Annotated in this window: 57 protein-coding genes and 2 tRNA genes (1 of these 59 running past the window's edge); 31 read left to right on the top strand and 28 right to left on the bottom strand. The window is 60.5% G+C overall.

All coding sequences use genetic code 11. From position 1 onward, the window contains the following. Positions 1–169 precede the first annotated feature (169 nt). Together msrQ and msrP are read right to left on the bottom strand one after the other, a co-directional pair. Positions 170–775 carry a protein-methionine-sulfoxide reductase heme-binding subunit MsrQ gene (gene msrQ, locus IE095_RS05045; RefSeq protein WP_189410548.1) on the bottom strand — a complete coding sequence of 202 codons (606 nt, stop codon included), beginning with the start codon at positions 773–775 and terminating at the stop codon, positions 170–172. Next, the gene (gene msrP, locus IE095_RS05050) at positions 775–1,674 is read right to left on the bottom strand and encodes a protein-methionine-sulfoxide reductase catalytic subunit MsrP (protein ID WP_189410549.1); all 900 of its coding nucleotides are present in this window, start codon (positions 1,672–1,674) and stop codon (positions 775–777) included. The genes msrQ and msrP overlap by 1 nt, the downstream gene beginning before the upstream one ends. Positions 1,675–1,953: 279 nt before the next feature. On the opposite strand from msrP, the gene IE095_RS05055 reads away from it, so the two are divergent. The 3 genes from IE095_RS05055 (at position 1,954) to IE095_RS05065 (ending at position 3,935) form a co-directional block, all read left to right on the top strand. Continuing rightward, positions 1,954–2,430 (top strand): fasciclin domain-containing protein, encoded by a 477-nt coding sequence (locus tag IE095_RS05055; RefSeq protein ID WP_189410550.1) that lies wholly within the window; start codon positions 1,954–1,956, stop codon positions 2,428–2,430. A 99-nt stretch (positions 2,431–2,529) separates the two neighbouring features. Then, a complete protein-coding gene (locus tag IE095_RS05060; RefSeq protein ID WP_189410862.1) occupies positions 2,530–3,171 on the top strand; it encodes an RNA polymerase sigma factor in 642 nt (213 codons plus the stop codon). Further along, positions 3,171–3,935: an anti-sigma factor family protein gene (locus tag IE095_RS05065; protein ID WP_189410551.1), complete on the top strand. Its 765-nt coding sequence runs from the start codon at positions 3,171–3,173 to the stop codon at positions 3,933–3,935. The genes IE095_RS05060 and IE095_RS05065 overlap by 1 nt, the downstream gene beginning before the upstream one ends. Before the next feature lie 6 nt (positions 3,936–3,941). Here the strand turns inward: IE095_RS05065 and IE095_RS05070 are convergent, their stop codons facing one another. The 5 genes from IE095_RS05070 to IE095_RS05090 form a co-directional block, all read right to left on the bottom strand. Then, entirely contained in the window at positions 3,942–4,247 is a 306-nt protein-coding gene (locus tag IE095_RS05070; RefSeq protein ID WP_189410552.1) for a hypothetical protein, read from the bottom strand. 105 nt (positions 4,248–4,352) lie between these two features. Next, positions 4,353–4,721, bottom strand: a complete 369-nt coding sequence (locus tag IE095_RS05075; protein ID WP_189410553.1) for a COG4315 family predicted lipoprotein — start codon at positions 4,719–4,721, stop codon at positions 4,353–4,355. A 113-nt stretch (positions 4,722–4,834) separates the two neighbouring features. Continuing rightward, positions 4,835–7,450, bottom strand: a complete 2,616-nt coding sequence (clpB, locus tag IE095_RS05080) for an ATP-dependent chaperone ClpB (RefSeq protein ID WP_189410554.1) — start codon at positions 7,448–7,450, stop codon at positions 4,835–4,837. A gap of 197 nt (positions 7,451–7,647) precedes the next feature. Beyond that, positions 7,648–8,472, bottom strand: coding sequence for a TolB family protein (locus IE095_RS05085; RefSeq protein WP_189410555.1), 825 nt, complete (start codon positions 8,470–8,472; stop codon positions 7,648–7,650). Beyond that, positions 8,472–9,242: a hypothetical protein gene (locus IE095_RS05090; RefSeq protein WP_189410863.1), complete on the bottom strand. Its 771-nt coding sequence runs from the start codon at positions 9,240–9,242 to the stop codon at positions 8,472–8,474. The genes IE095_RS05085 and IE095_RS05090 overlap by 1 nt, the downstream gene beginning before the upstream one ends. 118 nt (positions 9,243–9,360) lie before the next feature. Here IE095_RS05090 and pyrF point away from each other — a divergent pair, with 118 nt between their 5' ends. From pyrF to IE095_RS05115, 5 genes are all read left to right on the top strand, one after another. Continuing rightward, positions 9,361–10,053 carry an orotidine-5'-phosphate decarboxylase gene (pyrF, locus tag IE095_RS05095; protein ID WP_189410556.1) on the top strand — a complete coding sequence of 231 codons (693 nt, stop codon included), beginning with the start codon at positions 9,361–9,363 and terminating at the stop codon, positions 10,051–10,053. A gap of 74 nt (positions 10,054–10,127) precedes the next feature. Then, positions 10,128–11,033, top strand: coding sequence for an SPFH domain-containing protein (locus IE095_RS05100; protein ID WP_189410557.1), 906 nt, complete (start codon positions 10,128–10,130; stop codon positions 11,031–11,033). Positions 11,034–11,036: 3 nt separating this feature from the next. Continuing rightward, positions 11,037–11,312 (top strand): NfeD family protein, encoded by a 276-nt coding sequence (locus IE095_RS05105; RefSeq protein ID WP_189410558.1) that lies wholly within the window; start codon positions 11,037–11,039, stop codon positions 11,310–11,312. Then, positions 11,309–11,749, top strand: coding sequence for an NUDIX hydrolase (locus IE095_RS05110; protein WP_189410559.1), 441 nt, complete (start codon positions 11,309–11,311; stop codon positions 11,747–11,749). The genes IE095_RS05105 and IE095_RS05110 overlap by 4 nt, the downstream gene beginning before the upstream one ends. Before the next feature lie 12 nt (positions 11,750–11,761). Continuing rightward, on the top strand, positions 11,762–11,959 hold the full coding sequence (locus IE095_RS05115) for a hypothetical protein (RefSeq protein ID WP_189410560.1): 198 nt from the start codon (positions 11,762–11,764) through the stop codon (positions 11,957–11,959). Here IE095_RS05115 and parA read toward each other — a convergent pair. From parA to IE095_RS05130, 3 genes are read right to left on the bottom strand one after another with little or no spacing between them, the layout of a single operon-like run. Next, positions 11,944–12,609, bottom strand: coding sequence for a ParA family partition ATPase (gene parA / locus IE095_RS05120; protein ID WP_229804535.1), 666 nt, complete (start codon positions 12,607–12,609; stop codon positions 11,944–11,946). The two genes, IE095_RS05115 and parA, sit on opposite strands and share 16 nt — an antisense overlap. An 18-nt stretch (positions 12,610–12,627) precedes the next feature. After that, on the bottom strand, positions 12,628–12,918 hold the full coding sequence (locus IE095_RS05125) for a hypothetical protein (protein WP_189410561.1): 291 nt from the start codon (positions 12,916–12,918) through the stop codon (positions 12,628–12,630). A 33-nt stretch (positions 12,919–12,951) separates the two neighbouring features. Continuing rightward, entirely contained in the window at positions 12,952–13,260 is a 309-nt protein-coding gene (locus IE095_RS05130; RefSeq protein ID WP_189410562.1) for a hypothetical protein, read from the bottom strand. 182 nt (positions 13,261–13,442) lie between these two features. Here IE095_RS05130 and IE095_RS05135 point away from each other — a divergent pair, with 182 nt between their 5' ends. Together IE095_RS05135 and IE095_RS05140 are read left to right on the top strand one after the other, a co-directional pair. After that, positions 13,443–14,354 (top strand): calcium-binding protein, encoded by a 912-nt coding sequence (locus IE095_RS05135; protein WP_189410563.1) that lies wholly within the window; start codon positions 13,443–13,445, stop codon positions 14,352–14,354. A gap of 39 nt (positions 14,355–14,393) precedes the next feature. Next, positions 14,394–15,647 carry a DNA polymerase IV gene (locus IE095_RS05140; protein WP_189410564.1) on the top strand — a complete coding sequence of 418 codons (1,254 nt, stop codon included), beginning with the start codon at positions 14,394–14,396 and terminating at the stop codon, positions 15,645–15,647. Here the strand turns inward: IE095_RS05140 and IE095_RS05145 are convergent, their stop codons facing one another. Next, positions 15,648–16,514: an N-formylglutamate amidohydrolase gene (locus IE095_RS05145; protein ID WP_189410565.1), complete on the bottom strand. Its 867-nt coding sequence runs from the start codon at positions 16,512–16,514 to the stop codon at positions 15,648–15,650. A gap of 133 nt (positions 16,515–16,647) precedes the next feature. On the opposite strand from IE095_RS05145, the gene IE095_RS05150 reads away from it, so the two are divergent. The 8 genes from IE095_RS05150 (at position 16,648) to IE095_RS05185 (ending at position 21,894) form a co-directional block, all read left to right on the top strand. Then, positions 16,648–16,722 (top strand) — tRNA-Val (locus IE095_RS05150). Between the two features lie 58 nt (positions 16,723–16,780). Further along, positions 16,781–16,906, top strand: a complete 126-nt coding sequence (gene ykgO, locus IE095_RS05155; protein WP_100196728.1) for a type B 50S ribosomal protein L36 — start codon at positions 16,781–16,783, stop codon at positions 16,904–16,906. Positions 16,907–16,984: 78 nt separating this feature from the next. Further along, complete coding sequence (locus IE095_RS05160) at positions 16,985–17,584, top strand: FMN-binding negative transcriptional regulator (protein ID WP_189410566.1); 600 nt, start codon at positions 16,985–16,987, stop codon at positions 17,582–17,584. A gap of 84 nt (positions 17,585–17,668) precedes the next feature. Further along, complete coding sequence (locus IE095_RS05165) at positions 17,669–18,262, top strand: CAP domain-containing protein (RefSeq protein ID WP_189410567.1); 594 nt, start codon at positions 17,669–17,671, stop codon at positions 18,260–18,262. Positions 18,263–18,318: 56 nt separating this feature from the next. Next, positions 18,319–18,927 (top strand): glutathione S-transferase, encoded by a 609-nt coding sequence (locus IE095_RS05170; RefSeq protein ID WP_189410568.1) that lies wholly within the window; start codon positions 18,319–18,321, stop codon positions 18,925–18,927. 194 nt (positions 18,928–19,121) lie between these two features. Further along, on the top strand, positions 19,122–19,685 hold the full coding sequence (gene petA, locus IE095_RS05175) for a ubiquinol-cytochrome c reductase iron-sulfur subunit (protein WP_189410569.1): 564 nt from the start codon (positions 19,122–19,124) through the stop codon (positions 19,683–19,685). An 11-nt stretch (positions 19,686–19,696) separates the two neighbouring features. Continuing rightward, complete coding sequence (gene petB, locus IE095_RS05180; protein WP_189410570.1) at positions 19,697–21,016, top strand: cytochrome b; 1,320 nt, start codon at positions 19,697–19,699, stop codon at positions 21,014–21,016. Positions 21,017–21,039: 23 nt separating this feature from the next. Next, a complete protein-coding gene (locus tag IE095_RS05185) occupies positions 21,040–21,894 on the top strand; it encodes a cytochrome c1 (protein ID WP_189410571.1) in 855 nt (284 codons plus the stop codon). Between the two features lie 143 nt (positions 21,895–22,037). Here the strand turns inward: IE095_RS05185 and gltB are convergent, their stop codons facing one another. From gltB to IE095_RS05215, 6 genes are all read right to left on the bottom strand, one after another. Continuing rightward, complete coding sequence (gene gltB, locus IE095_RS05190; RefSeq protein ID WP_189410572.1) at positions 22,038–26,576, bottom strand: glutamate synthase large subunit; 4,539 nt, start codon at positions 26,574–26,576, stop codon at positions 22,038–22,040. Next, positions 26,573–27,292 carry a hypothetical protein gene (locus IE095_RS05195; RefSeq protein WP_189410573.1) on the bottom strand — a complete coding sequence of 240 codons (720 nt, stop codon included), beginning with the start codon at positions 27,290–27,292 and terminating at the stop codon, positions 26,573–26,575. The genes gltB and IE095_RS05195 overlap by 4 nt, the downstream gene beginning before the upstream one ends. Beyond that, positions 27,289–28,098, bottom strand: a complete 810-nt coding sequence (locus IE095_RS05200; RefSeq protein WP_189410574.1) for a hypothetical protein — start codon at positions 28,096–28,098, stop codon at positions 27,289–27,291. Before IE095_RS05200 ends, IE095_RS05195 begins: the two co-directional genes overlap by 4 nt. A gap of 3 nt (positions 28,099–28,101) precedes the next feature. Then, positions 28,102–29,538: an NAD(P)-dependent oxidoreductase gene (locus tag IE095_RS05205; RefSeq protein WP_189410575.1), complete on the bottom strand. Its 1,437-nt coding sequence runs from the start codon at positions 29,536–29,538 to the stop codon at positions 28,102–28,104. 160 nt (positions 29,539–29,698) lie between these two features. Then, entirely contained in the window at positions 29,699–30,499 is an 801-nt protein-coding gene (locus IE095_RS05210) for an undecaprenyl-diphosphate phosphatase (RefSeq protein WP_229804536.1), read from the bottom strand. Between the two features lies 1 nt (position 30,500). Further along, positions 30,501–31,481 carry a complex I NDUFA9 subunit family protein gene (locus tag IE095_RS05215; protein ID WP_189410576.1) on the bottom strand — a complete coding sequence of 327 codons (981 nt, stop codon included), beginning with the start codon at positions 31,479–31,481 and terminating at the stop codon, positions 30,501–30,503. Between the two features lie 163 nt (positions 31,482–31,644). On the opposite strand from IE095_RS05215, the gene IE095_RS05220 reads away from it, so the two are divergent. Next, positions 31,645–31,729, top strand: a tRNA-Leu gene (locus tag IE095_RS05220). 93 nt (positions 31,730–31,822) lie between these two features. On the opposite strand, the gene IE095_RS05225 is transcribed toward IE095_RS05220, so the two are convergent. Next, positions 31,823–34,129: a glycosyltransferase gene (locus tag IE095_RS05225; RefSeq protein ID WP_189410577.1), complete on the bottom strand. Its 2,307-nt coding sequence runs from the start codon at positions 34,127–34,129 to the stop codon at positions 31,823–31,825. Positions 34,130–34,278: 149 nt separating this feature from the next. Between IE095_RS05225 and IE095_RS05230 the strand changes: the two genes are divergently transcribed. The 7 genes from IE095_RS05230 to IE095_RS05260 all read left to right on the top strand — a co-directional run bounded on the left by IE095_RS05230 (position 34,279) and on the right by IE095_RS05260 (position 39,011). After that, entirely contained in the window at positions 34,279–34,893 is a 615-nt protein-coding gene (locus IE095_RS05230) for a ribonuclease D (protein ID WP_189410578.1), read from the top strand. Further along, the gene (locus IE095_RS05235; RefSeq protein ID WP_189410579.1) at positions 34,874–35,839 is read left to right on the top strand and encodes a KpsF/GutQ family sugar-phosphate isomerase; all 966 of its coding nucleotides are present in this window, start codon (positions 34,874–34,876) and stop codon (positions 35,837–35,839) included. The genes IE095_RS05230 and IE095_RS05235 overlap by 20 nt, the downstream gene beginning before the upstream one ends. Then, positions 35,839–36,447 carry an LPS export ABC transporter periplasmic protein LptC gene (lptC, locus tag IE095_RS05240; RefSeq protein WP_189410580.1) on the top strand — a complete coding sequence of 203 codons (609 nt, stop codon included), beginning with the start codon at positions 35,839–35,841 and terminating at the stop codon, positions 36,445–36,447. The genes IE095_RS05235 and lptC overlap by 1 nt, the downstream gene beginning before the upstream one ends. A gap of 13 nt (positions 36,448–36,460) precedes the next feature. After that, positions 36,461–36,943 (top strand): LptA/OstA family protein, encoded by a 483-nt coding sequence (locus IE095_RS05245; protein ID WP_229804537.1) that lies wholly within the window; start codon positions 36,461–36,463, stop codon positions 36,941–36,943. Next, positions 36,943–37,695, top strand: coding sequence for an LPS export ABC transporter ATP-binding protein (lptB, locus tag IE095_RS05250; protein WP_189410582.1), 753 nt, complete (start codon positions 36,943–36,945; stop codon positions 37,693–37,695). Before IE095_RS05245 ends, lptB begins: the two co-directional genes overlap by 1 nt. Before the next feature lie 234 nt (positions 37,696–37,929). Then, entirely contained in the window at positions 37,930–38,505 is a 576-nt protein-coding gene (hpf, locus tag IE095_RS05255; protein ID WP_189410583.1) for a ribosome hibernation-promoting factor, HPF/YfiA family, read from the top strand. A 41-nt stretch (positions 38,506–38,546) separates the two neighbouring features. Continuing rightward, positions 38,547–39,011: a PTS sugar transporter subunit IIA gene (locus IE095_RS05260; RefSeq protein ID WP_189410584.1), complete on the top strand. Its 465-nt coding sequence runs from the start codon at positions 38,547–38,549 to the stop codon at positions 39,009–39,011. On the opposite strand, the gene IE095_RS05265 is transcribed toward IE095_RS05260, so the two are convergent. The 7 genes from IE095_RS05265 to cysQ form a co-directional block, all read right to left on the bottom strand. Beyond that, complete coding sequence (locus IE095_RS05265; RefSeq protein ID WP_189410585.1) at positions 38,999–40,399, bottom strand: nodulation protein NodH; 1,401 nt, start codon at positions 40,397–40,399, stop codon at positions 38,999–39,001. The genes IE095_RS05260 and IE095_RS05265 overlap by 13 nt on opposite strands. A 14-nt stretch (positions 40,400–40,413) precedes the next feature. Beyond that, positions 40,414–42,123 carry a DUF5927 domain-containing protein gene (locus IE095_RS05270; protein WP_189410586.1) on the bottom strand — a complete coding sequence of 570 codons (1,710 nt, stop codon included), beginning with the start codon at positions 42,121–42,123 and terminating at the stop codon, positions 40,414–40,416. 8 nt (positions 42,124–42,131) lie between these two features. Beyond that, a complete protein-coding gene (locus tag IE095_RS05275) occupies positions 42,132–43,136 on the bottom strand; it encodes a glycosyltransferase family 2 protein (protein WP_189410587.1) in 1,005 nt (334 codons plus the stop codon). A 60-nt stretch (positions 43,137–43,196) separates the two neighbouring features. Continuing rightward, complete coding sequence (locus IE095_RS05280; protein ID WP_189410866.1) at positions 43,197–44,180, bottom strand: glycosyltransferase family 2 protein; 984 nt, start codon at positions 44,178–44,180, stop codon at positions 43,197–43,199. After that, positions 44,177–45,070, bottom strand: a complete 894-nt coding sequence (gene galU / locus IE095_RS05285) for a UTP--glucose-1-phosphate uridylyltransferase GalU (protein WP_189410588.1) — start codon at positions 45,068–45,070, stop codon at positions 44,177–44,179. The genes IE095_RS05280 and galU overlap by 4 nt, the downstream gene beginning before the upstream one ends. A 113-nt stretch (positions 45,071–45,183) precedes the next feature. Beyond that, positions 45,184–45,975: a 3-deoxy-manno-octulosonate cytidylyltransferase gene (locus IE095_RS05290; protein ID WP_189410589.1), complete on the bottom strand. Its 792-nt coding sequence runs from the start codon at positions 45,973–45,975 to the stop codon at positions 45,184–45,186. Next, positions 45,972–46,763 carry a 3'(2'),5'-bisphosphate nucleotidase CysQ gene (gene cysQ / locus IE095_RS05295; protein ID WP_189410590.1) on the bottom strand — a complete coding sequence of 264 codons (792 nt, stop codon included), beginning with the start codon at positions 46,761–46,763 and terminating at the stop codon, positions 45,972–45,974. The genes IE095_RS05290 and cysQ overlap by 4 nt, the downstream gene beginning before the upstream one ends. A 154-nt stretch (positions 46,764–46,917) precedes the next feature. Here cysQ and IE095_RS05300 point away from each other — a divergent pair, with 154 nt between their 5' ends. The 5 genes from IE095_RS05300 to radC all read left to right on the top strand — a co-directional run bounded on the left by IE095_RS05300 (position 46,918) and on the right by radC (position 52,478). After that, on the top strand, positions 46,918–47,691 hold the full coding sequence (locus IE095_RS05300) for an ABC transporter permease (protein WP_229804539.1): 774 nt from the start codon (positions 46,918–46,920) through the stop codon (positions 47,689–47,691). Continuing rightward, positions 47,688–48,314: an SH3 domain-containing protein gene (locus IE095_RS05305; RefSeq protein ID WP_189410592.1), complete on the top strand. Its 627-nt coding sequence runs from the start codon at positions 47,688–47,690 to the stop codon at positions 48,312–48,314. The genes IE095_RS05300 and IE095_RS05305 overlap by 4 nt, the downstream gene beginning before the upstream one ends. A 213-nt stretch (positions 48,315–48,527) precedes the next feature. Further along, on the top strand, positions 48,528–50,441 hold the full coding sequence (dnaK, locus tag IE095_RS05310) for a molecular chaperone DnaK (protein ID WP_189410593.1): 1,914 nt from the start codon (positions 48,528–48,530) through the stop codon (positions 50,439–50,441). 81 nt (positions 50,442–50,522) lie between these two features. Next, positions 50,523–51,674: a molecular chaperone DnaJ gene (gene dnaJ / locus IE095_RS05315; protein ID WP_189410594.1), complete on the top strand. Its 1,152-nt coding sequence runs from the start codon at positions 50,523–50,525 to the stop codon at positions 51,672–51,674. A gap of 42 nt (positions 51,675–51,716) precedes the next feature. Further along, entirely contained in the window at positions 51,717–52,478 is a 762-nt protein-coding gene (gene radC, locus IE095_RS05320) for a RadC family protein (RefSeq protein WP_189410595.1), read from the top strand. On the opposite strand, the gene IE095_RS05325 is transcribed toward radC, so the two are convergent. The 3 genes from IE095_RS05325 to secA form a co-directional block, all read right to left on the bottom strand. Next, the gene (locus tag IE095_RS05325; protein WP_229804541.1) at positions 52,456–53,997 is read right to left on the bottom strand and encodes a phosphate ABC transporter substrate-binding/OmpA family protein; all 1,542 of its coding nucleotides are present in this window, start codon (positions 53,995–53,997) and stop codon (positions 52,456–52,458) included. The genes radC and IE095_RS05325 overlap by 23 nt on opposite strands. Positions 53,998–54,145: 148 nt before the next feature. Beyond that, a complete protein-coding gene (locus IE095_RS18575; RefSeq protein ID WP_268247711.1) occupies positions 54,146–54,277 on the bottom strand; it encodes a hypothetical protein in 132 nt (43 codons plus the stop codon). 187 nt (positions 54,278–54,464) lie between these two features. After that, positions 54,465–55,862, bottom strand: the 3' portion of a protein-coding gene (gene secA, locus IE095_RS05330) for a preprotein translocase subunit SecA (protein WP_189410868.1). 1,323 nt of this gene lie beyond the right edge of the window; the window shows 1,398 of its 2,721 coding nt (coding positions 1,324–2,721); the start codon falls outside the window, past its right edge — the gene reads right to left on this strand; the stop codon is at positions 54,465–54,467.

The raw sequence follows: 55,862 nt of genomic DNA on the forward strand, positions 1-55,862 counted from the left end.
TCTTCCGCTTCGGTGAGGCGGTATTTACGGAGGGCGCACCGAAGTCGCAAGAGGGAAAATCGAGAAAGATGACATTTTTTCAAAAGCCTCGGAATGTTGCGCCAGATGTTGGGGTTGGCGCAATTTTCAGCACAAATTCGCCGCGATGCGGCACGGATTGCTGCGCGACCTAGGCAAGGCTTGCTTTCCGCTGGGGAAAGGGCAGCCGCAGCACCAGCAAAAGCAGCAGAATCGCGGCGTGAAGCAGCGCATCGCCCCACCAAACTTTGGAAATCATCACGAAATGCAGCGCGCCCAAGACCGCCACCGCATAGGTGGCCTTGTGCAAACGCCGCCAGTTCAGCCCGCCCAGCCGTCGAATCGCGGCATTGGAGGATGTGATGGCCAGAGGAATCATCAAAACGAATCCCGCCATGCCGACGATGATATAGGGACGCTTAACCAGATCGGCGCCAATCTCGGCCCAGCGGAAGGCCAGATCGAGGCTGACCCAGACCGCCAGATGCAAGGCGACATAGGTAAAGGTGATCAGACCCAACGCGCGGCGGAACTTGATCAGGTTCAGCCCGGCAAACCGACGCAGGGGCGTGACGGCCAGACAGAGGATCAGGAACTTGATTCCCCAATCACCCAGATCCCTTTCCAGCGTCTTGACGGGATCGGGACCAAGGTTGTTCGTCACCGCCTGCAGGATCAACAGGCCCAGCGGCACCAATGCCAGCATCCAGACAGCCCAGACCGGAACACGGCGCGCGAAAGCATTCACCCGGTCCATCAATAGTTCACCGCCAGATCCATGCCTTTATACAGGCTGGCCACCTCGGCCTCATAACCATTGAACATCCGTGTATCCTCGCGGCCCGCAAACAGGCCCGCGCCCACACGGCGTTCGCTGGCTTGGCTCCAGCGCGGATGGTCCACGGTCGGGTTCACATTGGCATAGAAGCCATATTCATTCGGCTGCATCATGTTCCAGGTGGTTGACGGCATCTCGGCCACCAAGGACATCTTCACGATGCTCTTGATCGACTTGAAACCATATTTCCACGGCACGACCAGCCGGATTGGCGCGCCGTTCTGGTTCGGCATCGGCTCGCCATACAATCCTGTCGCCAGAATCGTCAGCGGATGCATCGCCTCGTCCAGCCGAAGCCCTTCGCGATAGGGCCAGTCCAGCGCCGGCGTTTGCTGGCCCGGCATTTCCTCGGGCCGCATCAGGGTTTCAAAGGCGACATACTTGGCCCCCGACTGCACCCCCACCCGGTTCAGCAGATGCGAAAGCTCAAACCCGACCCAGGGCACCACCATCGACCAGGCCTCGACACAGCGGAAACGGTAAATCCGTTCCTCCAGCGGCGCGCCCTTCAGGATATCGGCCAGACCATAGCTGCCTGGCTTGTCCACCAGACCGCCGATTTCCACCGACCAGGGATCCGTCGTCAGCGCCGAAGCATAGCGGGCGGGATCGGCCTTATCAAAACCGAACTCATAATAGTTGTTATAGCTGGTGATCTCGTTCAGCGGGTTCGGCGCTTCGTCGGTCGAGTATTTACTTTTCGCATATTCCGCCAGCGCCGGGCTGGCGAGCAGCGCAGCCCCTGCCCCCGCAATCAACTGGCGACGGTTCAGGAACAGGGATTTCGGGGTCACATCAGACCAATTCAGCGGACGCATGGGGTTTTCCTTTCGGTGCTGCGAAAGAACATGCCTCAGAGTGTTGAAAAGGCAAAATCATCTTGCGTCAACTTCACGGCACGCGGCTGAAACAATTCTCATCACGCCGCCTCACACGGGTTCACATGAATTTGGCTGGAAACTCATCCGGGGCCGGGCTTAGCGCGTCACCGCAAACCGTCAACGGCCACTCACAGGGATTTTCACCTGATCCGGTTGAAACTTTCCCACGTCTTCCCTGCGCCAAGCCGATTTGGCAGATCATGAAGGGAGCCAAAAATGATCCGCAGAACCTTTATCGCTCTGACCACTGCCACGTTCCTGTCGTCGCCCGCTTGGGCGCAGGACAAGGACATCGTTGATACCGCAGTGGGCGCGGGGAACTTTACCACCCTGGCCGCAGCGCTGGAGGCCGCCGGACTGGTCGAAACGCTGAAGGGCGAAGGCCCGTTCACCGTATTCGCCCCGACCGACGCCGCCTTTGCTGCTTTGCCTGCCGGCACGGTGGAAGACCTGCTGAAGCCGGAAAACAAGGACAAGCTGACGGCCATCCTGACCTATCACGTCGTGCCGGGCAAAGTGATGTCCACCGACCTGAGCGAAAGGTTGAAGGCCGCGACGGTGCAGGGCGGTGAGGTGACCATCACGCTGGAAGGCGGGCCAAAGGTGGATGGTGCGGTGATTTCCGCGCCGGACATCGCGGCCTCGAACGGGGTGATTCATGTGATCGACTCGGTCATCATGCCGAAAATGTAAGACAAAGGGCCGGGGAAACCCGGCCCTTTTGCTTTTGGAATAATCCATTGCCCTTGCGCGTCATGCTATCTCTGACCTGTGCTGCGTGTTGGTATCGAAATGATTGCGCTTTCCGCCACGATTCTCCTACAAAGGTCGCAGACCGGTGTTTCGGCGCGGGTCTGGGAAAGATTGATTGCCAAGCAAACGGCCAGGCGATCCGGCGGAGGTCGTTTCACGGTGACGATAAGGCAAGGCAGGGCAGGCGATTTACCCATGCAAAGCGAGCTGGTCAGTCTTTTGCCCCGGCTGCGGCGCTTTGCTGTCTCGCTCACACGAAACGGGCCTGATGCCGATGATCTGGTGCAAGAGGCCTGCATCAAGGCAATGGCCAATGCGCAGGATTGGGACCGCAGCCAGACCCTAGACCGCTGGGTATTCCGCATCCTGCGCAACCACTGGATCAGCGAATTGCGCAAAAGACAGGTGCGGCTGGGCCAAGGCCATGTCGATGTGCATGAAACCGAAGAGTTGATCACGACCACGACCGCCGAGCATGATCTGGCGGCGCGGCAGGTGATGGGGCGGCTGGCGGGCCTTCCCCCGGCGTTTTCCAGCGCGCTTTTGCTGGTGGCGGTGGAAGGCTATAGTTACAAAGAGGCGGCTGAAATTCTGGGCATCCCGCAAGGCACGGTGATGAGCCGGATTTCACGGGCACGGGCCTTGCTGGCCGATCAGTTGTCTTTGGTTGGGGGGGTGTGATGAACGATCTGTCGATGCAGCTTTCCGCCCTTCTGGATGGTGAACTTTCCACAGCAGAAGCCGAGGCATTGCAGCAAAAGATGCAGGCCGATCCTGCTTTGCAGGCCGAATATGACCGCTTGGTTTCGGCCAATAATCTGGCGCTGGCCGAATTCGCCGCGATGCTGGAACAGTCCTTGCCGCTGGCCTTGGCGCGGACGGTATCGCAAGCGCCTTTGGCTGTTCCGGCCAATATGCCCCGCGCGCCGCGCCCTTGGTTGCAGATTGCGGCGGCTTTGGCCTTGGCTGTTCTGACAGGCACTGGCGGCTATATGGCCGGGCAGCGGCAAGGCGCGGTTCAGCTTGCCGCCGCCGATTGGGTGGCCGAGGTCGCAACCTATCACAAGGTCTATGCCGCCCAAGGGCGGCATCTGGTCGAGGTTCCAGCCAGTGAATCGGAACATCTGGTCAGTTGGCTTTCGAAAGAAACCGGCGTGCCCTTCACCATCCCGGATCTGTCGGCCCAAGGGCTGACCTTTGAGGGCGGACGCTTGCTGGTGGCCGCCGGTCAGCCGGTGGGGCAATTGATGTATCGCGATGCTTCGGGAGCCGTCATCGCCCTGTGCTTCATAGCCTCGGACAAACCCGCCAGCGAAACCGTGCGGCGCGATCTGGATGGTTTCGATGCCTTGATCTGGGGCAAGCCGGGGGCACGGTTCATCGTGATCGGGCCGAAGGGCGACGATAGGTTGCCAGAAGTGGCGCGGATTGGGCAAAATATCTAGACCTGATTAGATATACACCAGCGAATAGACGTATGATTTGTTACCCTTGCGACTGACCCATAGGCCTTCGGGCGGGCAGGATGTTGGCTGATCAGCCGGCAGAACAGACCAAGGACGCCCCGCGATCCCGCCATCATCGGGCTGAATAGCAACCCAGCCCCAGTCCCGCCGATACGTGATCCACAAGTCAGGCCGATCCTGCCGTTGAAAGCCGCTTTGACCCGTCACGTCGGTTGCCCGTTCGAAAATATAGACCAGATCATCTATATGGCGACGCAGTTCGAAACTGTGGATGGCGTGTGATTCGGTCATGCGCGGGCCATTCTGTGTTTTGATTGACGGGACTCAATCAAAAGAACTCCGACAATAAAAGGGCGGGGCCAAGGCCCCGCCAGTTTGCTGCATACACACTGTTTCTTAGGGGCGGGCGAGATGCCAGACACCGCCCATGCCTTCACCATTCACATCACCAGAGGCGGCATCTCCGGCAAAGAAATACAAGGGTCGACCGTTCAGCGCCCATTGCAGGCTGCCATCCTTGCGGGTGATTTTCGTCAGCCCACCTTCATCCGCGACTTCTTCCTTGGCAGCAAAGGGCGGCCAGGCGGTGGCGCAATCGTCGTAGCAAGCCGATTCACCACCTGCGTCCTTGTCAAAGGTGTAAAGCGCCATGCCGTCCTTGTTTACCAGAACATCACCCGCCGAGGTGCTGGCAGTTTGGGTCGGCGCGGCAAAAGCCATCGGGGCCACCGCAACGAATGCGGCGACAAATGCGTAAAGTTTCATGTTGTGCTTCCTTGGGTTTCTCGCAGGTCACAACCTGCACATTCCCATGACGCACCAGCCCAGCGCTTTATTCCGGCACATCAGAAAAAAGCCGCCCCGAAGGGCGGCTTTCTTTAGTGAACCACGGCATCCTGCGGCTTGCGTCGGTTGCTCGCCGAGACGCGGTCGCCTACGATCAACCCTTCCGGCCCCGCCGTGACGGCGACCGTCGCCCCGTCCAGCACATCGCCCGCAAGGATCATCTCGGCCAAGGGGTCTTGCAGGTTCTTCTGGATCACCCGCTTCAAAGGCCGGGCCCCGTAAACCGGATCATAGCCTTCGTCCCCCAGCCAATCCAGCGCCGCCCTGTCCAGCTCCAGCGCAATCTTGCGCCCAGCCAACCGCCTTTCCAGCAACGCCAGTTGCACCTTCACGATGCCGTCCATGTCGCCCCGCGTCAGCCGGTCAAAGATCACCATCTCGTCCAGACGGTTCAGGAATTCCGGCCGGAAATGGCTGCGCACCGCCTCCATCACCTCGGCCCGCGCCCGCGAAGGGTCAGCCCCGTCCGGCAGTTCCGACAAGGCCCGCGCCCCAAGGTTCGAGGTCAGGATGATCAGCGTTTGCTTGAAATCGACGGTGCGTCCCTGACCATCAGTCAGAACCCCATCATCCAAGACCTGCAACAGCACGTTGAACACATCTGGATGCGCCTTTTCCACCTCGTCAAACAGGATCACCTGATAGGGACGCCGCCGCACCGCTTCGGTCAGAACCCCGCCCTCATCATAGCCCACATAGCCGGGCGGGGCGCCGATCAGACGGCTGACGGCGTGTTTCTCCATGAATTCGCTCATGTCGATCCGCACCATCGCCTGATCATCGTCAAACAGATATTCCGCCACAGCCTTGGTCAGTTCGGTTTTCCCAACCCCCGTCGGCCCCAGAAACAGGAAACTGCCCAAGGGACGCCGTTCGTCGTTCAACCCAGCCCGCGCCCGGCGCACCGCATTGGCCACCGCTGTCAGCGCCGCCCCCTGCCCGATCACCCGCTTGCCCAGTTCCTCTTCCATCTTCAGCAGCTTTTCGCGTTCGCCTTCCAGCATCTTGGTCGTCGGAATCCCGGTCCAGCGTTCCACAACGCCCGCAATCTGTTCGGGGCGCACCGCTTCGGCCACCATCGCCTCGGAATCCTTCGCCTCGGCCTCGGCCAACTGCTTTTCCAGCCCCGGAATGATCCCATAGGACAATTCCCCAGCCCGACCCAGATTGCCTTCGCGCTTCACCTGTTCCAGTTCCGCCCGCGCCCGGTCCAGCTGTTCCTTCAGGCCCCGCGCCTGTTCCAGCGTATCCCGGTCCGCCTGCCATTTCGCCGTCATCGCCGCCGACCGTTCCGTCAGCCCCGACAGTTCCAGCAACAGCTTTTCCAGACGGTCCCGGCTGGCCGCGTCGTCCTCTTTCTTCAAGGCTTCCGCTTCGATCTGCTTTTGCAGGATTTCCCGGTCCAAGGCGTCCAGTTCCTCGGGCTTGGAATCCACCTCCATCCGCAGACGGCTGGCGGCTTCGTCCACCAGGTCAATCGCCTTGTCCGGCAGAAAACGGTCGGTGATATAGCGATGGCTCAGCGTTGCTGCTGCGACCAAGGCGCTGTCGCTGATCCGCACCCCATGGTGCAGTTCATACTTTTCCTTGATCCCCCGCAGGATGCTGATCGTATCCTCCACCGTCGGCTCGGACACAAAAACCGGCTGGAACCGACGGGCTAGGGCCGCGTCCTTTTCCACATATTTCCGGTATTCATCCAGCGTCGTCGCCCCCACGCAATGAAGCTCACCCCGCGCCAGGGCCGGTTTGATCAGGTTCGCCGCATCCATCGCCCCTTCGGATTTCCCCGCCCCAACCAGCGTGTGCATCTCGTCGATGAACAGGATCACCTCGCCCGCCGCCGCCGAAATTTCCGACAGGATCGCCTTTAGACGTTCCTCAAATTCACCGCGATACTTCGCCCCTGCAATCAAGGCCCCCATATCCAGCGCCATCAACCGCTTGTTCCGCAAAGATTCCGGCACATCGCCAGAAATGATCCGCAAGGCCAGACCTTCGGCAATCGCCGTCTTGCCCACCCCCGGCTCGCCAATCAGCACCGGATTGTTCTTTGTCCGTCGCGAAAGCACCTGCATCGTGCGGCGAATTTCTTCGTCCCGCCCGATGATCGGATCAATCTTGCCCTGTTCCGCCGCCTCGGTCAGATCGCGGGCATATTTCTTCAAGGCGTCATAACCGGCCTCGGCATTCACCGTATCCGCCGTCCGGCCCTTGCGCACGTCATTGATCGCCGCGTTCAGCGCCTGCGCGTTCACCGCGCCCGCGACCAACGCATCCTTGGCCTTCGACGGCACCATACACAGCGCCATCAGCACCCGTTCCACCGGAACAAAGGAATCCTTAGCCTTTTCCGCCAGCTTTTCCGCCTCGTCCAACACGCGGACCAACGCGGTATCGACATAGACCTGCCCATCGCCGCCGCTGACCTTCGCCAGCTTGCCGACCGCCAAGGTCACCGCTTCCGCCACACGTTCCGGCGCACCACCCGCCCGACGGATCAGGTTCGACGACAGCCCCTGATCATCATCCATAAGCGCTTTCAGCAGATGTTCCGGCAAAACCCGCTGCTGGCCTTCGCGCATCGCAATCGTCTGGGCTGCCTGCAAAAAGCCGCGCGCCCTTTCCGTGAACTTTTCCAAATTCATCGGTCACTCCCACCATCAAGCACCCATCGCGCGCCGCCCACCATGGCACGACCCGCCGGGCCTCTATGCAAATTTGGGAAGCATGGCCTTCTCTCGCAAGTCTTTCGCTTTCATCTTGCCAAAAATACCTAGGGGGAGCCGAAGGCGGGGGGCAAAGCCCCCCCGAACGCATAGGCTTATGGCCAAAGGCCATTCCGCTAGATCACATAGGACACAAAAGCAAAGGCCGAAGAATCTGGTGACCAGCAGGGCACATTGATCGTGCCTTGCCCGCCGTTGAACTCCACCAGCCGCACCCGATTGCCGCCTTCCATATCGCACAGACACAAAGCCACCGGCAGGTTCGGCGGATGACCCAGGGTTCCGGGCGGATAGGCCAGATACAGCAGGCGCTGCCCATCCGGCGAAGGATGTGGGAACCAGTTCACGTATTCATCGGCGAACAGCTTACGCTGCCCCGAGCCGTCTGGTCCCATCACCCAGATCTGCGCATGTCCATCCCGGTCGCAGTTGTAATAAATGCAGGAACCATCCGGTGAATAATCCGGCCCATCACAATGCCCCTCGCCATTCGTCAGCCGCACCTCTGCGCCGCCACCGACCGGAATGGTATAGACATCAATCACCCTCCGGTCGCCTCGCGCCGCCACATAGGCCAAGGTCTTGCCGTCCGGTGACCACCCATGCCACCAGCTTGGCGCATCCTCTGTAATCGCCTTCGGCGTCCCCCCACCCGCAGGCAAGGTGAAAATCTCGCTCCCCCGCGCGGTATGGTGCGAAATGGCGATCAGCGAACCATCCGGGCTGATCCCATGGTCGTTGTTGCACTTGTCCGCAAAGCCCGTGTCCACCATGGCCAGCGACGGTGCGGCCAAATCCACCCGGAACAAATACCCCTCACCATTCACCAGCAGGTTCGCCCCCGAAGGATCCCAGTTCGGTGCTTCGATATGCCGGTCCGTTTCCAGCACGACCCGCGCCGAACCGCGGGCCACATCCCAGATTTGCAGAATCGACCGCATCATTTGTCCTTTGGCGTCAGCAGTTTCGGTGGCCGCACCTGTTCGGCCGCCTTGAACAGGCTGAAGGTCTGGTTCACATAGTTCACGATCCCCCCGATCTTGTCCATGTAACCCGCCAATTCCGGCGTCCGTTCCGCCTCCACCACCTGCACGGGCCGATCCGGCCCTTCCGCCTCGAACTGGCAATAGAACAGGGGTTCGCCCCGCCGCAGGATGATGTCCTTTTCCGGCTCGTGCCATTCAAAGGCCCACATCAGGGGCCGTGGCCAGACGTTGATGGGGAAGCGCCCCCCGAAAATCGTGCCCGGCAAGGGATCGCGCCGATAATGCGCGAACGTCCCCAGTTGCGTCATATAGACCGTCTCATCCGCAATAAAGCAGTAGGGCAGCATCAACTGGATGGTCGGCCTATCGGGGAAACGCCATTCCACCTCGTTCACCAGCGTCAGCAGTTCCCCCAGCTTCGAAGCCCTGATGCTCGACGCCGCCCCCGCCCGGTTGATCAGATGCCCCTTGCCGTCCTTGTCCCGCCCGAAACCGATGTGCAGATCGAACGGGCATTTCACCACGAAATAGCGGCTTTCCATCTGGATCACGGCCGGGCAGCGGCTCGCCGACTTCGCATGAGTCTTGTTCGTCTGGCGAAAGATCAAGCGTTCCGGCGGATCATAAAGGATCGCCCCCTTGTCTTGTGTCAGAAACCAGCCCACCGTCACCGGCCCGGATTTCGGCCCTTCCTCGGGCCGGTCGAATGTCAGGGTAATGTCCATCATGCCTCACAATTTGCAGGGAAGGTCAACAATGGCCGGGACAAAGTCAACCATTCGCAGAGCGCTTGCACCATTCCCGCCCCCGCCCTATCAGGCGTGAAATCAACAGGAGAAACAGATGACAGCCGATGACCGTCTGATCGTGGCGCTGGACGTGCCGAATGTTGTGCAGGGGCTGGAACTGGCCGACAGGCTGGGCGATGCCGTTTCCTTTTACAAGATCGGGCTGGGAATGTTGACCGGGGGTGGTTTTGCCTTGGCCAATGAATTGAAGCACGAGCGCGGCAAGCGTGTGTTTCTGGACATGAAGCTGTTCGACATCGGCGCGACGGTCGAGGCGGCCGTGCGTGGGATCGCGCAACATGGCCTTGATTTCCTGACCGTCCACGGCGACCCGCAGGTCGTACGGGCGGCGGCCATCGGCAAGGGCGGGACCGATCTGAAAATTCTGGCGGTGACGGTGCTGACCTCTTTGGACCGGGCCGATCTGGATGCCAACCTGACCAAAGTGGGCGATCTGCGCGAGATCACCGTGGAGCGCGCAGCGCGTGCCCTGCTGGCCGGGGCGGATGGTGTGATCACCAGCCCGCAAGAGGCCGCCCTGATCCGTGCCCTGCCCGAGGCGCGCGGCAAGCTGATTGTCACGCCAGGCGTGCGGCCCGAAGGCGCGGCTTTGGGCGACCAGAAACGGGTGGCAACGCCAAGGCAAGCGATCCGCGACGGCGTCGATCATATCGTGGTGGGCCGCCCCATCTGGCAGGCCGACGATCCGCAAGCCGCCGCAAGGGCACTGATCGCGTCTTTGGCGTGATCCGCTTCCCTTGTGGGGGAACGTTGGGCTACTATGTGGATGGAAATTAAGACCAACAAGGGATGGAAAACCAAATGAATAATCCGAATGATATTGGGGAATGGATTGGCTGGGTGCTGAACAGCAATCTGCTTTGGGTGGCCTTGGCCATTCTGATTTTGCTGACCCTGCTGAAAGCGGTGCGCATCGTGCCGCAAAGCGAGAAATATGTGGTCGAGCGTCTGGGCCGTTTTCGCGCCGTGCTGGGGCCAGGTTTGAATATGATCATCCCCTTCCTGGATGCCGTGCGGCACAAGGTCTCGATCCTAGAACGCCAGCTTCCTACCGCCAGCCAAGATGCGATTACCGCCGACAACGTCTTGGTCAAAGTTGAAACCAGCGTCTTCTACCGCATCACCGAACCGGAAAAGACTGTTTATCGCATTCGTGACGCCGATGCCGCCATTGCCACGACCGTCGCAGGCATCGTGCGCTCGGAAATCGGCAAGCTGGAACTGGATCAGGTCCAGTCGAACCGTTCCGAATTGATCACCAAGGTGCGCGAAGCCGTGGCCCTGATGGTCGATGACTGGGGGGTCGAGGTGACGCGGGCCGAAGTGCTGGACGTCAATCTGGACGAGGCAACCCGTGCAGCGATGTTGCAGCAGTTGAACGCAGAACGCGCCCGCCGCGCCCAAGTGACCGAGGCCGAGGGTAAGAAGCGGGCGGTGGAGCTGAACGCGGACGCTGAGCTTTATTCGGCGGAACAACAGGCCAAGGCCCGGCGCGTTCTGGCCGAGGCCGAGGCTTTTGCAACCGGTGTGATTGCCGAAGCGATCAAGCAAAACGGTCTGGAAGCGGCCCAGTATCAGGTCGCGCTGAAACAGGTCGAGGCGCTGACAGCGGTGGGTCATGGCCCCGGCAAGCAGACGATCATCGTGCCAGCGCAGGCTTTGGAAGCCTTTGGTCAGGCGTTCAACATGCTGAAGGGAAGGGGCTGAGCCATGTTCTGGCAGGAATGGTGGGTTTGGGTTTCGGTGGGCTTTGCCTTGGGCGTGCTAGAGGTTCTGCTTCCCGGCTATATGTTCCTTGGCTTTGCCATCGGGGCGATCCTGACCGGTGTTTTGGTCGCGACCGGCCTTGTCGGTGAAAACCTTGCCATCCTGCTGGCACTCTTTGGCGCGGCGTCGGCTGTCGCCTGGCTGGCCCTTGTCCGTTATTTTGGCAACAAGAAGGGTCAGGTCAAAGTCTGGGACCGGGATATCAACGACAACCCATGACGGATGAGACCTTCCACGGCGCAAAGCTGGCGCTTTTGCATCAGGATCAGGTTCTGACCTATCTGCGCGACGATTTCGCCCATATTCCCTTTCCCGGCCATTGGGATTTTCCCGGCGGGGGAAGGGAGAACAGCGAAAGCCCCTCGGAATGCGTGCTGCGCGAAACGTTCGAGGAATTTGGCCTAAACCTGCCCCCTGAAAGACTGATCTTTTCCCGTCAATTCAACTGGACCCACAAACCCAATCACCGCGTCTGGTTCTTTGGCGGCTATCTGACGGCCGCGGAAATCGCCGCGATCCGCTTTGGCGATGAGGGCCAGCATTGGCGTATGATGGATATCGCCGAGTTTCTGGCGCATCCCTTGGCCATTCCCGATCTGAAACACCGGCTGAGTGTCTGGCTGGACGAACGGCTTTCCATTTCTCCCCAGCCCTGACATGTTGCACGCATGAAACCGATCCTTGACCCGAACGACCCCTTCTTTCGCCCCGTCTGGCGCCGCTGGGCCACCGTGATCTTCCCACTGGGATGGTCGATGTTCGAACTTTACCTCGGCAGCCATGTCTGGGCCGGGGCCTTTGGCGTGCTGGGCCTGTTCGCCTTTTACATGCTGATTATCAAAGGCCCGGATCAGCCCGCACCCTGAAGCGCGGCCTGAACCTCGGACGCAAGGGCCACCACCTCGCCGCTGGCCGCTGATTTGCCCGCTTCAACCGCACCCAGACCGTGGCCCATGGTTTCGGCAAAAACCACCCTTTGCCCCAACCGCGCCTCGGCCACCTTGGCCACCTGCCCTGCGGCCGTCGCGATTTCACCGGCCAGTCGGGTGCCTGCTTTGGCGCGGTTCAAAACCACCAGACCCGGCCGACTTTCCCGCGCGATCAGATCCAGCACGCCATCGGTCGCCCAAAGGTCCAAGTGGCTCGCCGCCACCGGGATCAGCACCAGATCAGCCTCGCGCAGCGCGGGTCGCAGGTCAGCATCGGCCTTGGGCGGTGTGTCGACGATCACAACATCATACGTTTTCCGCAGCTTTTCGCATTCATAGGCCACACCCCAGGCCGAGGCGGTTGCCAGATCCATCCCCGCCTCACCCCCGAAACGATCCCGCCGCATCAGGAACCAACGGCCCAGCGATCCCTGAGGATCGGTGTCCAGCAAGGCGACCTTTTGCCCTTGCCTGGCAAAATGGACAGCCAGATTGACGGCGAGGGTGGTTTTCCCCGATCCGCCCTTTTGCTGTGCGATGGTGATGACCTGACCCATGCGATTCTCCACCTTGCTGCGATGCAGCATAGCGCAACCGCTTGGCGATTAACAGGTGATAGACCCGCGCATTTCCCCGCTGTCGCCCGTCAGGGTGGACGGCACCAAAGTGCAGCCCGTCACTGGTTCGATCATATCGATCATCGCAGCGCGGATCGCCTGATGTTCGCCACGACCCGCCCAGCCATGGCGGATCACCTCAACCCGGTTGTCGGTGTAGAAAACGGTATAGTCCCGGCCATCTTGCGTCAGATCGACTCGTTCAGCCCAGAACATTTCCGGGGCAGGTTGCGCCCCGCAGGCCGCAAGAAGCACAAAGAGGAGAAGATGAGCACGCATAGCCCATCTTCGCCGCCCAAGGTGAACATCAGGTTAATGCGCGACCGCCGCGACATCGGGCGCAGTGATCATGCCAAACGCCACAAATCCCAGTGCAGCAAGACCCGCCAGCAACAAAAGCCATGACGCGGCCAAGCGCAGATAAGCCGTCCGCCGGATGATCACCAAGGGCAAGCCCGTGATGGCCAAGGCCACGACCGGCAGGAAAAGCGTCATGATCAAAAACTGCACAAAGGCCGTTCCCAGCCCCGTGCCATGGGCCACCGCCAAGGCGGCGACGCCAAAAGAGGCGACCAGCGCCATGCGCGGCAAGGCATCGGCTTCGTCCATCCGCAGGGCCATGGGCTCCTCCCTTCCCTTGTTGGCCCAAGGGTCAGCGTAAAACCGCGCACCGTCAACTGAAATCTGCCCTTCGACCTAAGTCGCAAGGCTAGACCCACACGCAACGAAAACGTTGACGGAAGCCCAGTGGCCCGCCTAGCGTGCCGCGCGTTTGACATCACAACAATCCAAAGGGTGGGAAATTGGCTAAGATCAACGTCGTCAGCACCGATGCTGGCTTTGATATGGGCGCACTGACTTTCGGCGTTCTGACCGAATGGTTCTATTGGCAACATGTTTCGACCAACGCTGTCTTCACCTCCAGCCAGGCCAATGACGGGACGGGCGTTGACCCGACCATCACCGGCATCGAACGTCTGCAAGTAACTGGCACGGGGCTGACCTACAGCATCAATGACGGTGCCTTGGCGATCACCGGCGGGACGATTGAAACTTTCAAATTGATGACGGACGGCGTCACGAAGGTTACGGGCACAGAACTGAACCTCAATGGTGCCGCGATGACCCAGGCTTTGGTGGCCATCCTGCTGGGCGGGCCGGATGAAACGATGGATCTCATCCTTCAGGGCGATGATTCAATCACCGGTGGCACTTTCGGCGATACGCTGACGGGTTATGCCGGAAACGATTCGCTGCTGGGCGGCGCGGGTGCAGATTCGATACTGGGCGGCGAGGGCAATGACCTGCTGAAAGGCCAGAAAGGCGCGGACCGGCTGGAGGGCGGGAATGGCAATGACACCCTGTCGGGCAGTGATGGGGCTGACCTCCTGACCGGCGGCGATGGGGCCGATGTGTTCCTGTTCGATGCCAAATTGAAGGCGAATGTCGATGCCATTGCCGATTTCAACGTGGTGGACGATCAGATTCATCTGGAAAACGCGATCTTCACCAAAATCGGCAAGCTGGGCACCTTGAAAGCCGGGGCCTATGTCGAAGGCACCAAGGCCAAGGACGCGGGCGATCGGATCATTTATGACGAAGCCACCGGCCGCATCTGGTATGATGCTGACGGCAATGGCAACGGCAAGGCCGTGCTGTTCGCCAATGTCGCGGGCGGCACCGATCTGACGAACGCCGATTTCCACATCGTCTGATCCCTTTGCGAAAGGGCACAGGGCTGGCATAGTCACACCATGCCAGCCCTGTGTCGCGATTGTCTGACCACCTTTGACGCGGGCACGCGCTGCCCCGCCTGTCGCAGTCCGCGCGTCCTGTCGCATCCCGAGTTGTTCGATCTTTCTATCGCTCATATGGATTGCGATGCCTTTTATGCTTCGGTGGAAAAGCGCGACAATCCTGACCTCAGGGACAAGGCCGTGATTGTCGGCGGTGGCCAGCGCGGCGTTGTCTCCACCTGTTGCTATATCGCCCGCATTTCCGGTGTGCGTTCCGCCATGCCGATGTTTCAGGCGATGAAGCTCTGCCCCGACGCCGTAGTCGTGAAACCGCGAATGCGGGTCTATGTCGAGGTCAGCCGCGCGATTCGTGCGATGATGGAAGACATGACACCCCATATTCAGCCCCTCTCGCTGGACGAAGCTTTCATGGATCTGTCCGGCACCACCCGCCTGCATGGGGCGCCGCCCGCCGTGATGCTGGCGCGGCTGATCAAACGGATGGAGGAGGAACTGGGCATCAGCGGCTCCATCGGCCTGTCGCACAACAAATTTCTGGCGAAAATCGCGTCTGACCTCGACAAACCCCGCGGCTTTTCGGTGATCGGGCAGGCCGAGACGCACGGCTTTCTGGCCAAACAAAAGGTGCGAATCATCTGGGGTGTGGGAACAGCCACGCAAACCGCCTTGGAACAGGGCGGCATCCGCACCATCGCCGACCTTTTACGCTGGGACAGGCGCGATCTGGGGGCACGGTTCGGCTCGATGGGTGACAGGCTGTGGCATCTGGCGCGGGGCATCGACACAAGGCCGGTTCAGCGGGACGAAGGAGTCAAATCCATCTCAAAGGAAACCACTTTCTTCGAAGATACGGGCGACGCTGACCTGCTCGACGGGCATCTGTGGCGTCTGGCTGAACAAGTGTCAGACCGCGCCAAGGCCAAGGTTCTGGCAGGCCGGACGGTCACGCTGAAGCTGAAACGCGCCGATTTCAAATTGATCAGCCGCAGACATGCGCTGGACCAGCCCACGCAATTGGCCGACCGCATCTACCGCGAGGCGCGGGCGCTTTTTGACGCGGCCCCGGACAAAGGCCCCTTCCGTCTGATCGGCGTGGGGATTTCCGACCTTTGTCCCGGCGATCAGGCCGATGCCGAGGGGGATCTGCTGGACCTGAACGCCACCAAACGCAGCGCGGCAGAACGCGCCACCGATGCGATCCGGGCCCGCTTTGGCCAGGACGCGATCATCAAGGGGCGCGCCTTACGGTGATCATTCGGCCGCCACGGGCAACACATCAGCCCCCGGCAGGCCCGCGATGACAGCGGCCACCACCCCACCGATCAAGGATTTGAACGCTGCAAAATCAGACCGTTTTTCGATGCGCTTTTCATCCATATAGAGGGATCGGTCGATCTCGATCTGGACCGCGTGCATGTTCTGCGACGGCCGCCCATAGGTCTGTGTGATATAGGCTCCCGCGAAAGGCGCATTCCGCACCACCCGCAGCCCCGCGCCGACAAAGGCCGCCTCGACAAGTTCCATGATATCGCGCCCCGCCGCTGCCCCGAAGCGGTCACCCAAAACCACATCCGGGCGGGGCTGGCCCGGTCGCAAATGGATATCCAGCGCCTCATGCGGCATCGAATGGCAATCAATCAGCACCGCCTGCCCAAACGCAGCCCGGCTTTCCTGCATCAGCCCCTTCAACGCCACATGATAGGGATACCAGAAGGAACCGATGCGATCCTCGGCCTCGACCAGACTCATCTTGCCGCGATAGATCGCCCGCCCATTCGCCACCACACGCGGTACCACCCCCAGACCGGAACTGATCCGCGGATTGTGGCTGACCCTGCGCACCCCTTCGATCAGCGCCGGGTCCAATTCATCCGCCGCCCGGTTCAGATCGACAAAAGCCCTTGGCACCCTTGCTGCAATCAACGGCGCACCCAGAGCAGGGGCCACCCCGAACAACTCATCCACAAAGGCATCTTCCGATGACCGCAGCAGGAAATCATCCAGCACGCTGGCCCGCCGCAGTGATTCGGGATAGTCCCGCCCCGAATGCGGCGAAGAAAACACCACCGAAGACATGCGGCGGTGCGGACGGATCAATGTGTAACTGCCTGCTCCCATGTCCAAGACATAACAGTCTTTCGCAATTTGCCAAAACCCCTTGAACCCCGCCCCGACACCCGCTAATAGCCCCCCATCCGACGCGGTGCCGCCCGCGTCTTTTTCTTTCGGGTGGCATTCGCAAGGGCAGCGTGGGCGGTTAGCTCAGCGGTAGAGCACTACGTTGACATCGTAGTGGCCACTGGTTCGATCCCAGTACCGCCCACCATTCATTTGGCCCAAAAGGCCGCAGTTAGAAGTGGCGCGCAGCGCCGAGGAGAAGAACGATGAAGGTTGCGAACTCGCTCCGCTCGCTCAAGACGCGTCACCGCGATTGCCAGATCGTGCGCCGTAAAGGCCGGGTCTATGTGATCAACAAGACGCAGAAGCGTTACAAAGCCCGTCAGGGCTGAACGCATCAAGGCGAACCGGAATTCGGGGCCGCGTCGGGAAACCGGGGCGGCCTTATTCTTTGGCGCATAGGGGCAGCCATGCACAGCAACCCAGCCTTTCACGACCATTCCGAACAGGAAAACCTTGGCTTCGCCACCCAGCGCGGCTTTGGCACGCTGATGGTGAACGGGGCCGATGGCCCTTTGGCCTCGCATGTGCCCTTTCTAATCGAAGGCGACCGGATCACCCTGCATCTGACCCGTTCCAACCCGATTTGCCGCGCCGGAAATGATCTGCCCGCCCTGCTGGCCGTCCAAGGCCCCGATGCCTATGTCTCACCCGATTGGTATGGGGCAGAGGATCAGGTGCCCACCTGGAACTATGTCGCCGTTCACATACGCGGGTGTCTGTCGCCCCTGCCTCCAGAAACCCTCCACGATCATCTGGTGGCACTGTCTGCCCGATTCGAAATGGGTCTGGCCCCTAAGAAGCCTTGGACCGTGGAAAAGATGTCCGACGGCGTCATGGACCGCATGATGCGGATGATTCTGCCCTATAGGATGACCATCACCAGCGTCGATGGCACCTGGAAGCTGAACCAGAACAAGCCCGAATCGCAACGCCTTGGTGCAGCGCAGGCTTTGGCGGAACAGGGATCGGTCGAACTCGCCCAACTGATGCGGGCGATCATCCGCTAGCGAGTTTTCGCCTTGCCCGACCTTGGTCGGATGACCCCGCCCAGTGGATCGCCTAAGGTGACCGCCGGTCAACGTGGGGATGACATGGCGCGTGCAAGCAAACTTGAAAAGCTGATGCTGAATCTGGTGAACGGGGCTCGGGATCGCGCGGGGCTTCGCGATCTTAAATTCGACGGAAATTTGAACGAATCAGCCGAAGATCACAGTGAGTGGATGCTGCGGACCGACATTTTCAACCACACCGGCGCTGGCGGTTCGCAACCGACCGAGCGCATGCGTGAAGCGGGCTATCGGCTGACGGGCAACTGGTTGACGGGGGAAAACATCGCCTTGGTCAGCATTGATGGGGATGGCAGCCTGAAAGATGAGGTGCGCCAATTGCACCAGATGCTGATGAACAGTCCCGGCCATCGGGCGAATATCCTCAAAGGTGGTTATCAGGACATTGGCATCGGAATTGAAAGGGGCAGTTTCAAAATCAATGGGCAAGTCTTTGACGCTTTGGTTGTCACGCAGAATTTCGGGCGCAGCGCAGCCCCCCGTCAAATCGACGCTGAGCCTTTGGCGCTGAATGCGCCGTCACGCGACGCCTTGTTTGCCCCGCCAGCCACAAGCCAAGCCGTATCTGCCCAAAGCTTTTTCACCCCATTTTGGGCCGCCGACGATTTCCTGTTCTAGGGCTTTCCATTGCGGCGAAACCGGACCAATTTGCGCGCAAAGCATCGGAGGGTTTCATGCGCCTGTTCTATTCCCCGACCTCACCCTACGTCCGTAAGGTCAGCGTTGTCTTGCAGGAAACCGGCCTCGCGGATCGCGTCACGCTGACGCCCGTTGCAGGCAACCCACTTGCCCCCGGCACAATGCCTGTCGATCACAACCCTTTGGGCAAGGTTCCCGCGCTGGTCTTGGACAACGGGCAAGTGCTTTTCGACAGCCGCGTGATCACCCGCTATCTGGACACCCAGGCCAAAGCCGGGCTTTATCCCGAGGGCGAGGCCGTCTGGGCCATCCTGACCGCCGAAGCCTTGGCCGACGGCATTCTGGATGCCGCCCTGGCCGCTGTCTATGAAACCCGCCTGCGGCCCGAGGAGATCCGTTTTGTCCCTTGGGTCGAGGGGCAGATCGCCAAGATCAACCGCGCCCTTGATGCCGCCGAGCGCGATCATGCGCCCTTGCTGCACGGCCCGCTGACCATGGCCCAGATCGCCTTGGGCGTCGCGCTGGGCTATGTCGATTTTCGGCTGGCCCATCTGGAATGGCGCGCCACCCGCCCGCATCTGGCCGCATGGGAGGCCGAATTCGGCCAGCGTCCGGCCATGCTGGCCACCCGTCCGGTCGGCTGAAACGGGCAAAGTCGCCACCCCGATGAAAAATACCGGGCCTTGATGGCGCTAAAGGCCGAATTGCGACCCTTCCCAGCCCTTTGACCGCTGGACGCGCCGCGACATGTTGGCTAAACCCAGCCCGTCAGGCCGGGATTCCGGTCCGCAGGTCACAGGGCCGCGCCGGGCGCGCCGCCCCTTCAGGAGAAGAGCTCGTGTCCCACGCTGAAGACAATCCGGGCACCCGCCGGGACTTTCTTTATTACGCCACCGCAGGTGCCGGGGTTGTCGCCACGGGCGCTGCTGTCTGGCCGCTGGTCAACCAAATGAACCCTGCCGCCGATGTGCGCGCCCTGGCCTCGATCTTTGTCGATGTCAGTGCCGTCGAAGTCGGCCAGCAGTTGACGGTGAAATGGCTGGGCAAACCCGTCTTCATCCGCCGCCGCACCCCCGAAGAGATCGAGGCGGCGCGCGCTGTGTCGCTGGATGTGCTGATCGACAAGGGCGCGGAGAACGCGAACCTTGCCGCGCCAGGCGATGCTTCCGACCAGAATCGCGCGATGGACGAAGCCGGCGAATGGCTGGTGATGATGGGCGTCTGCACCCATCTGGGCTGTGTGCCGCTGGGTGACGGTGCTGGTGATTTTGGCGGCTGGTACTGCCCCTGCCACGGGTCGCACTACGACACCTCTGGCCGCATCCGCAAAGGCCCGGCACCGCGCAACCTGCCGGTTCCCGTCGCCACCTTCACCGACGCCACCACCATCAAGCTGGGCTAAGGAAACGCATCATGGCCGGTATTCCGCACGACCATTACGAACCCAAGTCGCAGCCCGAAAAGTGGTTGCATTCCCGCCTGCCGATCGTCGGGCTTGTCTATGACACCCTGATGATCCCGACGCCCAAGAACCTCAACTGGATGTGGATTTGGGGCATCGTTCTGGCTTTCTGCCTTGCCTTGCAGATCATCACCGGCATCGTGCTGGTCATGCATTACACGCCGCATGTTGATCTGGCCTTTGCCAGCGTCGAACACATCATGCGCGACGTGAACGGCGGCTATATGATCCGCTATCTGCACGCGAACGGCGCTTCGCTGTTCTTCTTTGCCGTCTACCTGCACATCTTCCGCGGCCTTTACTACGGCAGCTACAAAGCCCCGCGCGAAGTGACTTGGATCATCGGCATGCTGATCTATCTGGCCATGATGGGCACCGCCTTCATGGGCTATGTTCTGCCTTGGGGCCAAATGTCCTTCTGGGGCGCCACCGTGATCACCGGCCTGTTCGGCGCGATCCCCGGCATTGGCGAACCGATCCAGACTTGGCTGCTGGGCGGCCCGGCCGTCGACAATGCCACGCTGAACCGTTTCTTCAGCCTGCATTACCTGCTGCCCTTCGTCATCGCGGGTCTTGTGATCGTCCACATCTGGGCGTTCCATTCGACAGGTAACAACAACCCCACTGGGGTTGAGGTCCGCCGCACCTCGAAGGAAGACGCCGCCAAGGACACCGTTCCCTTCTGGCCCTATTACGTCATCAAAGATCTGTTCGCGCTTTGCCTGATCCTGATCGTCTTCTTTGCGGTCGTCGGCTTTATGCCCAACTATCTGGGCCACCCCGACAACTATCTTGAGGCGAACCCGCTTTCCACCCCGGCCCATATCGTGCCGGAATGGTACTTCCTGCCCTTCTACGCCATCCTGCGCGCCTTTACCGCGGATGTCTGGGTTGTGCAGATTGCCGAGTTCATCTCGTTCGGCATCATCGACGCCAAGTTCTTTGGTGTTCTGGCGATGTTCGGTGCGATTGCGGTGATGGCGCTGGCCCCTTGGCTGGACACCTCCTCGGTGCGCTCGGGTCGCTATCGGCCCAAGTTCAAGATGTGGTTCTGGCTGCTTTGCATCGACTTTGTCGTGCTGGGCTGGGTCGGGGCACAATCGACCGAATTCCCCTATGACTGGATCAGCCTGATCGCGGCGACCTATTGGTTTGCCTACTTCTTGGTGATTCTGCCGCTGCTGGGAATCATCGAAAAGCCCTTGCCGATCCCGGCGACGATCGAAGAAGACTTCAACGCCCATTACGGGCCTGCGAACCCCGCCGAGTAAGCCAGGGAAGGATGAGAACAATGATGTTCCGCAAGATTGCACTTGGTGCTGCATCGACCCTGGGTTTGCTGGCTGGGGGGGCTTTCGCCGAAGGTGGGGCCCATATCGAGGACCACGCCTTTGCCCATGAGGGCCCGTTCGGCAAGTTTGACGAGTTTCAGCTTCAGCGTGGCTTGCAGGTCTTTACCGAGGTCTGCTCGGCCTGCCACGGGCTGAAATATGTGCCTGTGCGCACCCTGTCCGACGAAGGCGGCCCGCGCATGCCCGAGGATCAGGTTCGCGCCTATGCCAAGGACATGCTGCCGCCGGTCGCCGATCCGGTCACCGGCGAAGAGCGCCCGCGTGAGGTCAGCGACAAGTTCCCAGAAAACACCGGGGCGGGGGCACCCGACCTGTCGCTGATGACCAAGGCCCGCGCTGGCTTCCACGGCCCTTATGGTCTGGGTATCAACCAGATGATGAAGGGCATGGGCGGCCCGGAGTATGTCTATTCGATCCTGACGGGCTATGCCGAAAACCCGGCCTGCGCGCCGGATGGGATTGATGGCTATTACTACAATACGGCTTTTGCGAATGGTGGCATCCCGGACAGCTGCAAAGATGAGGCGGGGCATTCCACCATCACCGGCAGCTGGATCGCGATGGCCCCGCCGCTTTCGGATGACATCGTGACCTATGCCGATGGCCATGCGGCCACCGTGCACCACACGGCGGAGGATGTGACCAGCTTCCTGACCTGGGCCGCCGAGCCGAAAATGATGGCCCGTAAACAGGCAGGCCTGACCGCCATTATCATTCTGTCGGTGCTGACTGTCCTGCTTTACTTGACCAACAAAACGCTTTGGGCCGGGGTCAAAGGCAAGAAAAAGGCGCATTGATCTGACAGGCCCTCAAGACCTGAAAACCCCGCTGAAAGGTGGGGTTTTTTTATGCCTTTGGGCAAGCGCGCTTTCGACCAATCGGCCACAGAAAAGGCCCCGACATTCCTGCCGGGGCCTTTCATTGACTGGGTTTTCGGTCCTTATTCCGCAGGCACAGCCTGCGGTTCGTCCGTCAGCGGATGCGGCAGATGGATCAGCATCTCTTTCGGGCAGACTTGCAGGAAGTTCGCCCGTTCGGTCGCCCAATCTGCCAGAATTTGCGTTGCCTTGCGGCTGCCGGTTTCGCGGGCATGCGCCTCGATCAGACCTTTCAACTGGCTTTCCCAATGCGCATGGCCAAGGCCACAGGTCACAAGGCTTTCCATGTTGATAAAGTCTTCGGCCACGCCCTCAGGGTCATAGAGATAGGCCATGCCCCCAGTCATCCCCGCGCCGAAGTTGGCCCCGATGCTGCCCAGGATCACCGCCACCCCGCCGGTCATGTATTCGCAACCGTTCGACCCGCAGCCTTCGACCACCACCTTGGCCCCCGAGTTGCGCACGGCAAAGCGTTCGCCCGCGCGCCCCGCCGCCAGCAGCAGACCATCGGTTGCGCCGTAAAGCACGGTGTTGCCGATGATCGTGTTGCGGCTGGCGTCCAGCGGCGAGGCCATCTGCGGACGCACAATAACCATGCCGCCCGACAGGCCCTTGCCAACATAATCGTTGGCATCGCCCATCACCTCGATCTTGAGGCCCCGCACCGCGAAAGCGCCCAAGGACTGTCCGGCATTGCCGGTCAGTTTCACCGTCAGATGGTCGGGTTGCAGGCTGTTCCGCATCCCGAATTTCTTGACGATGTGGCTCGACGACCGGGTACCGATGGTCCGGCTGGTGTTGCGCACGGCATATGACAGCTGCATCTTTTCGCCGTCTTCAAAGAAGCGCGCCCCGTCGCGGATGATTTCGGCGTCCAGCGTATCGGGCACCGCATTGCGCGGTTTCGAACGGTCATAGGTGATCCGCTGTGACCCATCGACGGTGATCAACAACGGGTTCAGGTCCAGATCGTCCAGATTCGCGGCACCCCGGCTGACCTGCGTCAGCAGATCCGCCCGACCGATGATTTCATCAATCGACCGCGCCCCGATGCTGGCCAGAATTTCGCGCACTTCCTGGGCGTAGAAGGTGATCAGGTTCACCACCTTGTCTGCCGTGCCGGTAAACTTGGCCCGCAGCGCCGGGTTCTGGGTGCAGACGCCCACCGGGCAGGTGTTCGACTGGCACTGACGCACCATGATGCAGCCCATCGCGATCAGGGCGGCGGTGCCGATGCCGTATTCCTCGGCCCCCATCATCGCCGCCATGACGATATCCCGCCCGGTGCGCAGACCGCCGTCGGTCCGCAGCGTCACCCGTTCGCGCAGGTTGTTCATCGCCAGAACCTGATGCGCTTCGGTCAGGCCCATTTCCCAGGGCAGGCCCGCGTATTTGATCGAGGTTGCAGGCGAAGCCCCGGTGCCGCCATTGTGGCCCGAGATCAGGATCACGTCGGCCTTGGCTTTCGCCACGCCCGCCGCAATCGTGCCCACGCCGCTGGCCGAGACCAATTTCACCGTCACCTTGGCGCGCGGGTTGATCTGTTTCAGGTCATAGATCAGCTGCGCGAGGTCTTCGATGGAATAGATGTCATGGTGCGGCGGTGGCGAGATCAGCGTCACGCCCTTGGTCGAATGCCGCAGGCGCGCGATCAGCTCGGTGACTTTCATCCCCGGCAACTGCCCGCCTTCGCCGGGCTTTGCTCCTTGGGCGACCTTGATTTCCAGCTCTTCGCAGGCGTTCAGATATTCCGCCGTCACGCCAAAGCGCCCGGAAGCCACCTGTTTGATCTTGGCGCTTGGGTTGTCCCCGTTCGCCTCGGGCAGGAAATGCGCCGGATCTTCGCCGCCTTCGCCGCTGTCAGATTTTGCCCCGATGCGGTTCATCGCGACGTTCAGGGTCTTGTGCGCTTCTGGCCCCAAGGCCCCAAGCGACATGCCCGGCGTCACAAAGCGTTTGCGGATCGAGGTGATGCTTTCCACCTCTTCAATCGGCACAGCCTTGCCCAATGGCTTGATGTCCAGCAAATCGCGCAGATGGATCGGCGGGTTCGCCCGCATCGCGGCCGAATACTGCTTCCAAATGTCGAACGACGCGCGGTCGCAAGCCGTTTGCAGCATGTGCATGGTGCTGGCTTCCCAGGCGTGTTTCTCGCCCGAACGCCGCGCTTTGTAGATGCCGCCGATGGGCAGAACATCCGACCCACCCAGCCAACCGCGGGCGTGAACCTCTTCCAGCTTTTGTTCAATGCCGTGCAGACCGATGCCCGAAATGCGGCTGTGCATGCCGGGGAAATATTCGGCCACCAAAGCGCGGGACAGACCCACCGCCTCAAAGTTCAAGCCGCCGCGATAGGAGGAGATCACCGAAATCCCCATCTTGGCCATAATCTTCAAAAGACCCGCGTCGATGGCATCGCGGTAGCGGCGCATCGCGTCGGTTAGCGTCCCATCCAGCAACCCGCGGCCAATCCGGTCGGCAATCGAATCTTGCGCCAGATACGCGTTCACCGTGGTTGCGCCGCAGCCGATCAGCACCGCAAAGTAATGCGCGTCGATGCATTCCGCCGAACGGACGTTGATCGAACAGAAGGTCCGCAGCCCCTTGCGGGTCAGCCAGGAATGGATGGCGCTGGTGGCCAGGATCATCGGCATCCCGACCTTGTCGGTGCCCTGATGTTCATCGGTCAGCACCAACTGCCCTGCCCCCGAACGCACGGCATCCTCGGCCTCGGCCCGGATGCGCTCCAGTCCCTTGCGCAGGTCATCGAGCCCTGCCCCGACCGGGAAGGTGCAGTCGATAAAGGCCACCTGATCACCGAAACGGTCCACCAGAACCTTGAATTCCTCGTTTGCGATAAACGGGCTTTCCAGCACCAGAATTTCCGTCTGGCTAGAGTTTTCGTCCAGCACGTTCCGCAGATTGCCGAAGCGGGTTTTCAGGCTCATCACCCGACCTTCGCGCAAACTGTCGATGGGCGGATTGGTCACCTGGCTAAAGTTCTGGCGGAAATAATGCGACAGCGGGCGATAGACCGAGGACAACACCGCCGCCGGGGTATCATCGCCCATGCTGGCGACCAGTTCCTTGCCGTCTTCGGCCATCGCGGCCAGAACCTGTTCCAGCTCCTCAATCGAATAGCCTGCCGCGATCTGGCGTTTGCGCAATTCAGCCCCGGTATAGGCCGGTTGTTCCGGGACATCCCGCAGGATCGAATTCAGCTCGACAACCTTTTCGATCCAGTCGCCATAGGGCTGGCTGGCCGACAGTTTGTCCTTCATTTCGGCGTCATGATACAGTTTGCCCTCGGCCATATCGACAGCAATCATCTGCCCCGGCCCCAAGGCGCCCTTTTCCCGCACGGTGGTTTCATCCACCGGCACCATCCCCGCCTCGGACCCCGCGATCAGCATCCCGTCGCCGGTGATGACATAGCGCATCGGGCGCAGACCGTTGCGGTCAAGCCCCCCGCAAACCCAGCGCCCATCGGTCATCGCCAGCGCGGCAGGGCCATCCCAAGGTTCCATTACCGCGTTGCAATAGGCATACATGTCAGCCCAAGCCTTGGGCATGTTCACGGTCTGCTTGCTCCAAGCCTCGGGCACCAGCATGGTTTTCGCCATTGGGGCCGAACGGCCCGAACGCACCAGAACCTCGAACACTGCATCCAGCGCGCCGCTGTCCGACGTCCCCGATGGGATGATCGGCTTGATGTCTTCAGCCATATCGCCAAACGCGCCCGAGGCCATGCGAATCTCATGGCTGCGCATCCAGTTGACGTTGCCTTTCAGCGTGTTGATTTCGCCGTTGTGCGCCAGCATGCGGAAGGGCTGGGCCAGCCACCATTGCGGGAAGGTGTTGGTCGAATAGCGCTGGTGATAGATCGCAAAGGCGGACTCGAACCGTTCGTCTTCCAGATCGGGATAGAACACTGCCACCTGTTCGGCCAGCATCATCCCCTTGTAGATGATCGACCGACAGGACAGGGAACACAGATACATCCCTTGGATCTGCGCCGCGATGGCGGCTTTTTCGATCCGGCGGCGGATGATGTACAGTTCGCGTTCAAACTGTTCTTCGTCGATATCCTTTTCGCAGCGGATCAGGATCTGTTCGATCTCAGGCCGGGTCGCATTGGCCTTTTCGCCCAGAACGGATGTGTCCACCGGCACATGCCGCCAGCCATAGATGTAATGGCCCATCCGCAGCACTTCGGTTTCGACGATGGTCCGGCAGGTTTCCTGCGCGCCAAAGTCGGAACGCGGCAGGAACACCTGCCCCACGGCAATGCGTTTCGCGGGGTCGGGCTCATGCCCGGTGCGGCGCACCTGATCCTGGAAAAAGGCGGCCGGGATCTGCACATGGATGCCCGCCCCGTCGCCGGTCTTGCCATCGGCATCCACCGCGCCCCGGTGCCAGATCGCTTTCAGCGCGTCGATCCCGTTCTGCACGACCTTGCGCGAGGGTTTCCCGTTCAGCGCAACAACAAGGCCTACGCCGCAGGACGAATGTTCGTCATCCTGCTTGTAAAGCCCGTTCTCATGCAGCCACGTGCGCTTGGCTTCCTCGGCGGCGACCCAGGCGGCATCGTATTTGGTCATGGCAGGCTCCCTTCATAGCTTGCGGGGATGGGCTGTTCCGCCCCCACGGCTTTGGACATCAGCGCGTCACATTCAAAGACGGGCTGGGTGGACATGAATCCGGGTTCCCCCGGAAAGATGAATTCGACAGGCCGCCCATCGATGGGCCGCCACTGGCCGTCGCCCAGATCGGTTTCACCCGGCCCGGAAAAGAACATGCGCCATTCGGGGTGGATGTATTCGTTGCCCCGGGCGCGTTCGATGATGTTGCCTTCGGGATCAAACCAGTTCGCCTCGAACGCGGTCTGCTGCAGGGTGATGCCGTCAATGGTGACGCTGGCCCCGGTCAGGGCATCCTGCCCGGTGACATGACGCTTTTCGCCATTGTCCTTGGTCAGGCGGAAATCCCATGTGTCAAGGTTGGTCGCCAACAACGTGCTGAACGAGGCCGCATCGACGGGGTTCGCGTCCAGCGTCTGAACGGTGCCTTCGGGGATCGACAGGCTTTCCAGCCATTGCGCCTCATGGTCGATCCGGCTGGCAAAGAACATGCCATCCTGATCAAAGTCGGCCCGCCACTGATCGCCCGCCGCATCGGCGCTGCATTTGTAGTAGTTCGACACCCGGCAAGCCCGCGCCTGGACAGTCATCCAGCCGGTGCAGCCTTCGGGCGGGGTAAAGGTTCCCGCCTGGGCGGGAAGAGCGAGGAAGGGGAGTGCGAGGAGGAGGCGTGTCATTGTGGGCACTCCAACGGAATATACTGCTCTTCCTCCTGGGAGCAGGCACCCAATCCGAAGTCATTTTCGATACCGAAGTAGTCAAAGTGCTTCTGCAACATGCTTCCATCACGCCCATTCACAGGGCCAAAGCACTCTTCACCACCCGCTTGGCAACTTTGAATGTTCTGTTCTTTCAACATGAGCGAAAAGCTCAGAATGACATTTACGGTGTCGTCGCCCATTGTCTCGAACGGAACCTCTACTGGCAGCATGTTCACCGTAAAAAGAAAAGGCGGCGCCCCAGAAATATCGGGCTTCTGGTTCGCATAAATCCAACGGTCCTTAAGTCGGATTGCCAATGGGGATTCGTCATTCAGCGTGACTGACGTTTTCTTGCCAGCAGGAAGATCAAACGTCACTTCTGCCAAACTAGACAGAACAGAGGACTCGGAAACTCCCATGCACAGTTCGATCCGACCTTGTATAGCGGCCTTCTCAGAAATCCCAAGAACAGGCGGTGTTCCTAAAGAACCATTAGATGCCGACGGCAAGTCATCCATGCCAGCTGGGCAATTTACCTGATACTCGAAAAGTTCGCCGCCTTTTCTTTCCTTGATCACGCAGGCAGCTTCTCCCGCAGCGTATGGAAATGTGACGTCCGCTTGGGCCTCATAACTGACACGAAAAGCAATCTTCCCCGGCCCCCCGCAATCTGGATGATCCGCAAGAATTTCGTAAGGCGCATAGAACGCTTCCGCGACCGCCTGCCCCGCATGGGCAGACGCCATCAAGACCGCTGCTAGGATCAGGGTCTTGCGCAGCATCCCTTACTCCGCCGCCACGCTGGCCGGTTGCGCCAACCACGCCAAAATCGAATCCGCCGCTTCGCGCCCGTCGCGGATCGCCCAGACAACCAAAGACGCGCCGCGCACGATGTCGCCTGCGGCATAGACGCCGGGCAGGCTGGTGGCGTGGGTTTTGAAATCGGCCTTGATCGTGCCCCAGCGGGTCACCGCCAGTTCCGGCACGCCCCACAGGGTCGGGATTGCTTCGGGTTCAAAGCCCAGCGCCTGAATGACCAGCTCGGCGGGCTCGACATAATCGGCCCCTTCGATCAGTTCCGGCATCTGACGGCCCGACTGGTCTGGCGCGCCAAGGCGCATGCGCTGGACCATCACGCCCTCAACATACTCGCCCCCAGTGAAACCCTTGGGCGCGGTCAGCCAGACGAAATCCACGCCTTCTTCCTCGGCGTTTTGCGTCTCACGCTGGCTGCCCGGCATGTTCGCCTTGTCGCGGCGATACAGGCATTTGACCGAGGTCGCCCCCTGCCGGATCGCCGTGCGCAGGCAGTCCATCGCGGTATCGCCACCGCCGATGACCACCACCCGCTTGCCCGCTGCGTTCAGTTCGCCCGAATCGTATTCCGGCACATCATCGCCAAAGCTCTTGCGGTTGGAGGCAGTCAGGTAATCCAGCGCCGCCACGATTCCCTTGGCCCCCACGCCCGGCGCTTGCAGATCGCGCGCCTTGTAAACGCCCGTCGCAATCAGCACCGAATCATGCTGGCCCCGGATCGCATCAAAGGACAGATCCTCGCCCACTTTGCAGTTCATCACGAATTTGACGCCCGCCTGTTCCAACTGTTCGATCCGCTGCATGACAACGGGTTTTTCCAGCTTGAACCCCGGAATCCCATAGGTCAGCAGCCCCCCCGCACGGTCATAACGATCATAGACAGTGACCTGCACACCCGCCCGGCGCAGACGGTCGGCGGCGGCAAGGCCACCCGGCCCTGCGCCAATGATGCCCACGCTTTCGCTGCGTTCGACCATCGGACGGCCCGGTTTCACCCAACCATTTTCCCAAGCCATGTCCGTGATGTATTTTTCGACCGAGCCAATGGTCACAGTCCCGTGGCCCGATTGTTCGATCACGCAATTGCCTTCGCACAGGCGGTCCTGCGGGCAGATACGGCCACAGATTTCCGGGAAGGTGTTGGTCGCTTGGCTGATCTCATAAGCCTCTTCCAACCGGCCCTGCGCGGTCAGGCGCAGCCAATCGGGAATGTTGTTGTGCAGGGGGCAATGCGACTGGCAGTAGGGCACACCGCATTGGCTGCAACGGCTGGCCTGTTCTTCGGCCTTTTGCGCCGCAAACTCGCGGTAAATCTCGTGGAAATCCTGCGCACGCAGATTGGCGGGCCGCTTTTCCGGCATCTCGCGCGACAGCGAGACGAATTTCAGCATCGGTTCTTTGGCCATAACCCTATCCCTGCGCAATCTTCGTGGGTGCGCGGTGATACAACGGGTCAGGAGAAAATAAAAGTCAGTATGAGTTACCTATTTGTAGGTTTTTCTCGCTGCGGTGCAGATTTATTTGATCAAAGGGTCGAAATTAGGTCAGCACACGATACCTATCACACTAAATACCCAGCAAAAGCAGGGTCAGGGCCACGCTGCCCAGAATGATTCGCCACCAGCCAAAGACAGCATAGCCGTGACGTGAGACAAAATTCAGAAGCCCCCGCACCACCAGCAGACCCGCGACAAAGGCGACAGCAAAGCCCACGGCAATCTGGTTCCAAGCGGTGAAATCCAGCACATCGCGGTTCTTCCACAGGTCAAAACTAACGGCCCCCAGCATGGTGGGCAGCGACAAAAAGAACGAAAACTCCGCCGCGGCGCGTTTCGATACACCCAGCATCAGGGCCCCCACGATGGTCGCGCCCGACCGCGACACGCCGGGGATCATCGCCACGCATTGAAACAGACCAATCAACAGCGCCTTGCGAAAGGGCAGCGCCGCCGCATCGTCGTGCTGCATAGGCGGCGTAAAGCGGTCAATGGCCAGCAGGACAAACCCGCCAAGGATCAACATCACGGCGATCAGCTTGGGCGTTTCAAACAGCACGGTCTTGATGAAATCATGGGCCAGCACGCCAATCAGCACCGCCGGAAGAAAGGCCAAAAGCACCGACACAATAAACCGCTGCGAGGCCGGGTTGTTGTGGGCGGTCGCAAAGGTTTGGCGCAGGCGCTCGGCATAGACCACGATCAGCGCAAGAATGGCCCCCAGTTGGATCACCACCTCAAACGTCTTGCCCGCACTTTCAAAACCCAGAAAATGGCCAAACAGCAGCAAATGCCCGGTCGAGGAGACGGGAATGAACTCTGTCAGCCCCTCGATCAGGCCCAGAAAGGCCGCAGTCAGCGTATCGCCCACCTTAGGCCTTCAGGTTCTTGGCCGATTCCTTGATGGCGAGGTATTGGCCCGACGGGCGGTAGCGCCATAGATATTCCGGCAGGATCGCCTCCATCGCGGTCGGCTGGATGCCCAGATCGGCAAAGCCCTTGGCATCCGGGGCGACGATATTGTCGTGGCGCAGGTTTTTCACCTGATCCCCAGTCAATATACTGTTCTTGATCAGACCGCCGGTGACGAACTGCACAAAATCCAGACCGCCTGCCAAAATCCGCCCCGCAAAGAAGGGTTTATTGACCACCAACCGCTTGCGCCGTACCACGGCCAGCATCCGGCCCATCAAGCCCTTGAACGTGTCAACATCCGGCCCGCCCAACTCATAGGTGCCGCTGGCCTGCCCCAAGACACCCTTGACCGCCGCCGCCGCCACATCATCCACAAAGACCGGCTGGAATTTGGTGTTGCCGCCCACGATTGGCAGGATCGGCCCGAAACGGGTCATGCCCGCGAACCGGTTAAAGAAGCCATCCTCGGTTCCGAAAATGATCGAGGGGCGCAGGATCATCGCACTCGGGAAAGCCGACAAAACCGCCGCCTCACCCTCACCCTTGGTGCGGGCATAATTGCTGCCCGCTTCCACATTCGCGCCAATGGCCGAAATATGGACCAGCCGCGTCACACCCTGTTCCGCCGCAATCCGCGCAATCCGGCCCGGCGCCTCGGCCTGAACCGCATCAAAGCTGTTTTTGCCCAGCGCGTTCAGAATGCCCACGCAGTTCACAACCGCATCAGCCCCCACCATCGCCGCCCGCACCGAAGCATCGTCGCGCACGTTGCAGAACACGGGTTCCACCTGGCCCGGCGTGCCATAGGGGCGAACAAAGATCGCGTCATTCGGACGGCGGCAGGCAACACGCACACGCCAGCCTTCGCGGGCCATGCGGCGGGCGATGTAACGCCCGACAAAACCCGAACCGCCAAAGATCGTGACCAGATTGCTCATCGCTATATCCCCATGGATGCGGGCCCTTGCTTGCGGCCTGAATAACCCCTGCCCCCGCCCCGAACAAGCGCCATTCCCGCAAGTTTTGCCTGCCTGCGAAAATTTTGCGGGCAGGCTGTTGACAGTTCCGGGGCGGCCATTTAGGACGCGCTTCACGACATCAGCCCTGGTGGCGGAATTGGTAGACGCGCTGGTTTCAGGTACCAGTGTTGCAAGACGTGGAGGTTCGAGTCCTCTCCTGGGCACCAATGTCTGACAAAAAACCCCGCAGTCCTAACGGATTGCGGGGTTTTTGCTTTTCAGGCGCGTTCACTGCCTGTCGGCCTTGCCCAAGCCTCGCATCACAGGGTCCGCCGCAGGCTTTCCGCCATCGCACGCCGTTTGGCAGCCATCACCTTGTCGCCCCTGGCCTCATGCAGATCAGCCAGCGCCAGATGCCTTTCGGGATTGGTGGCATCAAAACAAAGTGCCTGCCGCAGATGATGCAGCGCCTTCTCCGTGCCATCTGCCGCTAGGGCCGCCCGCGCCGCAATCGCCTGCAAAGCGGGTTCTGCCGGGGCCAAGACCAGCGCCCTTGTTGCCAGATCAACGGCCTGTTCCGCCCGCCCCCTGCCCAGAAGATGGTCAACCGCATGGGTCAGGGGCAGCGGATTCGTCGCCTCCAATCCCATCGCTTTTGTCCAAGCGTCCAAGGCCCCGCGATCATTGCGGCCAAAGCGGGCCAGAACATCCCCCAGCATCAGCCAGACCTTGGCCGATTGCGGATCTTTCCGAACCGCCTCGCGTGCCAGTTCCACCGCCTTGCGATGCCCCTTCTTCAATTGCACCGCCGCCGCCTTGCGCAGCGCCTCGGCTTCGGCCAAACTCGGCGCGCTATAGGATAGGCCGCTGACATAGGCCCGCATGAACAGCCTTTGGCACAAGGGCAGCAGCAGGCGCGATACCGGCCCCAGCCGCATATCCTCCGGCAAGTCCGCCATCTGGAAATCGGCAACCCTTTTCAACCGCCGCTGCGCCATCACCGCAAGAGACGTCGCCTTTGAGGGCCGAAAACGCCGCCCCCGCCGCCAGGCATCCAGAATCACCGACAGCACCAACCGCGGATCCTTGTGTCGCACACGAATTTCCGGGGCCCAGACAGTGGGCTCCATCCTGTCCAGCCGTTGGTTGAATTCATCATCCTCGCCCTGCCGCAGACCCGGCATGAAATAGCCCAGCCGCATCAGCACCTGCCGGTCAAAAGATCGGCCGAACAGTTGCGCCTTTTCCGGCGCAATGCCCGGATCACGGCTGAAAAAGCGCATCGACCACATCACCGCCGCAACCAGCGTACCCAAACGCTGCGGTCGCACCGACGACGCCACCGATACCGCCCCCGCCGCATGCCTTGCCAAGCGTCCGGCCACCCAGCCCGGCTCGGGCGTGCAATCCCCGGCCAGAAAGCTGACCCAGCGGCCTAGCGACGCATCAATCCCGATGTTGCGCGCTGCCCCCACGAACAACGGTTCTTCAACCTCGATCAGCCGAACCCTGTCCAGCAGATCGCCCAGCAAGGCCCGCATCGCCCCACCGCCCGAATTGACCACCACAATCTCGGTTTCGCTGGATTGTTGCGCCAAAGCCTTCACCACATCCCGCATCTCTTTTTGCGCACGGAACCCCAGCACGATCACCGACAATGGCCCCTGTCCGTTCCCACCGCCCTCGTGAACCTTCGCGGCGCCCGCAACCCAACGCCGCCAAAGCTCTGGTTCGGCATGCGTCTCTTGTGGGCCAAGCATCTTTGCCATCGTGCCTAGATCACTGTCCTCCGGATCCAGCGCCGCCAGATCCTTTGCCCAAAGTGCCGCCGCCCCCCGGCCTTTTTGCCGCAAAGAGCGGTCGATGAAACGCAAGCGGGTATGAACGGGGTCCGCGGGCAAATCGCTGCCTTCGACCTTAACAGGCGTGACCAGCTCCTCGCGCCACAAAGGCTGATAGGCTCGGTTCTGCGGGATTTCCTGCAAAACCAGCTCCCGACGATCGGCCAGATAATCATACCCAATCGCATTGTGCCGCCGATCAGGGTCCAACCGCGCATAGGTGTCCCGTCGCGCCTGACCCTTTTCTGCTGTCACATGGTGAAAGTGATACAGATTCAGCCCGGTCGAGACGTTGCGATAGCCCTTCTGCGGCTCGACCCAGCGCCCATGCAGGTCGGGCGCGGCCTCATCTTGGACGGCATGCACCGGAAAAAGCCGCATCTGCATCTTGTGACCCCAAACCCCATCCGCCCGCCAGGCGTTCGGGCTGAACATCTCGCGCAGGGCGAAATTCCACATCACCCGCCGCGCCGGATCTTCGGTCAGCTCTGTGATCCGTTCCGCCAAGGCCGCCTCAAAACGTTCATCCGGGTCCACCGCCAGAATCCATTCCGCGCCGTTCTGCCGGGCCACCGACAGCAAAGCCTTGCGGCGGTCCGGTTCATTGGAATGCAAGCCATGCTCGCCCCGATCATCCCAGATCACCGCCTCATGCACGATGGGGGACAGGTTCAGCAGCAGATCCGGCACCAAAGCCGCATCATGCCGAAAGGCGAAAACCGCCGAAACGCGGGGTTGGCCATTTGCCAAAGGCCGCAAGGAACGAATTTCAATCGGATAAGTCATACGCCGCTGAATTTTGGAACTAGGGTTTGATGCCCGCATTCCACCGTCGGGGCAAGCCGCCCATTGCCAGAATGACAGGGGTTTGACCGTGCCGATATGGACGCTGGCCCTGAAAAGCGCCATGTATGCACAAAGGCCAAGGGGCAAACATGACGATCCATCTTTATCAGGGCGACCTGCCCGACGATCTGCAATTGGGGCCGGTGGTGGCCATTGATACCGAAACCATGGGCCTTGACCCACGGCGCGATCGGCTGTGTCTGGTGCAACTGTCGGATGGCGACGGCAACGCCCATCTGGTGCAGATCGCCAAGGGGCAGACCTCTGCCCCCAATCTGGAATTTCTGCTGACCGATCCGAACACGATCAAACTGTTCCACTTCGGTCGCTTTGACATTGCCGCGATGAAGCAAGCCTTCGGTGTGGTCACAGCCCCCGTCTGGTGCACCAAGATCGCCTCGCGCATGGTGCGGACCTTCACCGACCGGCATGGGCTGAAGTATCTGCTGCAAGATCTGGTGGGGGTCGATGTTTCCAAACAACAACAGACCTCCGACTGGGGTGCCCCCGTCCTGACCGACGCACAAAAGGAATATGCGGCCTCGGACGTGCTTTATCTGCACCGTTTGAAGGATGAACTGGAGCTGCGTCTCAAACGCGAAGGGCGGATGGAACTGGCGCAGCGCTGTTTCGATTTTCTGCCAACGCGCGCGGAACTCGACCTGATGGGCTGGGACGAACCCAATGACCTCTTCCACCACTGATTTTCTGGCCACCGCCCGGCGGGTGATCCGGCGCGAGGCCGAGGCCTTGGCGATGCTGGGCGACCATTTGGGCGACAGTTTTGGTCAGGCAGTGGAGCTGATCCTGAACGCGCAGGGCCGGGTCATTGTGTCGGGCATGGGCAAATCGGGCCATGTCGGGCGCAAGATCGCGGCGACCTTGGCCAGCACCGGAACACCGGCGCAATTCGTGCATCCGGCCGAGGCAAGCCATGGCGATCTGGGCATGGTTATGCGCGGCGATGTGGCGCTTGTGTTATCCAATTCGGGCGAAACCCCGGAATTGGCCGATATCGTCGCCCATACCCGGCGCTTTGGTATTCCCTTGATCGCCATTGCCGGACGGGCCGAATCGACGCTCATGCGCCAGGCGGATGTCGGCATCCTCTTGCCCAACGCGCCCGAGGCTTGTGAGACGGGCGTCGTGCCGACCACCAGCACGACCATGACGCTGGCCTTGGGTGATGCCTTGGCCGTCGCCCTGATGGAACATCGGCAGTTTACGCCGGATCAGTTCCGCGTCTTTCATCCCGGTGGCAAGCTGGGCGCAAGACTGATGCGCGTGCGCGATCTGATGCACACCGACCTGCCCCTGATGGGCCAAGGCACCCCGATGAGCGAGGTGCTGCTGGTGATGTCGGCCAAGGGCTTCGGTGTGGTGGGCGTGACAACGCCGCATGGCGATCTGGCTGGCATCATCACCGACGGTGACCTGCGTCGTCATATGGCCGGCCTTTTGGAACATGTGGCGGGTGAGGTGATGACCGCCCATCCCCGTACCATTGGCCCGGATGTTTTGGCCGAACGGGCCGTCGCGTTGATGCAGGAAAAAAAGATCACCAGCCTTTTCGTCGTCGATCCCGAAGGGTCGGGGAATGCCGTGGGCCTGATCCATATCCATGATTGCCTGCGGGCGGGTGTCGTCTGATGGCACTGGCGCGGGGCAAGGGCTTTCATTCCAAGGCGGTGGCCTTGGCCAAGGTGATCCTGCCCCTGCTGGCGCTGGCGCTTTTGTCCACGCTGTTCATGGTCTCGCGCAGCATCAACCCGGAGGATGCAATTCCCTTTGCCGATGTGGATGTTGAGGATCGCGTTCGCGAACCCCGCATGACGGCCCCCACCTGGTCGGGTGTCACCCGCGATGGCTCCGCGCTGACCCTGACGGCGGCGGATGCCCGACCGCAAAGCGGTGGCGCGCGGGCCGAAGGCCTGCAGGCGGTGCTGGCCACGCCGGATGGCAAGATCACGACCTTCACCGCGGCAGAGGCGGATTTGAACCAGAATGACGGCAAGCTGGTGCTTTCGGGCGGCGTTCAGGTGGAAACCGCCGATGGAATGCAAATCACAACTGAAGGGCTGACCGCCCTGTTGGACCAAACCGAAGTCACCGCCGCAGGTTCGATCACGGCCCAAGGCCCGCTTGGCGTCCTGACGGCGGGCGGAATGCGGCTGACCCAAGGTCAGGCAGGCTATACTCTGCTGTTCCAGAACGGTGTGAAACTGATATACCAACCCACAGGCCCGAAACCCGATTGATATGACCCATCCGATGTTCCGTTTCCTGCTTGTCCTTTTGCTTTCCCTGCCGCTGGGTGCCTTGGCGCAAGGCGCTTCGGTCTCTTTCAAAGGGTTAAAGCAGGACACGACCCTGCCGGTCGAGGTGACAGCAGACAGTTTGGCCGTCGATCAGGCCACTGGCACCGCCACCTTTTCCGGCAATGTCCGCGTGGCCCAAGGGGCGCTGGTGATGACGGCGGGCGAAATCCGCGTGGAATATGCGGCCGAAGCTGGCAAGATTGCAAAACTCCACGCCAAGGGCGGCGTGACCTTTGCCAATGCGGGCGACGCGGCCGAGGCGGCCGAGGCGATCTACACCATCGACAGCGGTTCCTTGGTCATGTCGGGCAATGTTCTGCTGACGCAAGGCCAGACCGCCATTTCCGGGCAAAAGCTGGCCATCGACCTCAAGGCCGGGTCGGGCGTTATGGAAGGCCGGGTTCAGACGGTGTTCCAGCCAAAAGGCGGCAACTGATGCCGGAACTGACCGTCACCGAGGGGAAGGCCGGGCTGCGCGTCCTTTCGCTGCGCAAAAGCTATAAAAAGCGTCCTGTGATCCGCGACGTATCAATGAACCTGAACCGGGGCGAAGTCGTCGCTTTGCTGGGCCCCAACGGTTCGGGCAAGACCACCTGTTTCTATTCCATCGCAGGGCTGGTCACACCCGAAGGCGGGCAGGTCACGATTGATGGCGAAGATGTCACCCTGCTGCCGATGTATCGCCGCGCTCGCATGGGCATCGGCTATCTGCCGCAAGAGGTTTCTATCTTTCGTGGGTTGTCGGTCGAGGACAACATCCTAGCCGTTCTGGAAATCGCCGAAACCGACCGCCACAAGCGCCGCGAACGGCTAGAGGAACTGCTGGGTGAATTCTCTATCACCCATTTGCGCCGCACTCCCGCGCTCGCCTTGTCGGGCGGCGAACGGCGGCGGGTGGAAATCGCCCGCTGTCTGGCGGCCAATCCGAAATATCTGCTGTTGGACGAACCCTTTGCAGGGGTCGATCCGATTGCTGTGGGCGAGATCAGAGGCCTTGTGTCTGATCTGAAAAGCCGTGGTCTGGGCGTGCTGATCACCGATCACAACGTCCGCGAAACGCTGGAAATCGTGGACCGCGCCTATATTTTGCATGACGGCAAGGTTTTGAAGACCGGCACGACCGAGGAAATCGTCGGCGATGAAATGGTCCGCCGTGTTTATCTGGGCCAGAATTTCCGCATTTCCTGACGCTTGGGCGAAACCTGCCCACCCCTCTGCAAATCAGTTGACAACCCGCGCTTTCAGTCGTCCAATCAAGGGGATGGCTTGTTCATGCGCCCATGCCAAACCCGGTTCTCGCGGCTGCCCGCCCCTGGCAGCACCGCCCCGTTCCCCCCGTGAATCCGACTTCAATTTCAGCACGTTGGAAACCCCGCATTTACGGGGACAGATGCAGTTTGGGACGAAGGCAAAGGAGGAATCATGCGCTATCAGATCAGTGGCAAGCAAATCGACATCGGCGAGGCCCTACAGACTCACGTCAAGGCCGAACTGGGCGAGGTGATCGAAAAATACGCCCAACGGCCGACGGATGCCGTGGTCATTTTTTCGCGCAATGCCCATGAACTGGCTTGCGAGTCGGTGATTCACCTGTCGACGGGGCTAACGGCCCAGGCCAAGGGCCAGGCCACCGAAATCTATGCCGCATTCGAGGCTTGCCGCGAGAAGCTGGATAAACAATTGCGCCGCTACAAGCGTCGCCTGCGCAACCACCACAACAATCGCACGGCCCCGGTTGAATTCGACGGCGGCTCGTCCTATATCCTCGCGTCATCCGAGGAACACGAGGATACAGAGCCTGAAACGCTTCAGCCCATTGTCATCGCCGAGATGGAAACGAAGATTCCTTCGATCACCGTCGGTGAAGCGGTGATGCAGCTGGAACTGGCCGGGCAAAAGATGCTGGTGTTCCGGAACGAGGGTCACGGGGGTGTGAATGTCGTCTATCGCAGGGATGACGGGAACATCGGCTGGATCGACCCGCGCAACAGCAAATGACATGGGCTGACAAACCCAATGTCCAGGATCAACGGACCTTCATGGAACTTTCCAACGTTTTAACCACCGGCGCCGTTCGGGTTCTGGGACAACTGACCAGCAAGAAGCGGCTGTTTCAGGAACTGGGCGACATTGCTGCACAGGCCTATGGCTTGAACGCCAGCGTCGTCGTCGATGGTTTGCAGGAACGCGAAAGCCTGGGTCCAACCGGCGTGGGGCATGGCATCGCCTTGCCCCATGCGCGTCTGGAAGATTTGCAAAAGATCGTCGGTGTTTTCGTGCGGCTGGAAAAACCGCTGGATTATGACAGCGTCGACCGCCAGCCCGTGGATCTGATCTTCGGTCTTTTCGCCCCCAAAGATTCGGGCGTTGACCATCTGAAAGCCTTGGCCCTTGTATCGCGCACCATGCGGGATCCCGCGATCTGCGCCAAATTGCGCGCGAACACCGACCCGGCCAAACTGCATGCCATCCTGACCGAAGCGCGGGCTGCTCAACCCGCTTGAGGCGGCATCCAATCCGAAAAGCCAAAGCTTTGATAGTCGCGCGCCCAAGCGAGGCGCGCTGCGCCGTTTAACTCATCGGTCAGGACCGAAGCCAATCCGTCGACATCCTGCGCTTCATCCTGATAGCCCGGCCTGCGCCGGGCACCCACCTGCCGCCCCAGAAAGAGCAGACCTTCCGCCAAACGTTCTTCCCGCAAGATGAGGTCCGGTATCTGCATCTGCCCCATCGCTTCGATCAGCGTTGCCTGATTGGTCCAGCGCGCCGGCGTTCGCAGGCCGGTCTGGCCTGCCTGCACCATTTGCACAAACCGCAGAAAGGCCAGAAACCCCACGCGATGCGCCGCTGCATCGGCCTCGGGTGACGGCAATTCGCAGCGCATCATGCGTTGAAGATGGCCCAAGAACACCTTTTGACCGTCATCTCGCAGCAGTTGCTGATAGGCCAACCATCCTCGCAGCATGGGATGCCGCAGAACCGTAAAGGCGCGCGCATTGCCACGGGCCGTCCTCCATTTCGGATAGCTGTTGCGATTGAGCCCAGTCTCTACGCCGCCTCGGATCAATCCTTTCATCCACTGCACAAGCGAATCGCGTGGCCCCCCTGCGATCGGCATGAACACCAGCCCCAAGCCCCGTGATACGATGAAACCTTGCCCCATCGGTGCCCGCCGTGGCTCCGATAGCGGCGTCCGCATCAGGTTCAGTAGGTCGAACCGACTGGCCACCTGATCCAGAACCTCCGGGTTGGTCAATTTGTCCTGCAAAGGGCCGGGATTCTGCCGTTTCAGCTGATCCGCGGGCCGGTCCAGCCGCGCAGCCAACCCTAGCCAAGCCAGCAAGCCATTCAGAACCTCCACATTGCCCAGATCGCCATAGTCAATTTGGAATGCGGCCTGCCCTGTTACCTGCAACCGGTTGCGGATCACCTCGTGAAAGGACTGAACATCTCGCAGATAACTCTCGAATGCGTCCAGATCGAATTTCACCCGGCTCTGCCGCAGGGCGCGGGCGTTGCCCAGTTTCCACTGGCCAGTCTCCCGCGCGATTTGCAGCGAAACGAAACTTTCCACCGGATTGCGGGTCAGCAAGATTTTCCCACAGGTCGGATCATCCAAGACATGCGCCAGAACGCGGGCATCATGATCGTCAAACAAACGAAGGCCGGAAAGGCCCCTCGTCTCGGCCCGAACCTTTGCCAGAAAAGCCAGCGGGTCGGCGTCCCGCATCGCCAGATCAAAGCCCAGAAATTCTTGCTGCTGTGCCCGCCCTATGAATTCCGGGTTGAACAATTCCCCATAGCCCGCCACTTCAGGCACCGCGTTCAGCGTCGATTCAAGATAGTTGGACCCCGTCCGCATCCCCCCCAGAATGACAAAGCTGCGGAACACTCGTGTCGCCCCCGTCACTTGGCCACCCGCAAACGTCCCCGCTTTTCGCCGCCCTGAATCAGAGCTTCCAGATCGCCCAGATCACCGGCCAGCACCGGCTGCATCCCTTCATTCCGCAGCGCCTGCAAAAACTGCGGCAAGGGCGTCAAATCCACCATCTGCGGCATATCGGTCAATCGCCGTGCAGTGCCGGGGCTGATTTCATCCACCACCAATTGCAGATGGTCCTGCGCCCGCTCCAGAAACTCCACCAAGGACCAATGCCTAAGCCGCGCCTTCGAGGTGGGCTGACTCAGCAAATCCAGCGCCTCGGTCTCTTGCCGCTGCAACAGCGCGGCTTCGCGGCGCAGAGCGACAAAGTCAGCATCGGGCCGCACGGCCTGCATCGCCAGCGGAATGGCCCAAGCACCACTGACAACCGCCATATAGGCCTGTGGATCTGTCGCCACAAAGGGCAAAATGGCCAGATTATCTTGTGGCGCAAACTGAAAAATCTGTCTTTCGCCACGGGTATTCCAGATCAGATTGGCCAGAAACGCCTGCGGATTATAGTCGCGCAAAATCGGACTGTCCGACAAGCCGCCATTGAAAACCTGCTCGCCCCCGGCAAAGGCCGCCCGCTCTGCCCCAAACAACCGGCCATGCACCCGCGACCCGGTCAGCCGCGACAGCCAACCCTCAAAATCGGCGAACAGCACATCCAGCCCCTGCAACACTGCATAGGGTGCAGCCGTCCGCGCATTGACACGATCAGGCCGCGGAAACCGGCTTTGCATATAAAGCCCCGTTCGCCCCTTCACCCGACGCTCGGTCGCTTTGGCAAACAGGCGGTCGATCTTGCCCGGATTGGGCTCTCCATGCGCCCCCTGCCCCGGATCATCCGACAGAAAGGCCGTATAAAGCGCTCCCGCCCCCGGCCATATCTTACGCGCCACAAAACAATCTGACCGCCGCAACAATTGCAGATGGTCATCGTAAAAAAGATGCGGCCGCCCATGGACGTCAAATTTCGACAGCGTCAATGAACGACTTTCGATGCGCCGCGCATAACGGCGGGCCAAAGTCTGGAAATAGGATTCATCCGGAATCCACACCCGCCGGAAATAGCGGTCAATCTCTGGCCTGTCGTCCGCCTCCAGAATGGCGGCAAGCGTATCGCGCGTCAGGCACCACCACTGGCTCCCCAGATGCGGCGTGATCGCCTGCGGGATCCTCCGACGAAAACCGACCCGACGTTGCAGCCGAACATAGGTGTCAAACAGCCGCCGGTGTTTGCGCCAAGAAACCGGAAACCGCAGCGTAAAGCGTTCGATATCCAGCCCCCCCACCGTCCAACCCACATCTTCCGTGGTCACGCTTTCGATGAAGTCGGTGTCCGGGCGCTGCCCCAAGTAATCGCGCAGCGCCTGCACCGGACGCAAGGGCAGGCAAGAACCCGAAGCCAAGAACACATGCCCCACGCCCGGAAAATCCCGCAACATCACGCCCGCTGCGTCCAAGGTCGCCTGAACAATGGACCAAGTCCCCCATTCACAGGCCTGACGACTGATCACCCGGACATTCGCCAAACCCTTCAGCTTTTCTGCAAAAGCCCCTCGGTCGGCCGCTGAAACCCGAGTATCCACATGCACCACCACCGGGCAATCCCGTTCCGCAAGATGCGCAGCAACTTGCGCCGCGCGACCCAGCGATTGGTGGCAAAGCAGAACAAAACCGACCGTCATTTTGACCCCTACGCCCAATTGCCCTTGGACATCAGCCCCAAAATTTCCAACTGTCGCCAATTCACATAACGCTCACTCCACTTGCACCAAAGCGCGTTTTGAACCGACTGCTGATACGCCAGATACTCACGGCTGTTCGCATGATGCTCGTGGCGCTGCATTTCTTCATCCGCCTTTGCCGCCAGCGTATCGAGAAATTTTGCATGCAGCAGACAGCCCGACACTTTTTCGCCGCCCCAATCATCATAAACCCGGTTAAGACCCCTCGGCAAAAGCATATGGGTCGAGCTCAGATACGCAAAGCCCCGCTCCCACTTTACCAAGGGGATCTTGTTCAGCGCCGGGGCATTCTGCGGCTCGTCGGCAAACATCGTCCTGGCCCGGACGCCACCCTGAATCCACAGGTTCTGATACTGCGGATTCCGGCTGATCATATAGTTGCCGCTGTCAAACCAATGCGCGGCCTGAAAGGGGTCCTCCCCTTCGCCATAGGCCGCAGCGTGGATTGTCCCTTTCGGATACATATCCAATATCATCGCCGGCAACGCCCGTGCCCCGGAATCCTCTAACCAATCGGTCAAAGCCCGCAGTGACCGAGTCTCGCAAAAGGGATAAACTAGGAATTCATCGGGATCGACCGTCAGGCACCAATGGCCATGCCCGTATTTCCACGCCAGCCAACCCGTCCAATCGGCCCCATAGCGCGCCGACTTATAGCTGGCTTGGGTGGACCAAAGCGACACATCGCCCTGTTCGGCCAGATATTCTCGGGTTCCGTCGTCTGACCCATTCTCCACGATCAGAAAATGGTCAACACCAAGATCACGATAATAACGCAGGAAATACGGCAGACGAATGCGTTCGTTGCGCATCGTCGCGATCAGCAGAATGGCCTTCGGTTGAATCTGCGCTGTGCGGACCTGGACAGGCTGCAACTGGCGGCGACGGCCATAGGCCCGCCAGACCAACCGCTTGCGCCGCAGGCGCAGCCGATATGCCTCTGCCAGTTTCATTCAAAGTTCCCTCTATCCTTATCTAGTGGATTATCTGAAATTTTCCAAAAACTTGTTCATCTAGACCCACCCCCCCCTCGACATCAAACCCAGCGCTTCCAGTTGCCGCCACGAACCGGTCAGACGCGTCGAGTGCGGATGCCAAAGCTCGGGATCGGCGATCAGGCTGTCGTAATAGGGATCAAAATCTTCCGGTCGACCAAAATGCGCGCGACGGAATTTTTCCTCCGCCGATTTGTCCAGAACCAAGGGGCGAAACTTGTCATGCAGCAATAGGCCCGAGGTCAACTCCCCCTTGTCATAGACCGCATTCAGCCGGGGCGGCAAAAGGCTATGCGTTGCGTTATGGTAGGCATAGCGCCAATGCCACCGGACCAACGGGATCTTGGTCAAGGTCGGAGCCTGCCGTGGCTTGTCCGCGAAAAATGCCCGGGCCCGCGGCCCACCCTGCAACCACAGACAATTCAGGCCCGGCTTCCGCTGGATCACGTAGTTGCCCGCATCAAACCACTCTAGCCCCCCCCCAGCCGACAAAGGCCCCTTGGGGTAAAGGTCCAGCATCATCGCGCCAAAAGCTTCGCGCCCCTGCGATTCCAGCCATTCGGTTAAGGCGGACAGAGGGCGGGTCTGCCAATAGGGATAGACCAGCCGTTCATCGGCATCCAGTGTCAGGCACCAATGGCCTTGCCCATAGCGCGCCAACAAATGATTGATCCAGTCCATGCCAAAGCGCGCCAGCCGATAGCTGGCCTCGGCCCGCCAAAGAATGACATCCCCTTGGTCCGCCAAAAAATCCGCACTGCCATCCGTGCTGGCGTTGTCAACGATCAGAAAGCGCCGCACTCCCAGCGCCCTATGATGGGCCAAAAAGCCCGGCAGGCGGGCGATTTCATTGCGCAGGGTGCAGAAAACCAGAATGTCCAGCCGGTCGATACTGGCCGGATCCCCCGCCACCAGCCGCAATTCCCGCCGATGGCGGAATGCCCGCCACAGATGCCTGCGCCGTTGCCAGCGCAGGCGAAAAGCTGTCAGCAGCCCGCTTATTGCGCCGCCTTTTGCTGGGCGATCAGGTCGTGCAGATAACCTTGGAACTCATCCCGCAGATCATCCCGCGCCAGACCAAAGGCCACCGTCGCTTGCAAGAAGCCGGCCTTCGACCCGCAGTCATAGCGCTGCCCTTGGAACCGGAAGCCATAGACGCCCCCCTTGTCCACTTCTTCGGCAATCGCATCAGTCAGCTGGATTTCGCCTCCCGCCCCGGTCTTTTTCCGGTTCAGGTTGTTCATCACCTGCGGCGACAGGATATAGCGCCCGATCACCGCCAGGTTCGACGGCGCATCCTCGGCCTTGGGCTTTTCGACCATACCCTTGGCGCGGACGATCGAACCCATATCCTCGGCAATGTCCAAGACCCCATAGGACGAGGCTTTGGCCGGGGCCACTTCCATCGCCGCAACCATGTTGCCGCCGGTCTTGGCATAGGCCTCCACCATCTGTTGCAGGCAGGATTTTTCGGCCGCAATCACGTCATCGGGCAGCAGCACCGCAAAAGGCTCATCCCCGATCAGGCGACGCGCGCACCAGACGGCATGGCCAAGGCCCATCGCCCGGTTCTGCCGGACATAGGCAATCGCGCCGCTGTCCATGTTGGTGTCTTTCAGGATGTTCAGCAGATCTTTCTTGCCCGAACGCTTCAGTTTCGATTCCAGCTCGGGCGCATGGTCAAAGTAATCTTCCAGCGCCGATTTGCCCCGCGCCGTGACAAAGATGAATTCCTTGATCCCGGCCGCCCGCGCCTCATCAATCGCATATTGAATCAGGGGGCGGTCCACCAAGGTCATGATTTCCTTGGGGATCGACTTTGTCGCAGGCAGAAAGCGCGTGCCAAGCCCCGCCACCGGGAACACGGCTTTCGTCACCTTTTTCGTCTTCATCTTCTCGACCTTCATCCAGCGGCTTAATCCGCGTCGCATACACTACAAAATTACCATGCGTTAGACCAGTATCTGCCCCCTGCGGCGCAAATCAGGCGGGTTTTGGCCCATTCCTAGCCGAACATTTCCGCCATCATCGCCTCGATCCGCGGAACGTCTTCCGGGTTATTCAATTCCCAGAACTGGCGGCCCTTGGCCTGAACCTCCACGCACAGCACCCGCCGTCCGTTTTCCAGAAAGCGCAGTTGCTCCAGCCCTTCCAGCGTCTCCAACGGACCAATCTCCCAAGTCGGATAGGCCGCCAAGGCGTCTGGCCGATAGGCATAGACCCCGACGTGGTGAAAGACCGGGGTCTCAGCCTCGTCCGCAAAGGTCTGACCGGTATAGGGAACCACTTCCTTGCTGAAATAAAGCCCCTGCCGCTGCCCCCCGAACACCGCCGTCGTCCCCCCCACGCGCCCAGCGCGGCGGTCGGCCAGTAAGCCGTTCAAGGCGCGACCGTCACAACGCAAGACCGGCGTTGCGATCTCCGCCTCGGGGTCAGCCTCCAACCCCGCCACCAGATCCTCGATGAACCAAGCAGGGGTCAGCGGCGCGTCACCTTGCAGGTTCACCACGATGTCATAGCCCGGCAAATGATGCGCCACTTCGGCACAGCGTTCCGTGCCGTTCCGGCATTCCCGCGCTGTCATCACCACCTCAGCCCCGAAATCCGTCGCGTGGTCCGCAATCCGATCATCATCCGTCGCCACCACCACCCGGTCCACGCCTTTGACGGCCATAGCCGCCTCCCAACTGCGGCGGATCAGCGTCTTGTCCCCATCCGGTCCTTTCAGCGAAACCAAGGGCTTGCCCGGATAGCGCGTGCTGGCATAGCGGGCGGGAATGGCGATCAACACCCTCATTTCAGCGTCACTCCCGGCGCATAGGCAATAAAGAAGGGGTTGTCCCAACCGGACTTGCCATAGGCCAGTGGTTTGTGGTCATCGAACCGCACCACCTGCCCCCCAGCCCCCCGCAAAACAGCGTCGCCCGCCGCGGTATCCCATTCCATCGTCCGGCCCAAGCGTGGATAGATATCCGCCTCGCCGGTCGCGACCAGACAAAATTTCAGTGACGATCCGGCAGAACGCATATCCTTCACCACATAGCGCCCGATGTAATCATCTGTCGCCGCATCCCGGTGCGATTTCGACGCCACCACCATCAGCGCCGCATTGTCCGGTTGGCTGACTTTCAACACCACCAGAGGCCCCTGCTGATCCAAGGCCAAAGCCCCCGTTTCCTCGACCGCTGTCCCATCGGCCAGCGTATAGAACAGCCGCTTTTGCGCCGGGGCGTAAACCACACCCCGCACCGGCACACCATTTTCCACATAAGCGATGTTCACCGTGAAATCGCCCCGCCGCTGGATGAATTCCTTTGTTCCATCCAAAGGATCGACGATCAGAAAGGTCTGCGCCGTCAGCGCATGGCTGTCCGCCTGTTCCTCGGTGATCAGGGTCACCTCCGGGAAAGCCGCCCTAAGGCCCGCCGAGATATGCCGGTCCGCCGCCTCATCCGCTTCGGTCACCGGGCTAGCATCGCTTTTCGACTTCACCTCGAAATCGGGCGCATTGTAGACTGCAAGGATCAGATCGCCCGCCTCCAGCGCCAGCTTCCGCATCACTGTGATCAGTTTTTCGTGGTCCATGTCCGCCAGCCCTATCCTGCCTTCTTTTGGTCCTTTATCTGTGTTGTTCAGCAATCGGCAAGATATCCTGTTGTAAAGCAGGTCAGTTCATCAACCGGGGAACCCCATGTTCCAATCCCAACTTCGCACCAACCGGGTCAATTCGACCTTTGCGATGTTCCGGCTGATGTTTCACATCGCCTCGCACCAGATCCGCTCTGTCCATGGCAATGCGGCCATGGCTCTAATCCTGAACTTTGTTCAGGTCATCGTCATGATTGGCATTCTTTATTTTACGAACTGGCTCATGGGCCGCGGCGGCATGCGCATTCGTGGCGATCTGATGGTCTATTTCATCAGCGCGGTGGGCCTGTTCATGATGCACATCAAGACGATGGGGGCCGTCAGCGGCGCCGCGGGTCCCACCTCTGCGATGATGAAGCACGGGCCCATGAACACCGTCGTCTCGATCGGTGGTGCAGCGCTGGGCGCGCTCTACATGCAGATACTGACCATGTTCGTCCTCTTCACCTTCTATCACTGTGCCATCACCCCCATCAGCTTTGATCAACCTGTCCCCTCAATGGGTATGTTCATGTTGGCTTGGGTTTCGGGCATCGCCATTGGTCTGCTCTTTCGCGCTGTTACCCCTTGGGCCCCCGGTTTCATGGCGATCTTCAGCACCGTCTATCGTCGCGCAAACATCATCACTTCAGGCAAGATGATCGTCGCCAACATGACACCAACCCATATTTTGGCCTATTTTGACTGGAACCCCCTGTTCCACATTATCGATCAAGGACGCGGATTCATCTTTTTGAACTACAATCCCCACTACAGCAACATCAGCTATCCGATGAAAGTTACCATTGCCTGTCTTATGCTGGGCGTGATTGCCGAACGCTTCACCCGCAGCCGTCAATCCTTGTCATGGGGGGCCGGGAAATGAGGAACATTGTTGCCGCTTGGCTTTTCGCCATGCTGCCGCTGGCCGTATCCGCGCAGGTTTTACCCGCCCTGCATGACGTCACCGGCGTTGCCAGCGACGATGTTCTGAATCTGCGCGCTGCCCCCAATGCAAAGGCCCATGTTTTGGCCACGCTTCCCCCCAATGCGACGGGGGTTGAGGTTGTCAGCATCAGCCCCGATGGCCAATGGGGTCAGGTGTCGCTGGGTGAAAGCATGGGCTGGGCCCGCCTGACCTATCTGAAACCTGCCGATCATCCCGCTTGGTTCACCCTGCAAACCGATCTGTCCTGCTTTGGCACCGAACCGTTCTGGTCCATGACCACCAACGTCACCCAAAGCACCGTCCGCTACACCACCCCCGACCTGGGCGAGACGGCTTGGCTGATCGCTCAATCCTTCCCCGGTCAAAACTTCAGCCCTCAGGCGGTTTTGCAACTGGCCGAAGGCCGCGTCACCCATGTCGCCGTTCTGCAAGGCGAAGCTTGCAGTGACGGTATGTCCGACCGTGCCTTTGGTATTTCCGCCCGGCTTTATCTGGCCAATCCGGCGGGGGAAGTTCGTGGAAATCCCGCCCTTCTGGGCTGCTGTTCGATCCAGCCCTAGGCTTCTTGCCAAAGCCTTTCCCATTTTCCGCAGATTTTCAGCATCCTCCCCGCAGATTCATCCGCAGGCCGTGCTTGCAGGGGCCATTCGCCCCCCTTATATACCCCGCATGCCAAGGGGCCCTTTGCCCCAAGGTGCCACTTGGGATAGGGCGCGGAACGCCTTCGTCAAAGGGTTCTGGCCCACAACATCGCCGTAAGAAAGGTGCACAACATGGCCAAAGTCATCGGTATCGACCTTGGAACGACCAACTCTTGCGTGGCCATCATGGATGGTTCGCAACCCCGCGTCATCGAAAACGCCGAAGGCGCGCGCACGACCCCTTCGATCGTCGGCTTCACCGACAGCGAACGCCTTGTCGGCCAGGCCGCCAAGCGTCAGGCTGTGACGAACCCGGCCAACACCGTCTTTGCGGTCAAGCGGCTGATCGGCCGCCGGGTGGATGACGCCCATATCGCCAAAGACAAAAAGAACCTGCCCTACAATGTCGTCAACGGCGGCAATGGCGATGCTTGGGTCGAAATCCGCGGTGAGAAATTCTCGCCCGCGCAGGTTTCGGCCATGATCCTGCAAAAGATGAAGGAAACGGCGGAAAGCTATCTGGGCGAAACCGTCACCCAGGCTGTCATCACCGTTCCCGCCTATTTCAACGACGCCCAGCGTCAGGCCACGAAAGACGCGGGCAAGATCGCGGGCCTTGAGGTTCTGCGCATCATCAACGAACCGACCGCCGCCGCGCTGGCCTATGGTCTGGACAAGAAAGACACGAAGACCATCGCCGTCTATGACCTTGGCGGCGGCACTTTCGACATCACCATTCTGGAAATCGACGACGGTCTGTTCGAAGTCAAATCGACGAACGGCGACACCTTCCTGGGTGGCGAAGATTTTGACATGCGGATCGTGAACTTCCTCGCGGATGAATTCAAGAAAGAGCATGGCGTTGACCTGACCTTGGACAAGATGGCCCTGCAACGCCTGAAAGAGGCGGCGGAAAAGGCCAAGATCGAACTGTCCTCCAGCCAGCAGACCGAAATCAACCAGCCCTTCATCAGCATGGACCGCAACACGGGCCAGCCGCTGCACCTGGTTGTCAAACTGACCCGCGCGAAACTGGAAAGCCTTGTAGGCGACCTGATCAAAGCATCGATCAAACCCTGCCAAGCCGCGCTGAAAGACGCCGGTCTGGGCATTGGTGACATTGACGAGGTGGTTCTGGTCGGTGGGATGACCCGCATGCCGAAAGTCATCGAAGAGGTGACGAAATTCTTCGGCAAGGAACCGCATAAGGGCGTGAACCCCGATGAAGTCGTGGCTTTGGGTGCCGCCATTCAGGCCGGTGTTCTGCAAGGCGACGTGAAAGACGTGGTTCTGCTGGACGTGACCCCGCTTTCGCTGGGCATCGAAACGCTGGGCGGCGTCTTTACCCGCCTGATCGACCGCAACACGACGATCCCCACGAAAAAATCGCAAGTCTTCTCGACCGCTGAAGACAACCAGAACGCTGTGACCATCCGTGTGTTCCAGGGCGAACGCGAAATGGCCGCCGATAACAAGATGCTGGGCCAGTTCAATCTGGAAGACATCCCGCCCGCCCCACGCGGTCTGCCGCAGATCGAAGTGACCTTCGACATTGATGCCAACGGCATCGTGTCGGTCGGCGCGAAAGACAAAGGCACCGGCCGGGCGCAGAACATCACCATCCAGGCTTCGGGTGGCCTGTCGGATGAGGATATCGAAAAGATGGTCCGCGACGCCGAGGCGAATGCCGAAGGCGACAAGGCCCGTCGCGAATTGGTCGAGGCGAAGAACCAAGGGGAAAGCCTGCTGCATTCGACCCAGAAATCGCTGGCCGAACATGGTGAAAAGGTCGACCCGTCCACGGTTGAGGCCATCGAATTCGCCATGGTCCCGCTGGAAGAGGCGCTGAAAGGCGAAGACATCGGCAAGATCCGTTCCGGTATGCAGAACCTGACCGAAGCCGCGATGAAGCTGGGCGAAGCGATCTACAAGGCGACGCAGGGGGCCGAAGGCGGCTCGGGCGAGGAAAGCCCGCGTGATGTGGACGATGACATCATGGATGCCGATTTCGAAGACCTCGGCGAAGACAATCGCAAGCGCAAGTAAATCGCGCGAACGGGCTTTGGGGGCGGTCTGGAAACAGGCCGCCCCCGGTCGGTTCGGAGTCGGTTCGGGAAGGAAACCTGAATGTCTAAGCGCGACTATTACGATGTGTTGGGGGTGGCCCGCGGGTCTTCGGCCGAAGAGCTGAAGAAAGCCTATCGGACCAAGGCCAAAGAGCTGCACCCCGACCGAAATCAAGACAACCCCAAGGCCGAGGCGGCGTTCAAAGAGGTGAACGAAGCCTACGACGTGCTCAAAGATGCCGACAAAAAGGCGGCTTACGACCGCTTTGGCCATGCCGCCTTTGAAGGTGGCGGCGGCGGCCAGCGTGGGGCTTATCGCGGCGGTGGGCAGGGTGATTTCGGCAGCGCCTTCTCAGACGTGTTCGAGGATCTGTTTGGCGATTTCATGGGCCGGGGCGGCCAAGGCGGCGGCAACCGGTCACGTGTGCAGCGCGGGTCGGACCTGCGCTATAACCTGCGGGTTTCGCTAGAGGAATCCTTCAAGGGCGTCCAGAAGACCATCTCGGTGCCCAGCGCACAAACCTGTGACGTCTGTAAAGGCTCGGGCGCCGAAGGCGGGGCTGAACCTGTGAATTGCCCGACCTGTGCCGGTATGGGCAAGGTGCGCGCCAGCCAGGGCTTTTTCACCGTGGAACGGACCTGCCCCACCTGCAATGGTGCAGGCCAAGTGGTCAAGAACCCCTGCAAAGCCTGCCACGGCGCAGGCCGGGTGGAAAAGGAACGCTCGCTGTCGGTCAACATCCCGGCCGGGGTGGAAACCGGCACACGGATTCGTCTGGCGGGCGAGGGTGAGGCTGGTCTGCGTGGCGGACCGTCGGGCGATCTTTACATCTTTATCGAGGTCAAAGATCACCCGATCTTCCAACGCGATGGCGTGCATCTGTTCTGCCGCGTTCCGGTGACCATGCCCACGGCGGCCTTAGGCGGCGAGATCGAGGTTCCCACGATCGACGGCGGGATGAGCCGCGTTCGCGTCCCCGCGGGCAGTCAGACGGGCAAGCAATTGCGCCTGCGCGCCAAGGGCATGCCCGCGTTGCGCGGCGGTGGGCAGGGCGATATGGTCATTGAACTGGCCGTTGAGACCCCCGTGAACCTGACCGCCCGGCAAAAAGAACTGCTGGAAGAGTTTGAGCGTCTCTCTGAAGACAACAACCCCGAGGGCCGTTCCTTCTTTTCCAAGGTGAAAAGCTTTTGGGACGGGATGCGGGGCTGATCCTTTAACCCCTTCTTAACCTTGCGTGGGTGATGCTGCGGCATGACCCACGCCTCCGCCTTTAGTGACTCAGCCTTGCCGCTGTTTGATCCGGAAACGGATGATGTGACACATGTCGCCGGGCAGAAATCGCCCTCTTATCTTCTGGATCATCGCAAACGCCTCCGCGCCCGCTTCATGCAGGGTGGGGCGGCGGCGATGCCCGACTATGAACTGCTGGAACTCGTCCTGTTCCGCGCCATCCCCCGGCAGGATGTGAAACCCCTCGCCCGCCGTCTGCTGGATACGTTCGGCGATTTCAACGGCGTGGTGACCGCCAGTCCTAACCGGCTGACGCAGGTGCAGGGTGTGGGCGATGCCGTGGTGCAAGAACTGAAAATTGTCGAGGCCGCCGCCCAGCGTTTGGCCCGTGCCAAGGTCATGCAGCGCCCGGTCCTTTCCTCGTGGGATGCCCTGCTGGACTATTGCCATACCGCCATGGCGCACCGCGAAACCGAACAATTCCGCATCCTGTTTCTCGACCGCAAAAATGTGCTGATCGCCGATGAAGAGCAGGCGAAAGGCACCGTCGATCATGTGCCCGTCTATCCGCGTGAGGTGGTCAAACGCGCGCTGGAACTGAACGCCAGCGCGCTCATCCTTGTCCACAACCACCCGTCGGGCGACCCCACCCCTTCACAGGCCGACATCAGCATGACAGCACAGGTGCGCGATGCCGCCGGGGTTCTGGGCATCGTCCTACACGATCACCTGATCATTGGCCGCGGCCGGGAATTGTCGTTCAGGGCAACGGGCTATCTATAGGCGCGGCTTCATCCCGCCCCGTCTCCGGGTCCAGCCGCAACCAAAGTTCCACCCGCCGGTTCAACCGGCGCCCACCCGAGGTCGTGTCGCAAGCCATCGGCAGCGCCTCGCCAAAGGCCTCGATCCGGGGCAGTCGCTGCCCCACCGGCAGATCGGGCGCCGCCACCTTCAACGCCGCTGAAACCACCTCGGCCCGCTGCTGCGACAGTTCCAGATTGGCCTCCGCCGCCCCTTCTCCATCGGAAAAGCCTGCCAGAATAAGGTCATAGTCCCGGAACTCTCCCAAGCCCAACAACCGCGCCAGCACCGCCAGATTGTCCTGGCTTTGCGCGTCCAGCGTCGAAGACCCATCCTCAAAACGGAACGTCAACGAAAGCCGTTCCGCCCCCGCCATGATCGCGGCCAGCCGCTTCAATTCGGGCAAGGTCGTCTCCTCCCCTGCCCCCAGAATGGCATTCATCAGCCGCAGACCGTCCTGCGTCAGCGGTTGGCGTTCCGGCAAGCGGTCGGTATAGCCCGTCCGCCGCACCACCGCCTGCGCGGTGGGGCTGGACAGAAAGTCCAGAAATTCCCGCGCCAGCAACGGCAAGCGCCGACGCGGTGATTGCAGGAACACCGGCAGCGAAAGCGGATAGTCCTCGGCTTTCAAGGTCAGGCCGGATGGGTTCAGCGGAAAGCCGCAACTGTCCGTCAATGGCAGCACCCGCGCCCGTTCCGCCCCCGATAACCCGGCAATCGCCAAAGCATAGGGATCGTCCCCCACCGCCTGCGCCAAACTCGCCGGATCGCTGTGCCAGATTTCCGCCGCCACAGGGTTGCCCAGACGCGCCTCCAGTGCCTCGCCCAGACTGGTGGCCGGATCGATGCCATGAATGACAATCGGCATATCCGGCCCGCCCAGATCGGCCCAATTCTTCACTTGCCCCGTCAACGCCTTGGCCAGGTCGCTGGTCGATATGCGCGGCAACGGATTGTCCCGTGCAACAATCGGCACCAGCGCATCCAGCCCCGCCACCCGCTCGGCGGTATCGGCATCGGCGCGGAAGGCCACGGCCAATTCTGCCGCGCCACCCGCCAGCGCCACCCGCGTCTCCGGCGCTTTGGCCGGGGTAAAGACGATCCGTCCGATGGGTTTCGCCTTGGCCGGATCGCTCAGGTTCAGGGCAAAGCCCCCTTCGGCGGCAGCCTCGCTGACCACGGCATAGCCATTGATCCGCGCAAATTCGCGCCACAGTGGCAGCATCAGCCGCATCCCCGGCTCCGGCGCGCCGATCAGTCGAACTTCGGCAAAGGGCGCCGTCAGGTCGGGGCAAGCGGGGCCTTCACAGATCACACTTTCCCCATCAATGGTCAGCGTGCCATAGACGCTGTCCATCCGGTAAAACTCCCCGTCATAACCCAAAAGCGTGCCTTCCACGGAAAGGCTGCCATCGCGTGAGGTCAGGGTGATGTCTTGCGCCTGAAGCGGATGGGTCAACACCATCAACGCCAACAGAACTGCTCGAGATATCCCTGTCATTTGCCGCCCCCGCCGGTTGACGGCGACACTGCCAGAACCCCCGCTGACCTGCCAGCCATGATTTCTTGATCAGCCGAAATGCAAAAGCCCAGCCAAAGGGCTGGGCCACACGGGCTTGGACAAACGTTTCAGTTTTTGGACAAACGTTCTAGATGTTGCCCGGCTCAACAACAGCCACAGCTTGCTCCGCGCGCTCTTGCGCGACGCGACGTTCCATCAAATGGCCCGAGCCGATGCTGATCGACAGCACAAGAACGACAAGTGAGATGCGACGCGCCATGATTCCCCCAGACCGAATTGGCACCAGATCATTTTGAACTAAGGATCAAAATTGACCAAGCCAAGGCGAATCCACGGTGGGTTTTACTAAATTTTACGACAGACCCGCACCGTTGCGCCGCAGCTCTGCCGCATTATGCCTGAATTCGGGCAGGATCGCCACATTTTCCCGCTAAAGTTGCATGACCTCAGGACAATTTCCCGTGACAATGTTTGAACTTTTCGCCCGATCCACAGGGGCATAGATCATTGCGCGAAGGGTTGCCCCAAGTCGATGGGTCCGATTCGTCAAACCCCGCCCGCGCCGTCACTGCCACGGCGGGGGCCGCCGCCAAGGTCACGGTTGCAGGTGTCGACGCAGGGGCGGCCGATTCGGCATTTTGCCGTTCCGCCATCAGCGCGGCCAGAGCCGCCTGCCGTTCCTCTTCGGTCATCGGCCGCATCGCCGACAGCTTCTGCGTCACTTCCGACCGCAAGGAATCCAGCATATTTTCAAACAACTGGAAGGCCTCGGTCTTGTATTCATTCAGCGGGTCACGCTGCGCATAGCCCCGGAAATGCACCACAGACCGCAGATGCTCCAGCCGCAGCAGATGTTCGCGCCATTTCGCGTCAATCGCCTGCAACAGCATCTGCTTTTCGATGTTGCGCATGGTTTCTGGCCCAAAGGCCTCGGCCTTGGCCGCCATGAACTTGTCCGACTCTTCTTCAAGCCGCTGGCGGATCACATCCTGATCCACGCCTTCCTCTTTCGCCCAAGCGATCACCTTGGCGTCAAAGCCCAGCTTTTCCAGAACCGCCGCATACAACCCTTGCGTGTTCCAACTATCAGGATAGCTTTTCGGCGGCAGATACTCATCCACTAGATCCTCGATCACCTGATAGCGCATGTCCTGCGCCACGTCATCGACGGTCTCGGACTGCATGATCTCCAGCCGCTGGCCAAAGATCACCTTGCGCTGGTCGTTCATCACATCGTCGAACTTCAGCAGTTGCTTGCGGATGTCAAAGTTGCGGCCTTCCACCTTGGCCTGCGCCCGCTCCAGCGACTTGTTGACCCAAGGGTGAACAATCGATTCGCCCTCTTTCATGCCCAAGGTCGACAAAACCTTGTCCAGCCGTTCCGACCCAAAAATCCGCATCAGATCATCTTCCAGCGACAGGAAGAAGACCGAACGACCAGGGTCACCCTGACGGCCCGAACGGCCACGCAGCTGGTTGTCGATCCGCCGGCTTTCATGCCGTTCCGTCGCCAGAACGAACAAACCGCCCGCCGCCAGAACCTTGGCCTTTTCCTCGGCATGTTCCGCTTCGATCCGCGCGCGCACTTCATCCGGGTGCAGGTGCGGGTCGGCGGCAATCGCCTCCATCACCTTCATCTCCACATTGCCGCCCAGCTGAATATCCGTCCCACGGCCCGCCATGTTGGTGGCAATCGTCACCGCCCCCAGCTTGCCCGCATCGGCCACAATCTGCGCTTCTTGCTCGTGCTGCCGCGCGTTCAAAACGTTGTGCGGAATACCTTCGGCTTTCAGCATTTCCGCAATCTGTTCCGATTTTTCGATGGATGTCGTCCCCACCAGAAT

Origin of the sequence: Neogemmobacter tilapiae (assembly GCF_014652215.1) — a bacterium.
Taxonomy (GTDB): Bacteria; Pseudomonadota; Alphaproteobacteria; order Rhodobacterales; family Rhodobacteraceae; genus Neogemmobacter; species Neogemmobacter tilapiae.

What these genes read in the sequence shown, in the direction of transcription:
- msrQ (WP_189410548.1), bottom strand. Translation starts at nt 775, where the DNA reads ATGGACCGGGTGAATGCTTTCGCGCGCCGTGTTCCGGTCTGGGCTGTC.
- msrP (WP_189410549.1), bottom strand. Translation starts at nt 1,674, where the DNA reads ATGCGTCCGCTGAATTGGTCTGATGTGACCCCGAAATCCCTGTTCCTG.
- IE095_RS05055 (WP_189410550.1), top strand. Translation starts at nt 1,954, where the DNA reads ATGATCCGCAGAACCTTTATCGCTCTGACCACTGCCACGTTCCTGTCG.
- IE095_RS05060 (WP_189410862.1), top strand. Translation starts at nt 2,530, where the DNA reads ATGATTGCGCTTTCCGCCACGATTCTCCTACAAAGGTCGCAGACCGGT.
- IE095_RS05065 (WP_189410551.1), top strand. Translation starts at nt 3,171, where the DNA reads ATGAACGATCTGTCGATGCAGCTTTCCGCCCTTCTGGATGGTGAACTT.
- IE095_RS05070 (WP_189410552.1), bottom strand. Translation starts at nt 4,247, where the DNA reads ATGACCGAATCACACGCCATCCACAGTTTCGAACTGCGTCGCCATATA.
- IE095_RS05075 (WP_189410553.1), bottom strand. Translation starts at nt 4,721, where the DNA reads ATGAAACTTTACGCATTTGTCGCCGCATTCGTTGCGGTGGCCCCGATG.
- clpB (WP_189410554.1), bottom strand. Translation starts at nt 7,450, where the DNA reads ATGAATTTGGAAAAGTTCACGGAAAGGGCGCGCGGCTTTTTGCAGGCA.
- IE095_RS05085 (WP_189410555.1), bottom strand. Translation starts at nt 8,472, where the DNA reads ATGCGGTCGATTCTGCAAATCTGGGATGTGGCCCGCGGTTCGGCGCGG.
- IE095_RS05090 (WP_189410863.1), bottom strand. Translation starts at nt 9,242, where the DNA reads ATGGACATTACCCTGACATTCGACCGGCCCGAGGAAGGGCCGAAATCC.
- pyrF (WP_189410556.1), top strand. Translation starts at nt 9,361, where the DNA reads ATGACAGCCGATGACCGTCTGATCGTGGCGCTGGACGTGCCGAATGTT.
- IE095_RS05100 (WP_189410557.1), top strand. Translation starts at nt 10,128, where the DNA reads ATGAATAATCCGAATGATATTGGGGAATGGATTGGCTGGGTGCTGAAC.
- IE095_RS05105 (WP_189410558.1), top strand. Translation starts at nt 11,037, where the DNA reads ATGTTCTGGCAGGAATGGTGGGTTTGGGTTTCGGTGGGCTTTGCCTTG.
- IE095_RS05110 (WP_189410559.1), top strand. Translation starts at nt 11,309, where the DNA reads ATGACGGATGAGACCTTCCACGGCGCAAAGCTGGCGCTTTTGCATCAG.
- IE095_RS05115 (WP_189410560.1), top strand. Translation starts at nt 11,762, where the DNA reads ATGAAACCGATCCTTGACCCGAACGACCCCTTCTTTCGCCCCGTCTGG.
- parA (WP_229804535.1), bottom strand. Translation starts at nt 12,609, where the DNA reads ATGCTGCATCGCAGCAAGGTGGAGAATCGCATGGGTCAGGTCATCACC.
- IE095_RS05125 (WP_189410561.1), bottom strand. Translation starts at nt 12,918, where the DNA reads ATGCGTGCTCATCTTCTCCTCTTTGTGCTTCTTGCGGCCTGCGGGGCG.
- IE095_RS05130 (WP_189410562.1), bottom strand. Translation starts at nt 13,260, where the DNA reads ATGGCCCTGCGGATGGACGAAGCCGATGCCTTGCCGCGCATGGCGCTG.
- IE095_RS05140 (WP_189410564.1), top strand. Translation starts at nt 14,394, where the DNA reads ATGCCAGCCCTGTGTCGCGATTGTCTGACCACCTTTGACGCGGGCACG.
- IE095_RS05145 (WP_189410565.1), bottom strand. Translation starts at nt 16,514, where the DNA reads ATGGGAGCAGGCAGTTACACATTGATCCGTCCGCACCGCCGCATGTCT.
- ykgO (WP_100196728.1), top strand. Translation starts at nt 16,781, where the DNA reads ATGAAGGTTGCGAACTCGCTCCGCTCGCTCAAGACGCGTCACCGCGAT.
- IE095_RS05160 (WP_189410566.1), top strand. Translation starts at nt 16,985, where the DNA reads ATGCACAGCAACCCAGCCTTTCACGACCATTCCGAACAGGAAAACCTT.
- IE095_RS05165 (WP_189410567.1), top strand. Translation starts at nt 17,669, where the DNA reads ATGGCGCGTGCAAGCAAACTTGAAAAGCTGATGCTGAATCTGGTGAAC.
- IE095_RS05170 (WP_189410568.1), top strand. Translation starts at nt 18,319, where the DNA reads ATGCGCCTGTTCTATTCCCCGACCTCACCCTACGTCCGTAAGGTCAGC.
- petB (WP_189410570.1), top strand. Translation starts at nt 19,697, where the DNA reads ATGGCCGGTATTCCGCACGACCATTACGAACCCAAGTCGCAGCCCGAA.
- IE095_RS05185 (WP_189410571.1), top strand. Translation starts at nt 21,040, where the DNA reads ATGTTCCGCAAGATTGCACTTGGTGCTGCATCGACCCTGGGTTTGCTG.
- gltB (WP_189410572.1), bottom strand. Translation starts at nt 26,576, where the DNA reads ATGACCAAATACGATGCCGCCTGGGTCGCCGCCGAGGAAGCCAAGCGC.
- IE095_RS05195 (WP_189410573.1), bottom strand. Translation starts at nt 27,292, where the DNA reads ATGACACGCCTCCTCCTCGCACTCCCCTTCCTCGCTCTTCCCGCCCAG.
- IE095_RS05200 (WP_189410574.1), bottom strand. Translation starts at nt 28,098, where the DNA reads ATGCTGCGCAAGACCCTGATCCTAGCAGCGGTCTTGATGGCGTCTGCC.
- IE095_RS05205 (WP_189410575.1), bottom strand. Translation starts at nt 29,538, where the DNA reads ATGGCCAAAGAACCGATGCTGAAATTCGTCTCGCTGTCGCGCGAGATG.
- IE095_RS05215 (WP_189410576.1), bottom strand. Translation starts at nt 31,481, where the DNA reads ATGAGCAATCTGGTCACGATCTTTGGCGGTTCGGGTTTTGTCGGGCGT.
- IE095_RS05225 (WP_189410577.1), bottom strand. Translation starts at nt 34,129, where the DNA reads ATGACTTATCCGATTGAAATTCGTTCCTTGCGGCCTTTGGCAAATGGC.
- IE095_RS05230 (WP_189410578.1), top strand. Translation starts at nt 34,279, where the DNA reads ATGACGATCCATCTTTATCAGGGCGACCTGCCCGACGATCTGCAATTG.
- IE095_RS05235 (WP_189410579.1), top strand. Translation starts at nt 34,874, where the DNA reads ATGACCTCTTCCACCACTGATTTTCTGGCCACCGCCCGGCGGGTGATC.
- lptC (WP_189410580.1), top strand. Translation starts at nt 35,839, where the DNA reads ATGGCACTGGCGCGGGGCAAGGGCTTTCATTCCAAGGCGGTGGCCTTG.
- IE095_RS05245 (WP_229804537.1), top strand. Translation starts at nt 36,461, where the DNA reads ATGTTCCGTTTCCTGCTTGTCCTTTTGCTTTCCCTGCCGCTGGGTGCC.
- lptB (WP_189410582.1), top strand. Translation starts at nt 36,943, where the DNA reads ATGCCGGAACTGACCGTCACCGAGGGGAAGGCCGGGCTGCGCGTCCTT.
- hpf (WP_189410583.1), top strand. Translation starts at nt 37,930, where the DNA reads ATGCGCTATCAGATCAGTGGCAAGCAAATCGACATCGGCGAGGCCCTA.
- IE095_RS05260 (WP_189410584.1), top strand. Translation starts at nt 38,547, where the DNA reads ATGGAACTTTCCAACGTTTTAACCACCGGCGCCGTTCGGGTTCTGGGA.
- IE095_RS05270 (WP_189410586.1), bottom strand. Translation starts at nt 42,123, where the DNA reads ATGACGGTCGGTTTTGTTCTGCTTTGCCACCAATCGCTGGGTCGCGCG.
- IE095_RS05275 (WP_189410587.1), bottom strand. Translation starts at nt 43,136, where the DNA reads ATGAAACTGGCAGAGGCATATCGGCTGCGCCTGCGGCGCAAGCGGTTG.
- galU (WP_189410588.1), bottom strand. Translation starts at nt 45,070, where the DNA reads ATGAAGACGAAAAAGGTGACGAAAGCCGTGTTCCCGGTGGCGGGGCTT.
- IE095_RS05290 (WP_189410589.1), bottom strand. Translation starts at nt 45,975, where the DNA reads ATGAGGGTGTTGATCGCCATTCCCGCCCGCTATGCCAGCACGCGCTAT.
- cysQ (WP_189410590.1), bottom strand. Translation starts at nt 46,763, where the DNA reads ATGGACCACGAAAAACTGATCACAGTGATGCGGAAGCTGGCGCTGGAG.
- IE095_RS05300 (WP_229804539.1), top strand. Translation starts at nt 46,918, where the DNA reads ATGTTCCGGCTGATGTTTCACATCGCCTCGCACCAGATCCGCTCTGTC.
- IE095_RS05305 (WP_189410592.1), top strand. Translation starts at nt 47,688, where the DNA reads ATGAGGAACATTGTTGCCGCTTGGCTTTTCGCCATGCTGCCGCTGGCC.
- dnaK (WP_189410593.1), top strand. Translation starts at nt 48,528, where the DNA reads ATGGCCAAAGTCATCGGTATCGACCTTGGAACGACCAACTCTTGCGTG.
- dnaJ (WP_189410594.1), top strand. Translation starts at nt 50,523, where the DNA reads ATGTCTAAGCGCGACTATTACGATGTGTTGGGGGTGGCCCGCGGGTCT.
- radC (WP_189410595.1), top strand. Translation starts at nt 51,717, where the DNA reads ATGACCCACGCCTCCGCCTTTAGTGACTCAGCCTTGCCGCTGTTTGAT.
- IE095_RS05325 (WP_229804541.1), bottom strand. Translation starts at nt 53,997, where the DNA reads ATGACAGGGATATCTCGAGCAGTTCTGTTGGCGTTGATGGTGTTGACC.
- IE095_RS18575 (WP_268247711.1), bottom strand. Translation starts at nt 54,277, where the DNA reads ATGGCGCGTCGCATCTCACTTGTCGTTCTTGTGCTGTCGATCAGCATC.